Annotated in this window: 53 protein-coding genes and 6 pseudogenes (1 of these 59 running past the window's edge); 28 read left to right on the plus strand and 31 right to left on the minus strand. The window is 35.9% G+C overall.

All coding sequences use genetic code 11. From position 1 onward, the window contains the following. Nucleotides 1-217: 217 nt before the first annotated feature. Both HMPREF2904_RS01250 and HMPREF2904_RS01255 read right to left on the minus strand, forming a co-directional pair. Nucleotides 218-448 (minus strand): helix-turn-helix domain-containing protein, encoded by a 231-nt coding sequence (locus HMPREF2904_RS01250; RefSeq protein WP_000857133.1) that lies wholly within the window; start codon nucleotides 446-448, stop codon nucleotides 218-220. Then, on the minus strand, nucleotides 445-867 hold the full coding sequence (locus tag HMPREF2904_RS01255) for a sigma-70 family RNA polymerase sigma factor (RefSeq protein WP_070659530.1): 423 nt from the start codon (nucleotides 865-867) through the stop codon (nucleotides 445-447). Before HMPREF2904_RS01255 ends, HMPREF2904_RS01250 begins: the two co-directional genes overlap by 4 nt. Nucleotides 868-1371: 504 nt before the next feature. On the opposite strand from HMPREF2904_RS01255, the pseudogene HMPREF2904_RS01260 reads away from it, so the two are divergent. Next, nucleotides 1372-1593: pseudogene (locus HMPREF2904_RS01260) on the plus strand (helix-turn-helix domain-containing protein); the annotation flags it as partial. A gap of 73 nt (nucleotides 1594-1666) precedes the next feature. Here HMPREF2904_RS01260 and HMPREF2904_RS01265 read toward each other — a convergent pair. The 5 genes and pseudogenes from HMPREF2904_RS01265 to HMPREF2904_RS12075 form a co-directional block, all read right to left on the minus strand. Next, entirely contained in the window at nucleotides 1667-4585 is a 2919-nt protein-coding gene (locus HMPREF2904_RS01265) for a Tn3 family transposase (protein ID WP_001240982.1), read from the minus strand. Between the two features lie 3 nt (nucleotides 4586-4588). Continuing rightward, nucleotides 4589-5143, minus strand: coding sequence for a recombinase family protein (locus tag HMPREF2904_RS01270; protein ID WP_000576156.1), 555 nt, complete (start codon nucleotides 5141-5143; stop codon nucleotides 4589-4591). 354 nt (nucleotides 5144-5497) lie between these two features. Then, nucleotides 5498-6235: a 23S rRNA (adenine(2058)-N(6))-methyltransferase Erm(B) gene (erm(B), locus tag HMPREF2904_RS01275; RefSeq protein WP_001038790.1), complete on the minus strand. Its 738-nt coding sequence runs from the start codon at nucleotides 6233-6235 to the stop codon at nucleotides 5498-5500. Nucleotides 6236-6359: 124 nt separating this feature from the next. Further along, a complete protein-coding gene (locus HMPREF2904_RS01280) occupies nucleotides 6360-6443 on the minus strand; it encodes a 23S rRNA methyltransferase attenuation leader peptide (protein WP_001814874.1) in 84 nt (27 codons plus the stop codon). A 48-nt stretch (nucleotides 6444-6491) separates the two neighbouring features. Continuing rightward, nucleotides 6492-6575, minus strand: a pseudogene (locus tag HMPREF2904_RS12075) (MLS leader peptide); the annotation flags it as partial. A gap of 283 nt (nucleotides 6576-6858) precedes the next feature. Between HMPREF2904_RS12075 and HMPREF2904_RS01285 the strand changes: the two are divergent. Continuing rightward, nucleotides 6859-6996, plus strand: a pseudogene (locus HMPREF2904_RS01285) (XRE family transcriptional regulator); the annotation flags it as partial. A gap of 59 nt (nucleotides 6997-7055) precedes the next feature. Here HMPREF2904_RS01285 and HMPREF2904_RS10955 read toward each other — a convergent pair. The 16 genes and pseudogenes from HMPREF2904_RS10955 to HMPREF2904_RS01350 form a co-directional block, all read right to left on the minus strand. Then, on the minus strand, nucleotides 7056-7223 hold the full coding sequence (locus tag HMPREF2904_RS10955; protein WP_000336323.1) for a cysteine-rich KTR domain-containing protein: 168 nt from the start codon (nucleotides 7221-7223) through the stop codon (nucleotides 7056-7058). A gap of 118 nt (nucleotides 7224-7341) precedes the next feature. Further along, entirely contained in the window at nucleotides 7342-9261 is a 1920-nt protein-coding gene (tet(M), locus tag HMPREF2904_RS01290; protein WP_000691727.1) for a tetracycline resistance ribosomal protection protein Tet(M), read from the minus strand. Nucleotides 9262-9276: 15 nt separating this feature from the next. Continuing rightward, nucleotides 9277-9324 (minus strand): annotated as a pseudogene (locus HMPREF2904_RS12115) (hypothetical protein); the annotation flags it as partial. Nucleotides 9325-9637: 313 nt separating this feature from the next. After that, nucleotides 9638-10570: a conjugal transfer protein gene (locus HMPREF2904_RS01295; RefSeq protein WP_001224319.1), complete on the minus strand. Its 933-nt coding sequence runs from the start codon at nucleotides 10568-10570 to the stop codon at nucleotides 9638-9640. Beyond that, nucleotides 10567-11568, minus strand: coding sequence for a bifunctional lytic transglycosylase/C40 family peptidase (locus HMPREF2904_RS01300; protein WP_070659532.1), 1002 nt, complete (start codon nucleotides 11566-11568; stop codon nucleotides 10567-10569). The genes HMPREF2904_RS01295 and HMPREF2904_RS01300 overlap by 4 nt, the downstream gene beginning before the upstream one ends. After that, nucleotides 11565-13742 carry a CD3337/EF1877 family mobilome membrane protein gene (locus tag HMPREF2904_RS01305; RefSeq protein WP_000804748.1) on the minus strand — a complete coding sequence of 726 codons (2178 nt, stop codon included), beginning with the start codon at nucleotides 13740-13742 and terminating at the stop codon, nucleotides 11565-11567. The genes HMPREF2904_RS01300 and HMPREF2904_RS01305 overlap by 4 nt, the downstream gene beginning before the upstream one ends. Nucleotides 13743-13744: 2 nt before the next feature. Continuing rightward, nucleotides 13745-16192, minus strand: a complete 2448-nt coding sequence (locus HMPREF2904_RS01310; RefSeq protein ID WP_070659534.1) for a conjugal transfer ATPase TcpF — start codon at nucleotides 16190-16192, stop codon at nucleotides 13745-13747. After that, the gene (locus tag HMPREF2904_RS01315; RefSeq protein ID WP_000723888.1) at nucleotides 16176-16568 is read right to left on the minus strand and encodes a conjugal transfer protein; all 393 of its coding nucleotides are present in this window, start codon (nucleotides 16566-16568) and stop codon (nucleotides 16176-16178) included. Before HMPREF2904_RS01315 ends, HMPREF2904_RS01310 begins: the two co-directional genes overlap by 17 nt. A gap of 88 nt (nucleotides 16569-16656) precedes the next feature. Next, complete coding sequence (locus tag HMPREF2904_RS01320) at nucleotides 16657-17154, minus strand: antirestriction protein ArdA (RefSeq protein ID WP_000342539.1); 498 nt, start codon at nucleotides 17152-17154, stop codon at nucleotides 16657-16659. Between the two features lie 116 nt (nucleotides 17155-17270). Continuing rightward, entirely contained in the window at nucleotides 17271-17492 is a 222-nt protein-coding gene (locus HMPREF2904_RS01325) for a hypothetical protein (RefSeq protein WP_001009056.1), read from the minus strand. 42 nt (nucleotides 17493-17534) lie between these two features. Next, the gene (gene mobT / locus HMPREF2904_RS01330) at nucleotides 17535-18740 is read right to left on the minus strand and encodes a MobT family relaxase (RefSeq protein ID WP_000398284.1); all 1206 of its coding nucleotides are present in this window, start codon (nucleotides 18738-18740) and stop codon (nucleotides 17535-17537) included. A 22-nt stretch (nucleotides 18741-18762) separates the two neighbouring features. After that, nucleotides 18763-18915, minus strand: a complete 153-nt coding sequence (locus HMPREF2904_RS10965) for a hypothetical protein (protein WP_000879507.1) — start codon at nucleotides 18913-18915, stop codon at nucleotides 18763-18765. A gap of 2 nt (nucleotides 18916-18917) precedes the next feature. Next, a complete protein-coding gene (locus HMPREF2904_RS01335; protein WP_000813488.1) occupies nucleotides 18918-20303 on the minus strand; it encodes an FtsK/SpoIIIE domain-containing protein in 1386 nt (461 codons plus the stop codon). Between the two features lie 28 nt (nucleotides 20304-20331). After that, nucleotides 20332-20718, minus strand: a complete 387-nt coding sequence (locus HMPREF2904_RS01340; RefSeq protein ID WP_000985015.1) for a YdcP family protein — start codon at nucleotides 20716-20718, stop codon at nucleotides 20332-20334. Nucleotides 20719-20733: 15 nt separating this feature from the next. Then, entirely contained in the window at nucleotides 20734-21048 is a 315-nt protein-coding gene (locus HMPREF2904_RS01345; RefSeq protein WP_000420682.1) for a YdcP family protein, read from the minus strand. Nucleotides 21049-21439: 391 nt separating this feature from the next. Beyond that, nucleotides 21440-21766 (minus strand): helix-turn-helix domain-containing protein, encoded by a 327-nt coding sequence (locus tag HMPREF2904_RS01350; RefSeq protein WP_003013607.1) that lies wholly within the window; start codon nucleotides 21764-21766, stop codon nucleotides 21440-21442. Between the two features lie 160 nt (nucleotides 21767-21926). Between HMPREF2904_RS01350 and HMPREF2904_RS01355 the strand changes: the two genes are divergently transcribed. The 8 genes from HMPREF2904_RS01355 to HMPREF2904_RS01385 all read left to right on the plus strand — a co-directional run bounded on the left by HMPREF2904_RS01355 (nucleotide 21927) and on the right by HMPREF2904_RS01385 (nucleotide 31865). Next, on the plus strand, nucleotides 21927-25766 hold the full coding sequence (locus HMPREF2904_RS01355; RefSeq protein WP_070659536.1) for an SEC10/PgrA surface exclusion domain-containing protein: 3840 nt from the start codon (nucleotides 21927-21929) through the stop codon (nucleotides 25764-25766). A gap of 141 nt (nucleotides 25767-25907) precedes the next feature. Next, nucleotides 25908-26279 carry a hypothetical protein gene (locus tag HMPREF2904_RS01360; protein WP_003004846.1) on the plus strand — a complete coding sequence of 124 codons (372 nt, stop codon included), beginning with the start codon at nucleotides 25908-25910 and terminating at the stop codon, nucleotides 26277-26279. Between the two features lie 207 nt (nucleotides 26280-26486). After that, nucleotides 26487-27251, plus strand: coding sequence for an IS30 family transposase (locus HMPREF2904_RS01365; RefSeq protein ID WP_141751181.1), 765 nt, complete (start codon nucleotides 26487-26489; stop codon nucleotides 27249-27251). A gap of 92 nt (nucleotides 27252-27343) precedes the next feature. Beyond that, entirely contained in the window at nucleotides 27344-28216 is an 873-nt protein-coding gene (locus HMPREF2904_RS01370) for a helix-turn-helix domain-containing protein (RefSeq protein ID WP_049496925.1), read from the plus strand. Nucleotides 28217-28419: 203 nt separating this feature from the next. Further along, complete coding sequence (locus HMPREF2904_RS11690; RefSeq protein WP_155167719.1) at nucleotides 28420-28557, plus strand: hypothetical protein; 138 nt, start codon at nucleotides 28420-28422, stop codon at nucleotides 28555-28557. A 145-nt stretch (nucleotides 28558-28702) separates the two neighbouring features. Continuing rightward, on the plus strand, nucleotides 28703-28996 hold the full coding sequence (locus tag HMPREF2904_RS01375; RefSeq protein ID WP_023919386.1) for a hypothetical protein: 294 nt from the start codon (nucleotides 28703-28705) through the stop codon (nucleotides 28994-28996). A gap of 6 nt (nucleotides 28997-29002) precedes the next feature. After that, nucleotides 29003-31204 carry an ABC transporter permease gene (locus tag HMPREF2904_RS01380; protein WP_049496930.1) on the plus strand — a complete coding sequence of 734 codons (2202 nt, stop codon included), beginning with the start codon at nucleotides 29003-29005 and terminating at the stop codon, nucleotides 31202-31204. A gap of 4 nt (nucleotides 31205-31208) precedes the next feature. Further along, a complete protein-coding gene (locus HMPREF2904_RS01385) occupies nucleotides 31209-31865 on the plus strand; it encodes an ABC transporter ATP-binding protein (RefSeq protein ID WP_049492958.1) in 657 nt (218 codons plus the stop codon). A gap of 907 nt (nucleotides 31866-32772) precedes the next feature. On the opposite strand, the gene HMPREF2904_RS01390 is transcribed toward HMPREF2904_RS01385, so the two are convergent. Further along, nucleotides 32773-33672 (minus strand): tyrosine-type recombinase/integrase, encoded by a 900-nt coding sequence (locus tag HMPREF2904_RS01390; RefSeq protein WP_070505413.1) that lies wholly within the window; start codon nucleotides 33670-33672, stop codon nucleotides 32773-32775. Nucleotides 33673-33762: 90 nt separating this feature from the next. On the opposite strand from HMPREF2904_RS01390, the gene HMPREF2904_RS01395 reads away from it, so the two are divergent. Next, entirely contained in the window at nucleotides 33763-34476 is a 714-nt protein-coding gene (locus HMPREF2904_RS01395) for a toll/interleukin-1 receptor domain-containing protein (RefSeq protein ID WP_049514396.1), read from the plus strand. A gap of 68 nt (nucleotides 34477-34544) precedes the next feature. On the opposite strand, the gene HMPREF2904_RS01400 is transcribed toward HMPREF2904_RS01395, so the two are convergent. Beyond that, the gene (locus HMPREF2904_RS01400) at nucleotides 34545-36017 is read right to left on the minus strand and encodes an SIR2 family protein (protein ID WP_049514398.1); all 1473 of its coding nucleotides are present in this window, start codon (nucleotides 36015-36017) and stop codon (nucleotides 34545-34547) included. 226 nt (nucleotides 36018-36243) lie between these two features. Here HMPREF2904_RS01400 and pezA point away from each other — a divergent pair, with 226 nt between their 5' ends. The 5 genes from pezA to HMPREF2904_RS01425 are packed head-to-tail and all read left to right on the plus strand — an operon-like array spanning nucleotide 36244 to nucleotide 42109. Then, entirely contained in the window at nucleotides 36244-36720 is a 477-nt protein-coding gene (gene pezA, locus HMPREF2904_RS01405) for a type II toxin-antitoxin system antitoxin PezA (RefSeq protein ID WP_070659538.1), read from the plus strand. Continuing rightward, complete coding sequence (gene pezT, locus HMPREF2904_RS01410) at nucleotides 36720-37481, plus strand: type II toxin-antitoxin system toxin PezT (RefSeq protein ID WP_070659540.1); 762 nt, start codon at nucleotides 36720-36722, stop codon at nucleotides 37479-37481. The genes pezA and pezT overlap by 1 nt, the downstream gene beginning before the upstream one ends. 14 nt (nucleotides 37482-37495) lie before the next feature. Continuing rightward, nucleotides 37496-39568, plus strand: a complete 2073-nt coding sequence (locus HMPREF2904_RS01415; RefSeq protein WP_070659542.1) for an ATP-dependent nuclease — start codon at nucleotides 37496-37498, stop codon at nucleotides 39566-39568. Continuing rightward, nucleotides 39550-41475, plus strand: coding sequence for an ATP-dependent helicase (locus HMPREF2904_RS01420; RefSeq protein ID WP_070659582.1), 1926 nt, complete (start codon nucleotides 39550-39552; stop codon nucleotides 41473-41475). The genes HMPREF2904_RS01415 and HMPREF2904_RS01420 overlap by 19 nt, the downstream gene beginning before the upstream one ends. Nucleotides 41476-41518: 43 nt before the next feature. Continuing rightward, nucleotides 41519-42109 carry a hypothetical protein gene (locus HMPREF2904_RS01425; protein WP_070659545.1) on the plus strand — a complete coding sequence of 197 codons (591 nt, stop codon included), beginning with the start codon at nucleotides 41519-41521 and terminating at the stop codon, nucleotides 42107-42109. Nucleotides 42110-42385: 276 nt separating this feature from the next. Here HMPREF2904_RS01425 and HMPREF2904_RS01430 read toward each other — a convergent pair whose 3' ends face one another. After that, nucleotides 42386-42748, minus strand: a complete 363-nt coding sequence (locus HMPREF2904_RS01430) for a MerR family transcriptional regulator (protein ID WP_070659547.1) — start codon at nucleotides 42746-42748, stop codon at nucleotides 42386-42388. Between the two features lie 119 nt (nucleotides 42749-42867). Between HMPREF2904_RS01430 and HMPREF2904_RS01435 the strand changes: the two are divergent. Beyond that, a pseudogene (locus HMPREF2904_RS01435) lies at nucleotides 42868-43116 on the plus strand (acetyl-CoA C-acyltransferase); the annotation flags it as partial. Between the two features lie 13 nt (nucleotides 43117-43129). Continuing rightward, on the plus strand, nucleotides 43130-43885 hold the full coding sequence (locus tag HMPREF2904_RS01440; RefSeq protein WP_070659551.1) for an SDR family NAD(P)-dependent oxidoreductase: 756 nt from the start codon (nucleotides 43130-43132) through the stop codon (nucleotides 43883-43885). A 180-nt stretch (nucleotides 43886-44065) separates the two neighbouring features. Here HMPREF2904_RS01440 and HMPREF2904_RS01445 read toward each other — a convergent pair whose 3' ends face one another. Beyond that, nucleotides 44066-44677 carry a Fic/DOC family protein gene (locus HMPREF2904_RS01445; protein WP_070659553.1) on the minus strand — a complete coding sequence of 204 codons (612 nt, stop codon included), beginning with the start codon at nucleotides 44675-44677 and terminating at the stop codon, nucleotides 44066-44068. Beyond that, complete coding sequence (locus tag HMPREF2904_RS01450; protein ID WP_014713950.1) at nucleotides 44670-44858, minus strand: hypothetical protein; 189 nt, start codon at nucleotides 44856-44858, stop codon at nucleotides 44670-44672. The genes HMPREF2904_RS01445 and HMPREF2904_RS01450 overlap by 8 nt, the downstream gene beginning before the upstream one ends. A gap of 136 nt (nucleotides 44859-44994) precedes the next feature. Between HMPREF2904_RS01450 and HMPREF2904_RS01455 the strand changes: the two genes are divergently transcribed. The 5 genes from HMPREF2904_RS01455 (at nucleotide 44995) to HMPREF2904_RS01475 (ending at nucleotide 48936) form a co-directional block, all read left to right on the plus strand. Next, on the plus strand, nucleotides 44995-45495 hold the full coding sequence (locus HMPREF2904_RS01455; protein WP_070659555.1) for a hypothetical protein: 501 nt from the start codon (nucleotides 44995-44997) through the stop codon (nucleotides 45493-45495). A gap of 680 nt (nucleotides 45496-46175) precedes the next feature. Further along, nucleotides 46176-46379, plus strand: coding sequence for a hypothetical protein (locus HMPREF2904_RS01460; protein ID WP_003010127.1), 204 nt, complete (start codon nucleotides 46176-46178; stop codon nucleotides 46377-46379). Further along, entirely contained in the window at nucleotides 46372-47358 is a 987-nt protein-coding gene (locus tag HMPREF2904_RS01465) for an ABC transporter ATP-binding protein (RefSeq protein WP_070659556.1), read from the plus strand. Before HMPREF2904_RS01460 ends, HMPREF2904_RS01465 begins: the two co-directional genes overlap by 8 nt. After that, entirely contained in the window at nucleotides 47355-48149 is a 795-nt protein-coding gene (locus HMPREF2904_RS01470; protein ID WP_070659558.1) for an ABC transporter permease, read from the plus strand. The genes HMPREF2904_RS01465 and HMPREF2904_RS01470 overlap by 4 nt, the downstream gene beginning before the upstream one ends. Before the next feature lies 1 nt (nucleotide 48150). Next, nucleotides 48151-48936, plus strand: coding sequence for an ABC transporter permease (locus HMPREF2904_RS01475; protein ID WP_003013947.1), 786 nt, complete (start codon nucleotides 48151-48153; stop codon nucleotides 48934-48936). A 479-nt stretch (nucleotides 48937-49415) separates the two neighbouring features. Here the strand turns inward: HMPREF2904_RS01475 and rpmG are convergent, their stop codons facing one another. Next, entirely contained in the window at nucleotides 49416-49565 is a 150-nt protein-coding gene (gene rpmG / locus HMPREF2904_RS01480) for a 50S ribosomal protein L33 (protein WP_001265622.1), read from the minus strand. Between the two features lie 15 nt (nucleotides 49566-49580). Beyond that, a complete protein-coding gene (gene rpmF, locus HMPREF2904_RS01485; RefSeq protein WP_003009516.1) occupies nucleotides 49581-49763 on the minus strand; it encodes a 50S ribosomal protein L32 in 183 nt (60 codons plus the stop codon). A 214-nt stretch (nucleotides 49764-49977) separates the two neighbouring features. Between rpmF and ilvD the strand changes: the two genes are divergently transcribed. After that, nucleotides 49978-51681 carry a dihydroxy-acid dehydratase gene (gene ilvD, locus HMPREF2904_RS01490; RefSeq protein ID WP_070659561.1) on the plus strand — a complete coding sequence of 568 codons (1704 nt, stop codon included), beginning with the start codon at nucleotides 49978-49980 and terminating at the stop codon, nucleotides 51679-51681. Between the two features lie 587 nt (nucleotides 51682-52268). Further along, complete coding sequence (locus tag HMPREF2904_RS01495) at nucleotides 52269-53543, plus strand: uracil-xanthine permease family protein (protein ID WP_070659563.1); 1275 nt, start codon at nucleotides 52269-52271, stop codon at nucleotides 53541-53543. Nucleotides 53544-53707: 164 nt separating this feature from the next. Here HMPREF2904_RS01495 and HMPREF2904_RS01500 read toward each other — a convergent pair. Beyond that, nucleotides 53708-54048 (minus strand): annotated as a pseudogene (locus HMPREF2904_RS01500) (metal-sulfur cluster assembly factor). A gap of 170 nt (nucleotides 54049-54218) precedes the next feature. Here HMPREF2904_RS01500 and hisS point away from each other — a divergent pair. From hisS to HMPREF2904_RS01515, 3 genes are all read left to right on the plus strand, one after another. Further along, nucleotides 54219-55502: a histidine--tRNA ligase gene (hisS, locus tag HMPREF2904_RS01505; RefSeq protein WP_049517964.1), complete on the plus strand. Its 1284-nt coding sequence runs from the start codon at nucleotides 54219-54221 to the stop codon at nucleotides 55500-55502. A 180-nt stretch (nucleotides 55503-55682) separates the two neighbouring features. Continuing rightward, entirely contained in the window at nucleotides 55683-57167 is a 1485-nt protein-coding gene (gene thrC / locus HMPREF2904_RS01510) for a threonine synthase (RefSeq protein ID WP_070659565.1), read from the plus strand. Between the two features lie 50 nt (nucleotides 57168-57217). Continuing rightward, on the plus strand, nucleotides 57218-57671 hold the 5' portion of the coding sequence (locus tag HMPREF2904_RS01515) for an MATE family efflux transporter (RefSeq protein WP_013904440.1). 827 nt of this gene lie beyond the right edge of the window; the window shows 454 of its 1281 coding nt (coding positions 1-454); it begins with the start codon at nucleotides 57218-57220; its stop codon lies off the right edge, out of view.

Here is a 57671-nt window from a genome sequence, read left to right on the forward strand (position 1 = left end):
TTTTTTCTGTCTAACTTTTGGGGTGCAGTTCATTAGTTCCGTTGGCTCTTTTCTTATCGAAACGTATTCGATTACTTTTATTCAGTTTTCAAAGAACAATGGCTCGTTAGCCTATCAAAACACATTGAAAGCTCAATATGCTTTGGTGGAATAACAAACCTCCCTGTTCGGGAAGCGTGGAATGGTTTAGCACGCTTCCACGAAAGGAGAGAGGATATTACTTAATTTCAAATGACAAAATCTTTGTAATCAGTCTGGTTTCCATTCTTCCACGTAAGACTTCATCAACGACCATACTTTGATTGCCATATTCATCTTTCATAAGTCGTAGGGAACGCTTCGTTATGTACCCTCTGTAATGATGTAGAATCTGGTTAATCGCTTCGGTATCGCCATCTGTTGCCTTTACAATGAGAGGAAAGGGAATCATAGGATATTGTGTTTTCATTCTTCAAATTCCTCCATAAACTTTTTAATTAAGGCTAGTCCACTGGTTCTATGCCGATAGACAGTAGAACGGTTCAATTTCAACAGGTCTGCAATTTCTGAATCGCTCATGTCCATAAAGTAAAACAGCAGTAGAATTTCACGTTTCTTGTCTGACAACTCACGTAATGCTTCACTCAACAAATCATTTTCAACGCCTACTGATAACCCATTGAGTGTAAAAATCTGAAAGTCAGTTGAATAGTTATCTGTTGTCGCAAACTGGCTAACAAGATAATCGCCAACATCCGAAAAGGACACCTCACGCTTTGCAATCCTTGAAAGATAAAGCATATAATTCTTTCGCTCGTCTTCCATAGCACGTTTACAGATATAGTCAAACTGATTTTCTATTGTGGTCTGAAAAGAAGATGGTTTCATGTTTCTCACCCCCTTTCTGTCTAGGAAAGGAAGTGAGCCTTGCTCGTTTATCTCCTTTCACTCTTAGTCCCAATGTGAAAGGGGGATTTGTTGCATTACTGATAAATAAACTTTGTAAAAAAGTTCTGAATAGCCAAAAAAGCATATAAACAGATTTATTTCTCTGTTTACATGCTTCTGTTATTCTATCTATATGATTTATAAAACCACATTGGTGGACGTACTTATCTATTGCAGATAGACGACTTTTTTTGACAAGAACCCAATGTAAGGAAATTTATTGTATATGATGTACTTCATGGCGACGTTGACCTCCAACAAACCGCCATTTGGAAGTAATATACAATATTTTAACAGCGTAAATAGCACTACCATATAACGGTTTTTTTTATTGGCGTTTAGTAGTGCTTTTTATTAAATATAAACCTATAAACCATATAACACGTTTTTCTATACCTGTTTTTAATTCAGTAGGAACAATAAAATGTATAGAGGTGGTCTACTATGCGTAAAAAAGAAGATAAATATGATTTTAGAGCCTTTGGTTTAGCCATTAAAGAAGCTCGATTGAAACGAGGTTTAACTCGTGAACAAGTGGGAGCATTGATTGAAATTGACCCACGGTACTTAACTAATATTGAAAATAAAGGGCAACACCCCAGCATACAAGTTCTTTATGACCTTGTATCGTTACTTCATGTTTCCGTTGATGAATTTTTCTTACCTGGGGTCCCGAGCGCTTAGTGGGAATTTGTATCGATAAGGGGTACAAATTCCCACTAAACCAATGTTTCAAGGCCTATTTATTTTTTATATTCAATTCTCTTAAGTGTTTAGGAATAGATAACAAGTCAAATTTATACTCTCCAAGAAAAGTGATATGCTCCCAATTAATAGGAGATACATGCTTCATATACTTAGTTACTTCGGGATCTATTTTGACGAGATAATTATAAGCTGCTTGTAAGTAGACGGCGTTCCATATACTTATTGCATTTATTAACACATTAAGCGCACTAGCACTTTGAAGTTGTCGGCGAATATCGCGCTCCATAAATTTTCCGCGTCGCCCAAAAAATAGTTCTCTAGCTAAAGCATTAATCGCTTCTGTCTTATTTAGTCCATGAGTGATCCTTCGCCGTAGCTCACTATCTGTAATATAATCTATCATAAAAATGCTCTTTTCAATGCGACCTAGTTCTCTCAGTGCAAGAGCTACTCTATTCTTACGTGCGTATGAGCCTAGCTTTCCTAATAGTAAAGAACTAGATACTTTTCCTGTTTGAATCGAATAGGCGATTCGTTTAATTTCATCATAGTTTTCTTCAATAATTTTTACATTGATTTTTCCGCTTATATCTTCTGATAAGTTAGGGTAGTAGGAAGGTGATTTGATAGAAAATAATTGTGATTTTTTTATATTTCTGATGCGAGGTTCAAAATCAAAGCCTAGTAATGCGGTCATTCCAAACACCTGATCAGAATACCCATTTGTATCAGTAAAATGTTCCTCAATATCTAGATCTGTTTCATGATAAAGTAGGCCATCAAGGGTATGAGTAGCTTCCCTTGTATTAGTTGAAGCAACCTCGATATGATGAGTCGTATGCCTATCATTTATTGATCGAATCATTGTAGCTCCTTTTTCCATACTTTTGTAATGTGGATTAACATCGGATTTTAGAGCTGAGACGCCCACTGGGACGCGCATTCCGTCTGAAGCAGTGGTTTTTCCTTCACCCCAAAAGTCTGCAACAGGAAGCTTTAACTGATAATTAACCAAAACAGATTGAGCACGAGTCAGAGCTTCTTTATAAAAGCGCCATTGTTTGGCATTGGCTAACTGAGAATAAGAAATTCCAGGAGTTGATTGGGCCATTTTTTCAAGACCAATATTCATCCCTAAACCCAGCAAAGCAGCAAAAATAATTTTTCTTTCTTGTTCACTCGGCGGTTTCCCTGTAGAATCATGACTAAATTCTTGTGAAAAGTTGGTCCAACTGTCCACCTCAATTAAAAGATCACTAAGCCTTATCTTAGGAATTATTGAATAAAGTTTTTTTCTATATATTTCTGCTTCGCTAGGTGTAACTTTTTCCAACTTTTTAAGGTTTGCTCTTGAAATTCTCTTATCAACTGTCGAATAAAATTGAAGCTGTAAATCTAAAATTATTTCCCGATCCTTTAAATAGTCCTCAAACGTGTCTGGAATAGTTTCTGAATCAATACAAGCAGATAAATCAACTAAGTAATCATCAATATTTCGATGGATCATACTTCCTTCAACTGAAATATCTCCTGATCGAATATTGTTCTTTAGCTCGGTGAAAGCTACTAACTCATAGTAAGACCGATCTATTTTCCCCTCTTCTGGCCGAACAAGGCTTTTCCATTTTTTACTCACAAAATCAGTAGAAGTATCTGCCGGTATTTTTCTTTTACCACTATTGTGTAAATCAGTTAGTTGAGTTAGGGCCATGAGGACTGGATTTGCTGCCGGAGTTGCTTTGAACGAAAGGGTCCTCAATAACATTGGCGTGTATCTTCGGAGGTAATTAGCTTTATTTCGAACCATTTCTAAATAGCCATGATTTTTATTACCTGTAATTTTTTTAGCTTCTTCTCCATCTTGTACTAAATCTTCCCAAGGCATGATTCGTTCAATTTCGTCAAAAGGATTACTATCATTATCTTTTGCAAAGTGAAGAGCATCAATTAAAGAAGCATAATGTTCCAATTTTTTAGTAGCCAATTTTCCTTTTTCTTTTAACTGTTCTTGTGAATCACGTGTCCCTTTGCGTTTAATACTTGCTAAAATGCGGTCATTAATCTCAATCAGTTGATCGATCAGATATTGATGATGATTGACTAAAAAAGCAATAAGTAAAGAGTATCTTTTTTCAAGCTCAAAACGGGAGAAGTCATATGCATCATAATTTTCCCCTAGTCTAGCTAGCTGAAGAAACCTGTTCCGATTAATATGGGAGACATTAATTGTCCCGAGTCCCATGGAAGCAATCACTTCCACTTTTTTACAAATACTCATAAAGCTTTCTGGATTTGCCTTACCTGGAATGTCTTTTAGCCAAGCGAGTTTAGTTATTTTCGTCTCTTCATAAATTTGAAACAAACTCTCTAGTTTTTCAATTTGTATATCTGTTAATGAACAGAGTAATATTGAAAATAAGTTGTTTTCTGCTTTATCTCGACAGCGGCTTATAATGTCTTCAAGTGTAGCTATAGATGGAAAAATAATTCTTTTTCGAGTTAAGAAATCAATTGTTTTTTTCATTAGATAGATAGAGTCATCATTTTCTAAAGCTAGTTCAATTAAATATTCTATTAACTGTTTTTGTGTATTAGCACTACCGAATCGATGATAGTTGAATACTTCTAAGATCTCGTTGAAGTGATTTGCACGTGTATTTCTATGATCATATGAATTTAAATCAATTGCATCAAGATGGAGCTGTCGACTCACATAAGAAGTTAGTCTGGTTGATTTAATCGGCCAATTACTTAAAGAACACCCAGGATACCGGGCCAAACAAAGTTGTATCGCAAATCCTAGTTTATTGACCTTTCCACGGTGTTGATTAATAACCTCCAGATCATAATCAGAAAAACTAAAATACGCTTTAAAATCCTCTTCTGATAAGTGGTCTACAGAAAGAAGTTGTTCACGCTGTGAAGTAGTTAAAATTCTTTTCATAGCCATATCTTAAGCATTCCTTTTATTGAGGTAACGGTAAAAGGTTGTTTTGCTTAATTTAGAGGCATCAAGAATTTGACGAATAGAATACTCTTTGCTGTCATACATTTTTAAAGCTAAATCAATTGATAGCTTACCTTTACTTGGACGGCCCCCTTTTTTTCCTCGGACTCTGGCTGCCTTAAGACCAGAGTTAGTTCGTTCAATAATAATATCCCGTTCCAGTTCTGCTAAACTAGCCATAACTCGGAAAAAGAATCTTCCCATAGACGTTGAAGTATCTACGTTATCTTGAATAGATATAAAATTGACACTAAGTTCTTCAAATAATTCAGAAAGTTCAATCAAATGTTTAGTTGATCGTGAAATTCGATCTAACTTGTAAATGACAACAGAATCTCCTTCACGTAGTAGGTTGATCATTTCTTCTAATTGCGGTCGGTCTTTTTTCGCACCAGTTACTTTTTCTTGAAATAATTTATCAATTCCATAATGAGTAAGTGCATCAATTTGTAAACTAAGATTTTGATCATCCGTACTCACTCGAGCATAGCCAAAAATCATAAAAAAACCTCCTTAATTTTATAATTTAAATGTACCATAACTCATTAAGTATAACTATATAGGAACTATGAAAAAGGAACGGATTTTGGTACTTGATTTACTTAAAAAACATTTAGAAAAAGCAGGAAAATGAAAAGGTACCATAAACGGTCGTTTATGGTACCATTCAAATTTATCCTTATTGTACAAAATAACAGCGAAATTTTTAAATCTATTCCTTATCGATACAAATTCCCCGTAGGCGCTAGGGACCTCTTTAGCTCCTTGGAAGCTGTCAGTAGTATACCTAATAATTTATCTACATTCCCTTTAGTAACGTGTAACTTTCCAAATTTACAAAAGCGACTCATAGAATTATTTCCTCCCGTTAAATAATAGATAACTATTAAAAATAGACAATACTTGCTCATAAGTAACGGTACTTAAATTGTTTACTTTGGCGTGTTTCATTGCTTGATGAAACTGATTTTTAGTAAACAGTTGACGATATTCTCGATTGACCCATTTTGAAACAAAGTACGTATATAGCTTCCAATATTTATCTGGAACATCTGTGGTATGGCGGGTAAGTTTTATTAAGACACTGTTTACTTTTGGTTTAGGATGAAAGCATTCCGCTGGCAGCTTAAGCAATTGCTGAATCGAGACTTGAGTGTGCAAGAGCAACCCTAGTGTTCGGTGAATATCCAAGGTACGCTTGTAGAATCCTTCTTCAACAATCAGATAGATGTCAGACGCATGGCTTTCAAAAACCACTTTTTTAATAATTTGTGTGCTTAAATGGTAAGGAATATTCCCAACAATTTTATACCTCTGTTTGTTAGGGAATTGAAACTGTAGAATATCTTGGTGAATTAAAGTGACACGAATGTTCAGTTTTAATTTTTCTGACGATAAGTTGAATAGATGACTGTCTAATTCAATAGACGTTACCTGTTTACTTATTTTAGCCAGTTTCGTCGTTAAATGCCCTTTACCTGTTCCAATTTCGTAAACGGTATCGGTTTCTTTTAAATTCAATTGTTTTATTATTTGGTTGAGTACTTTTTCACTCGTTAAAAAGTTTTGAGAATATTTTATATTTTTGTTCATGTAATCACTCCTGAAGTGATTACATCTATAAATAAATACAGAAGTTAAACGATTTGTTTGTAATTTTAGTTATCTGTTTAAAAAGTCATAAGATTAGTCACTGGTAGGAATTAATCTAACGTATTTATTTATCTGCGTAATCACTGTTTTTAGTCTGTTTCAAAACAGTAGATGTTTTATCTACATTACGCATTTGGAATACCAACATGACGAATCCCTCCTTCTTAATTACAAATTTTTAGCATCTAATTTAACTTCAATTCCTATTATACAAAATTTTAAGATAATGCACAATCAACACACTCTTAAGTTTGCTTCTAAGTCTTATTTCCATAACTTTAGGGTTAACCATACGCAAGACCAATCACTCTCGGACAATACTCATGATTTTAATGATAAAATCCATGTTAAACCCATAGATAAGAAATACACCTGCAATAACCGTTACCTGTTTGTGCCAATTTAAAAATGCACCACTTTTTTATAATTAAAACGGTTGAAAACTGTACCACTAATAACTCACAATAGAGAGATGTCACCGTCAAGTTAAATGTACAAAATAACAGCGAAATTTTTAAATCTATTTCTTATCGATACAAATTCCTCGTAGGCGCTCGGGACCCCTACCTGCTAATAACTTGGTAAAAAGCACCCGACGATTACAGATAGAGAAATACATGGATAGCTTTACAGACAAAGAACTATCCTTAATGGAATCTTTAGCCAGCGGTATCAACGAAGCAAGAAACATCGAAGACTAATTAAAAGAATCCATACATAACGGAAAGAGCCGATAAAATGAGATTGTATTAATCTCATTTTATCGGCTCTGCGTCTTTGCGTCTGGCTCTGTAATCACAGTTACTTTGAACTGCTTTATTTCAATTAAATTTTCTTGTCTGCATTTCGGACAATAGAGGGGGAATTTTTTTAATTCAGTATCTTCCCTTATCTTTAATCGTGTTTTATTTCCACATACAGGACACAATATCCACTTGTAGTTTATAATAACTATCTCCTCCTTTACACTTTAATTCAAATCTTTATTAAAAAATATTTCATCTTATTTAACAAGAAACCATATTTATATAACAACATAAAATACACTAAGTTATTTTATTGAACATATATCGTACTTTATCTATCCGACTATTTGGACGACGGGGCTGGCAAACAGGTTCACCGGTAGTAACATGGTACCCTTTTAACTCTGTTAAACAAACACTACGTCCATTTGTAAAGAAAGTTAAATCACTACGATATTCTTGAATACACCGAGCAGGGATTTCTCCACTAAGAATGACCTCATTATTTTTCAATTGAGTGTCTACGATGTTCGCACAATATTTAGGAGCATCGTTGTATGCTCGTGAAAGATATTCCTGTGGCGCATAAATTTTAAAACTAAGATATGGCTCTAACAATTCTGTTCCAGCTTTTTTTAAGACTTGTTCCAATACAATAGGAGCAAGCATCCGAAAATCTGCTGGGGTACTAACAGGGCTATAGTATAAGCCATACTTAAAACAGATTTTACAATCCGTCACATTCCAACCATATAATCCTTGTTCGCAACCATAGCGTATCCCTTCCATAACTGCATTTTGAAATGATTGATTTAAGTATCCAAGAGAAACCGAGCTCTCATACTGCATTCCACTTCCCAACGGAAGCGGTGATACAGATAAACCAATGGAAGCCCAGAAAGGATTTGGCGGCACTTCGATGTGAATGGTATATTCTGCATTTTTTAACGGTCTCTCCATATAAATGACTGTAGGCTCTTTTAGTTCTATCTCCACATGATACTTTTCTTGCAACAGTGCACTAATCACTTCCATTTGTACTTTCCCTAAGAAAGAAAGTATAATTTCATGTGTCGTAGAATCCACGTAATATCGTAGAAGCGGATCACTATCTGAGATTTCCAAAAGGGCATCAAGCAACATTTCTCTCTGTTCAGGTTTACTCGGTTCAACAGTTGTTTGTAGTAGAGGGTGCGGATTTTCAATCTTTTTTCTCTGTGGCAATAGTTTTGTATCTCCAAGAACACTATTTAACTTCAAAAACTCATTTTGCAAAATAACAATTTCTCCAGAATAAGCTCTATCAATCTTACATAATTCACCATTTATTGAAGTATACATTTCTGTAACTTTTATTTTTTCTTTTTCTGATACTCTAACCGAATCTCGTAAATGTAGTACTCCACTATAAAGGCGTATATATGCAAGACGTTGTCTTTTTTTTGTATATTCAATTTTGAAAACATTTCCGCAAAGTTCAGACGGACCTCGATGTGTTGATGAATAAAATTTATTCGTAATCACTTCTATAAGGTTATCAATCCCTATATTGTTTTTTGCACTTCCGTGATAAACAGGGAACAGGGAACAATTATGAAATCTTATGCTTTCCTCTTGTTCGAGTTCCAATGCTTCTAATGATTTACCGGACATATATTTCTCTAAAAGGTCATCGTTTCCCTCTATTACCGTATCCCATTGTTCAGATTCGGTAAAGTTCGTCACACACATATTAGGATACAGTTCTACCTTCTGTTTGATTACAATTTCGGCAGAAAGTTTCTCTTTAATATCCTGATAAACCGTTGATAAATCAATTCCATTTTGGTCAATCTTATTGATAAAAAAGATTGTGGGAATCCCCATTTTCCTAAGTGCATGAAATAATATACGAGTTTGTGCTTGTACGCCATCTTTTGCAGAAATCAGTAGAATTGCCCCATCTAAAACTGATAATGAACGATATACTTCTGCTAAGAAATCCATATGTCCTGGCGTGTCTATGATGTTCACCTTCGTATTTTCCCACTGAAAAGAGGTTATTCCTGTCTGAATTGTAATTCCTCTCTGACGTTCTAAAAGCGTATTATCCGTCCTCGTTGTACCTTTGTCCACGCTTCCTAATTCTGTAATCGCTCCACTGTTATATAATAAGCTTTCTGTTAAGGTAGTTTTTCCTGCATCAACATGAGCTAAAACTCCAATATTAATAATTTTCATGTGATTTTCCTCCATTCAAAAACCCAAAAGGGCATAAAAATCCCAGTGATAAATACTTTTATCACTGGGATTTTTATGCATAACCATAGGTATACAAAGCATACAGATATTCTCTGGATACTTTAGAATCACATGATAAAGGTATTCTTAAACTGGGTACAAAAAACTAAGCCCTCCTAAAAAAGGACATCTAATTATTTGTTCCCGCTATCAAATTGACAGTTTATTTAAGAATACCTTGCCGCATATTTATTAACTCCTTTTAAATAGTCACTTAAATAATAGCACGTAAGAGCATATTTGTAAAGGAATCTCCAATTTTTTATCAAAAAGAGTACATGATTACAAAGTATCTGTAATCATGTACCAATATTTGTTATTTTACAATCTTCCAATTACTCCCGTTCTTTTCAAGTACCAAATCAAATTGAGATACCTGCGTTGCTTTGGTCTGCTGGTCGATATACTCCACTGTCAGCGATACCGTGACTTGATTATCCTTACGATTGTGAATAGGATTTACCAGTTCTTGAAAGATGTACTCTTTTCCGATTGGTTTTAATATCCCGTCATTCACATAGTAGGAAAGTTCACTGGCTGTCGCTGTAGGATAGAGCTTGAAGAACGTCGTTAAAAACTCATTGATTTCATTGGTTGTAATGGAATCAACCGTCCCCTCACTTTCAATGGCTTTTGGTTTATAACTTGATTTCTTAGGTATGTTGGTAATGGTCGGATTCTTAACCAGTACCATATTTCCAGAACCATCTACATAGACACTCACTATATAAGCAGAGTGGACGGTCTTTGTATTTTCTCCCTCTGTAATGAGCTGGTCTACACTGTAGGTTACATTAAACTCATTGTCGCCAGTTGGCTCTACCGTCCATATCTGAAATCCTCTTACAGAAGACGATACAGGAATATCTTTGCGTACTGTATCAACATTGAGAGCTTGAAGTTCATCTGTCAGATAGCCTTTTAGACTTTCCATTCGATTATCAATGGACTTATCGGATTGCTCCCATGAATAGTAGACTTTCGCAAAGTTCTCTACAAAATTTTCTACATGATGAGTATCAACGTATTCCTTTTCTATGATAGTTGTTTCGTGAATAGTATGAGTATCTATAGCTGTAAAGTGCTTGAATATCGCAAAGCTGAAACTAAGCCCTAAAAGTACCCACAAGGCAATCACAACCTTTTTATGAGGATTGACCTTATAGACACGAGGTTTCTTTTCCTTTGGTATCTGTTTTTCTTTATTCTGATTTTTTCTAAATTTCATCATTAAATCTTCCTTTCTCATTGTTTGATTCGTCCTGCTTCCACTAAATGCTGTTGCCAGTAGGGGCTTGTTAAGTCGGCATAACCGATTGGGTCGCCTGCATGAAACATACGGTTATTGCCAAGGTATATCCCAACATGAGTAATATAAGAGCCAGCGTTATAGGTAGAATGAAAGAAAACCAAATCGCCAGCTTGTGCTTCCGATAGTGGGATATGCTGGGTCACATCATATTGCTGTTGTGCGGTTCGTGGTAAGTTAATTCCAGCTTTTCCATACGTCCATTGTGTCAGTCCGCTACAATCAAAAGAAGTAGTCGGGGAAGCTCCACCGTAAACGTATCGCCAGCCCTCATATTTCAGTGCTTCGTCCATGATGGCTTGTACCGTATCATCATCAAACTCTGTTGTGACAAGATACTGCGTTACCAGTTGCACATAAAACATATTGCCATAGTTGTATCGCCAGCCCCCATTGATAGGTATGGCTATGGGATTGGGGTAAGACACTTTTTCGCCACCTGAATACTCTTTTGAGAAACTTTGAGCCAGTTCAAAGGTATATTTATTTCCACGATTAGCCACATACCCTAAGAAACCACCACCATAATTGTAGGACTGGATAACCGATTCTAAATCTACACTGAGCCTTTCGCTACTGGCTAATAATTCACTGAAATACTTCACACCTTGCTTAATGGATTCTTCTGTACTCAATGAATTAGGTGGAAGACCGAGGGATTCCGAGGACTGCATAACATCTTCCGCAGTACCGCCCGATTCCACCTGTATAATCGCAAGAAGTATGTTGACATATTCTTCAACGCCATATTCTTTGGCATATTTTTCTACCATAGGCTTATGAGCCAGCACTTCTGCGGAAACATTCACACCTCCATAATGAATATTGGAAATTCCGCTGTCCTGTTCATCTGAAAATAAAATGGCAACAAACAGAAGCAGTGAGAAGACCATCAAGAATAATCCAGAACCACCAATCACTAAAGTTTTCAACTTCATGGTTTCTTACCGACTTTCTTAATGGTGGCGGTTTTGATTGGTGGTCTACTTCTTGTATTTTGTAGTGGTACTCTTTGAACAGTAGACGGACGTTCTTTTGTGATTGGACGTTGTGAAGTTCTATCTGCTGTAGTGGTTGAAGTTGCTGGCTTTTGAACGGTTTTTTCTTGAACGGTATTGCCTTGGCGTTCCACTTTTGGACTTGAAAAATCGGACTTAACTGCTGGACGCTCTTGTTTGGCTTGTTGAGATTCCTTATATGAAGTCTGAATATTAGACTGTTTTGAGGTCTGTTCATCATGATATTGTTCTTGTCTTGTAGTCGGTCTTTCATGAACAGAAGAAGCAGGCTGTTTTTTCTGTTTGACCTGTTCCATTTCAGAGCGACGCTTCGCAATGGTTTTTCGCCTTTGTTCCTGCTGTTCCTTGCGTCCACTGGCTCTGTCCGCTTTGGTTTGAGAAATACTACTGGTTAAATCACGGACATTCTCTTTTACTTTGGATTTTCCTTGATATACTGCATATCTTGCATTGGTCGGCAAATCTTTAACCTGTTCTTTCAAACCACTAGCAGTGTCTACCATTCTGTCTTTGGTATCAGCTACTGTACCGATGGTTTGACCGATACGTTTTCCAAGTGTTGATTTTTCCTTTCCGTCTGGTCGGGAGTGATCTGCTTGTGTCCTTGCAGAACTCCCCGAACCCGACTGTCCTTTTTTACCTGTAACAATGGCAGACCCAGCCCCTAGAGTAGTCATGGAACGTCCAAGTTTCCGCTGTAGACGGTGCATGTGAGCGTGCATAAGCATACGAGGTTTTCTCATCACACGACTTCCCACACTTTGAGAATCGTTACTCTGTAGAGAAAACATACTCATTAAATCGCCCAGCTTGAAGTAGATTCCTGCAAAGGTCACAATCTGTAGAAAAGCAATCAAAAAGAACGGATAACCAGCCGATAAGGTATAGAGCATGGTTGAAATACTAAATGCTGTCGTAATAATCAATGTGATTCCAGCTCGTGTCAAAATGGTATTAAAGAGCTTTGTTATGGCTCGTTTTGACATACCATCAAATGATGGAATCATGCTTAAAATAAAGCTCACAGGCAGAAACATAGCATAGATGATAAAAAGTACCTGCGAGAAAATCATGATTCCTGTTAATAGGAATACAAATATGGAAATCCCAATATTGAAGACAAATAGGAAGAAGACTGTACCTAAACGGTTAATGGTCTTTGTAATGGTTAGATTGGTATTGCTTCTGTCTTCAATTTCTTCCGCAACAATTTTTTCTCTGTCTTCGCCATTGTTGGAATCTGGGCTGGTGGAGAGCAGGCTTTCCACACGGTCAATACCGATACTTTCAATGTCTGAACTGTTGTATTGAAGCAGTAGCCACGGTTGCTGAACCTGTATGGAAAACAGGCTATCTCTGATTAAGTCCACGCTGTCCTTGCCTTGACTATCGGAATGGGGCATGACAATCTTCGTGCCAAGTGATAAACTGGCATTACTGATGTCTGATGAAAAGTCATTGATTTTTTTAATGTAGTCGGGAGCGTAGGCAATAAAGGAAGCCGATAGGATAAACACCAGCACAAAATTCATAATGGCATGAATTGCCTTTGTGGTTTCTCTCTTTATCAGTCCCGTATAGGCAACATAAACCCCAAGAACCAAAATCAAGAGTAAGAGGAATCCAACATAGAAACCCTCTGTTGAAAATCCGTTTGCACTCACACCAGCTAAGGTCTGCATATTCTTACCAATGGAATCTGCTGTAGCGGAAATGAAGTCTAAGGAATAGGCTTCCTGTACTAAGTAACCTGTCGCATTGGAAACATACAAACTGATTGTCCAAATAAAATTGGTAATGGCATATAGTCCATACATGACCTGTTTTCCAATCCCGTCCGACCAGTTCCACGGAAGCCAGCCCCAGCTATTATCCACATAAAAATCCAGTTGATAGTTTTCAAGTGGGTATCGGCTGTATTCATTTGCCACATTGACCGTATCATCTACCAAGCCCGCAGCTTGAACCACCGTTCCCAGCATGGCTAAAAGAAAAATGGCAATCACAAGTGTGAAAGCCACTGTCATTGCCACTTTACCTAGACGTTTCAGCGTCCAGTTTGATTTTATTCTGTTTACTATTGATGGTTTCACATTTACACCTCTTTTCGCACAGGTGGTCTGGTATCAAAGGCATGGAGCAGTTCTTCAAATACAGGGTGGAACTGTATCACACCGACACGACCATATAAATCACTGATAAGGCATTGCCCGTTTTCCAAATCACGCAATCGCTTCTGATTGTTTTCGTCCTCTGGGTCTACACCAAAAAAGGCTAAGGTCTTTTTAATCTCGTTAAGGTCAGTGGAACGAAATGCAAATTTTAAGCCGAGGTTATTTTTCAGTTTTTCATCTAAGAGGTCGTCTGTATTTTGGGTCACGAAATATACCCCAGCGTTCATAGCACGACCAGCCCGAACCAGCTTCATAGATAGTGTTTTTCCTTGTGCTACCTGTAAAAAGCTCCATGCTTCGTCTAAATCTACAATCTTGAAAATGCTTCGGTCTGTATGGATAAAGTCTAAAGCAAAGGTACTAATGACAATCAGCATAGCAACGGATAAAAGCTCCATAGTGGTATATTCCTCAAAGGAAGTTTCCTTGTCGGGAAGTACCAAGTCCGCAACCTGTATAATGTTCAGTTGTTTTTCTAAGCTGATAGACTGCTCCACATAACCATTACTGAATAATAAATGTGCAAAGTCATAGTCTGTAAAACTTTCGATATGGTCGGCTATACTGGTACTTAGTGGCGTATTCTCAACCCGTAATTCCTCAATCACTTTCATCAACCCTCGTACTTCACTATTGGTTACTGCACGAATGGCTTTTCTAAGGATTGGGAAGCGTTCCCCATCACGAGAGGAAATCCCCGTAAGGAATGTCAGAATATCAATAGCCAGTGATTCAGAATCTTTGGGATTTTTCATAATCACATAAGGGTCAAGTAAGCCTTTGTTTTTCTCATCAGAAGTCAGAGTGACGATATTGATTTCATGGGAAATCTCTGGCAAGGTTTCTTTCCATCTGCCACGTACTGCTTTTGGGTCTACAATCACTGCTTGTGCCCCATAAAGCACCGCATAATAGACGATAAGGTTATTCGCAAAGGATTTACCACCACCCAGCGAACCAACAAAAGCCGACGCTAACGCATTGGTTACTGAACCCTTAACCCCTTGACTGGCAAGAGCAGGTTTCAGATAGACATTGCGTCCAGTATCTAAGCTGTAGCCAACATAAATCCCCTCATTTTCCCCCAGCATTTGAGTAGCACCAAAACCTAAACCAGCGAGGAAATCAGAGGTCACGTATTGAATATAATCATTCATATAACGCTTGCTGGCAGGTAAAAATTCTTCATGTAAGCCGAGCATATCCCCAAATGGTCGTACCAGTTTTACGCTTAAATCGTCATAAAAATCTTTCACTTCATTACAACGACGTTTGAGTTCGTCAAGATCATTTGCTGATACCCTTACCACATAAGACAGCTTGTACATAGATTCCTTGCTTTGGTCTAAATTGGTTTCCAGCTCATTCACACTTTCCAGAGCTTCCGCCACATTGGAGCTGGTTTCATTATCACTTTGCCAAGCGTGGTTATCCAAGTCTTTCAGTTCTTTCTTTTTATTGCGGACAGTAGATAGGGCTTTACGATTCGCTACAATTTCCACATTCATTGACGTATCAATCGGGAATGTAAATTGCTGTTGCTGGTAGTAGAAGATTTCAGAGGACGGGAAGTCCAGTTCTCCGACAATGCTGTTAATGGTAAAGTAAGCTACATAGACGGTTTCATCTTCCTGCTGGATTTTCAAATATCGCTGTTTTTCTTCCACCAAACAGCGAGTAGGCTTAATCAAGTCATAGTATTTAATCAGCGTTTCATTATCCAGCTTTTTCTTTGATAGATGGTACTCATACTCTTCATAGGCAGTGCCTGTCTGTCCGTAAAGGTGTTCAATCAGATAGCCGAAGTCGTCCTTATCTAACCTGCGGATTTTGAAACGACGAGAGATTTTATTTTCTAAGAGCTTTTCCATCTTCTGAAAACGCAGGATTTCATCATTACTCATACTAACAAAATCGCCCATCAGCTTATGGTTCACATCATAGACAAAATCAGACAAAGCATTTTTTGCTTCAACGGTAAGACTTTTCATAGAAAACTCCTGATCGTTGAGAAGCAACTTAAAGCCGATAAAGAAACGGTAGTTCACTTGATTTTCGCCAATCATGGATATTAAAGCGTCTGTCTGTTGGTCGATTTTGTCATAGGCAACCGCTTTGAGCTTGCCAGTGACTTCATTTTTGGAACGCTCTTGTGCAGAACGTATGCTGGATTCTGTACTGATTTGTAAAGCATGAATTTTGCCATCACGATTTTGTGCGATAAGCTGTCTGAAAGAATCATGCACTTGTATTTTCTGTTCTGGACTTAGAAATGAGTAATTGTAAGGAACAAGCTCATAGTAAGCATAACATTCCCCGTCTTTATTCCAGACGAGATTGTTTTCAATGTATTTAATTGGATATGCCATAAAATTCACTCCTAACTGCTGTAATGGCTTCTTGTGGCTGGTTTCTGCCAAGCGTTACTTTTTTTCCTGCATAGGTCAGCTTTGGTCGCAGTGCATAAGCAATGACAGACTTCAAAAATCCATAAGGCTTTTTACCATCAAAAGTTTTTGTAGACATAAACCATGTGAAAGCCACAGGAATCCCAAAGTATTTGAGAAATGCTCCCTCTATCATGGAAAGAGGGGGCAAGTTGCCAAGTATCATCACTGCAAAGAGTGACACGACAAACCATGTCATTTGCGTAAAGGTTATGGGAAACGGAAGTCTAAAATCATTGATAGAATACAGTACCTTTTCCACAGACCAGATACTGGTATAGCTTCGTATTTTCTTCATGTAATCAATCCTTTCATAAAAAATAGGGGTAGCTGATTGAGCCACCCCGTAAAATAGAAAATCTGCCAGTAGTAATGTACCGACAGATTTAATAGACGATTTCAAAAATCCCATGATTGGTTGAGATAAACGTTCCTGAAAGGTCTAAATCCCGACCATAGGCTTGATAATCAATATAGTTTTGAAGACTAGCTGGTACTTCGCCTAAAGCACCCGTTTCTTCAATGTAGTAGCGTGCCACGTCATACATATCATCACAATCGGAATGAATGATAATATCCTCTTGATGTTCGCTTAGTTCTTCAATGCTTGAAAAATGAGTGAGCAGAGCAGATAGCTCCGATTGTAATTCTTCGGGTAATTCCGATACCATTTCCCATAGTCGATTGAGTTCGCCAATGGAAGTGTATTCGTCAACCGTAAAGGGTAACTCGTAGTCATGAATGGCGTATTCCTCATATTCATCATTCAAGCCGATTTTCTCTTTGACTTCCTCAAAGTCAATGGGAAAGGTAAACCACGCACCGACCAATTCGCCCTCATTGTATTTGCCTAAATTCGCAATATAGACTTGCATATCGTCCATATATTCACGTCCTTTCTTTGTAGAGATTCAAAAATCCCTACCGCACTTCGTTTGGTGTACCATTCCTTTGCGGAACATAAGAAAACCACTTATATTCCACAAAAGAACGGTTTTATTTAAGCACCAATAATGCGATTGAATAGCTCTAGTAAAATGTCTTTTACTCCAGCAGCGTTGAAGACTAAGCCAACCGCAATAATCGCAATAATTAAAAAGCCAATCAGTTTGCTAAACTCACGCTTGAAGCCAAGATACAAGCCAATCACAACGATTGCTAAAAGCACCAGTGATTGAGCGTTTGATAGAAACCAGTTATAAAGGTTTTGTCCAAAATTCATAAAAATGTTCTCCTCTCTATATTCAATGAATTTGTATTTGAGTTATTTTTTTGTTGTTATCACGTCCTGTTCTTTTACTGACTGTTGCTTCAAAATCTGCTTGTGTCGGTCTGTCAGTTTCGCATGGTCGAGAATGTCTTTTACAACCTGCGTCTGGTTGATTTCATCAAGTTTAATCGCAACCTTTAAGGTCGGGGCAACTTGATGAGATAGCCAGTTCAGCGTCCTTTGGAAGGAGTAAGGCTCTGGTTTTGTGGTTAGTTTTAATCGTTCACGATTGTTCCCAATAAACCAAGCCCATTCTTCATTCAGTTTCCAATCAGAACGAGGTTTGGAATCGTCTTTATCTACAAAACGGATATACCGATTGATAATTTTAAAGGCGGTATGCTCTGGATTGTCATAGACGAGTAAATCACGGACTGCATAATAGGCACGCTCATTTTTCAATCGAATCTCAAAACGGTTTTTTACTTCTGCGTCTTCAATGGGAATATCATTTTTCTTGTACTGCTCGTAGTCCTTTTCATAGATACAGAAATAAACTTCACTTTGTAATGAACCGATATAGAGGGTGTTTCCCATACATTCCTTTTCCTCTTTGCGTACCAGTTCGCCACTGCGATAGCTTTTAAAACTGCGGAAGACGGAGATACATTCTTCCTGTTGGCACTTTTCAGTGAGTACAGGGATATTTAAAATCCCTGTCTTATCGTTAATGGCAAGGTCAAGGCGTTTCATCACACCGCCAGCCACCAAAACGTCCATAAAGAACTCATACCAGCTTCTTTGTTGTGCCAGAAGATAGCTTTCAAATTGTCTGCACCCACGACCTTTCAATTCCACCAGAACTCCTTTGTCCAGTTCATGGGAGCAAAGGACGAATATGTCGCCTAAAGCATAATGCTCTGAATAAGAATAGAAACCATAGTCCTCATGAAGAAAATAGGACAGTTTCAGTTGTAAGATGTTTTCGACCACCTGCTGTACGTCTGTTGTCGGAAAGCGAATCCTTACATAATCAAACAGCATTTCAAGGGGAGCGTCGGGATTGAAGCGTTCCAGAGCTTCCCAAAGGGACTGCTGTAAATCCTCTGATGGCTTGACTTTTCCTGTTTCAATATCGCTTAGATACTGCCTTGTAATACCAGTCGCAACAGCTAAACGGTTTTGAGATAGTCCATAAGCCAAGCGTTTTTCTTTTAAATGCTGTAACCAAGTTTGTTCATTCAGTAAAAATCCCTCCAATCAAAAAGGCGTATGTCAACTTTTAAAGCCCATTTGACATACGCTGAAATTTTGTAAATCCCTTGTAACCAAAGGATTTTCTAATGTTTTTTTGACTGTTTCCTGTCGATTTGTACCCCCCTGTTAGATACGGGGGGTTAAGTGCTGGCGTGGCTATTGCCACACCAGCCAGCAAGATCAGTCCACACCTGCGACTTCCGCTTCGCACGTCGCCTGCGTGGACTGTCTGCTGTTGGATAACTTTTTAATTTCCTCCAAGAAATCATATCCTTTTGGTACAAGGGGAGTATAAAACTCTGATATGACACTTGTTCCTACATCAACATAGCCACGACCTTTGATTCGCTTTAAGAAGAAATCCTTTTGTACGTCACTGCCAAACATCATGCCATAGCCCATTTCAGACATACGACCTAAAGCCACTCTGAAATTAAACTGATCACGGATTCCGTCGCCTAAATATTTTGCGTCTGGACGTTGACAAGCCAGTATTAGAAAGAAGCCAGCTTGACGACCTAACATGACAATCTGTTTCAGCTTATTCATAACTGCGGTGTTTTCTTTTGTTCCCAGCATTTCCATGAAAGCGACGTATTCATCAAAGATTAAGAAGTGTGCCGGGAGACCTAAGTAAGCATAATTTTTGCCAGTCTTATAGTTCTTCATCTGCTTCATTTCCTCACTACGTTTCATCATTTCTTCATAGAATGTTTCAATGCAAGAAAGCAAGTCTTCTTTTCTATAGTAGACATTTGCCATCACAGAACCTAAGTCCGCAAGGTCAGCATTTTTCGGGTCAAGAATATACAGTTTTGAATCTGTATGAAGCAAGGCTTCAATCAGTGTCAGTATAAAGTAAGTTTTACCGCCACCTGTACCACCAGCAATCAACATATGAGGGAGCTTATCATATTCCCACCATACGTTTTTCATTAAGCGAAGTTTACCATCTTTAGCTTCTACTTCATCAATAGAAATACGACTGGCTATGGTGTCATAGAGCAAAGTATATTCCACATAGGAATCCTTTAACTCTTTATCCGTCAGCTCACAGTACAAGCCACTCTCTAATTTCTTTTCCAAGTGTAAGAGTTGGTCTTGATATTTTCCCAGCGTGATTTCCACCCGTATCTGTATCAAGCCATTTTTAAGTCGATAATACATTTTAGGGAAGTAGGTTATCTTTTCCTTTGTACGACCAGCACTATCTTTAAAGAAACCCTCTGTTTTGACCTGTTCAGATTCATACCACTTGTTTTCAAGTATCATCTTTGCCAGTTTTTGACGGTGGTAAAGTTGTTTAACCGTATCATAGCGAACCCGTTTGAATACAAACGCTACCAGCAAGCAGATAAGAATTGCGACACTGAAACTGATAATTAAATAGGGAATGTCAATCTTATCTGCTTGTGATAGGTTAAAATCCTGCCAGTTGATCTGCTGGATTGTCTTCACATGAAACAGTCCGACAACCAGCAGGAAAACAGGCAGGAGTGACGCTATCGTAAAATGAAAGACTAAATCTTTACCAGATGGGCGAATCCTTTTACCACGCTGTTTCATGCGAAAAAGTCTCCTTTCTACCTAGCGACTATTTGTCTTGTGTCGGTTCTTTCTTTGCTTGTGGTTGAGCTTTGAATGAACTAGAATCCTTTGTCAGCACAATATCGTCTGCCTTGATATACCAGTCAACATCTGCTCCTTGATAGGTGGCAGTAGCAACGGTGTCCGCAATGGGATTGATAAGTTCCACCCGTGCGTTATAATCAAACTCTTTCAAAGGCACGCTGGCAGGAATACTTACTTGAATCATGCGTCCTTGTCCTTTGGATTTTAAGTCATAGGTACGTTCCTTGATTTCATCTGAAACCGACCCGTCTTCATTTTGGATTCTCACTTCACGACGTAGAGCAGAGAATTTCAATTCTCCAAAAGTCGTGTCTTTATCTAATACAATGCCATTTGCTAATCTCATCATTTTTCCTCTCTTTCTTTATTCTTTTATCATGTCGTCAGCATGTAAAAGGTAATTTGTAAAACCACGAGTGCCGATTTTGTAGCCCTCTGCGGTAATACGTGGATTGACTAACTTCACACGTTCCTCAAAGCCGAAATGTTTTTCGCCAGCTTCAGCAGGAAGCACCACCACAATATCATCTGCTCTTTGAACATCAGAATAGAGATTATAGCTTCTTGATAAGACAGTTAGCCGTCCGTTGATTCTTCGCTGAACGACTTTATCCTCGCCAGCAAATTCTAAATTGCCGAATGTTTTTTCCATGTTGGGAATCACAAATTTAAGTTCCATATTTTTACCTATCCTTTCTTTTTTATTGGCTGAATGAATGTTTGATGGTCTTAAAGAGTGGGGAACGACCTTTTGATTCTTGATTTTTTGTTTTCATAAGTTCACTTCCTTTCAAAATCGGGTAAAAAAATAGACACCTCATTTTTTGAAGTGTCTACCTATTAAATATTCAAATTTTATTGGAAGTATCTTTATATCTTCACTTTTCAAGGATAAATCGTCGTATCAAAGCTCATTCATAAGTAGTAAATTAGTAGTAAATTGAGTGGTTTTGACCTTGATAAAGTGTGATAAGTCCAGTTTTTATGCGGATAACTAGATTTTTATGCTATTTTTAGGCATAAAAAAAGTGGGAAAGAAAAAGTTTTTATACTTATCCTTTTCCACTTTTTTATTTTGTCTCGTTTATAATTGTGTTAATAGCTGAAATGACTTTATTTTGTTTGTATTCTGGTAAAGATTTGATAGTGTCGATAAGCTGTGCTAAGTCAGTGCTTTCTTCTTTAAGTGTTAAATCAAAAAAAGTTTGTAGATCAACATTTAACGCTTCTATAATTTTCTCAAGCGTACTAATTTTTATATTGGGTTCTAAATTTTCCAGCTTATAGGCATAATTGGTACCAAGATCTGCTTTTTCTTCTAGTTGTTCCTGTGTCATTCCTGACTGAATCCGCAAAATCCGTATTCTTTTGCTTATATACTTTTGTAATTCTGACATTGCTCACCTCGTAAGACTATTCTACAGTCTTAGAAGGTTAGATTCTAGTTCTTAAAAGGTTGGATACAACTTTACAAAGTTGCCAAAATATAGTATAATTCGGGTGTTTATAATTATATAGTGATAATTTGCTCAATACTCTATCATAAAGGTGGGAATTATGAAAAAGAAAACGATCAAAGCAACTGTATCTGCTGTATCAATAGCTACAGCTTTTGCGGGAATTTCTGTTGTACAAGCGGATGAAGTAACTGCAACTCAACCTAATGAGTCAACTTTAAGTGTTGAATCGGCGTCTCCTTCGTCTACAAATATAAAACAAGTAGACGGGGTATTTGTCCATAATGGAGTTGCAACCGTAACGAAAACGCCAACTTCTGAAGTTGTAGAAGAAGCTAGAACGATCAAGAAAGAAACGGATCAATCGGTTTCAAATCAAGAAAGTGCTTTAGAAAACGCTAAGACTTCGGAAACAGTTGCTGCATCAAAAGTTTCCGATGCAAATATTGAATTAAAGAATGCTGAGGCGAATAAAGAATTAGCTACGCCTGAAAAAATTGAAAAAACGAAGAATGAAATATCAGAAGTAAAAGCTAATATTGAGAAAAAGGAAACATCACTAAAAGATGCATCTGATAAAGTTCTAGAAGCTGAGAAAGAACGTAATCAGCAATCAGAGGTTATTAAAAAAGATCAAGAAAAAATTTCAGAGCAAGAAAAGAAAGTTTCGACAGCTGAGGAAGCAGTAGCAACTGCACAAAAAAATCTTGATGGTACTGGAGCATCGGAAATCATTGCTGAAAGAGACAAAGCAAAAAGTGATGTAGCGGAAAAAGAATCAGCAGAAGAAGCAGCGAAAAAGGCTTTGGAAACTGCCATTAACGAAGACAAAAATAAAGCTGAAGAACTCCGTAAAGCTTCTGCTGATGAAAAAATGCAACATAGTGCTAGTCAAGTATCTGCTAAACAACTAGCAGATGCGAAAAAGGTTGCAGAAGAAGCAGCAAATGCATTAGTGAAGGCACAAAAAGAGAAAGAAACTGCCCAGAAGGTTCTAGACGGTACTGGTGTTGAAGAAATTGTAGCAGAACGTGATGCTGCTAAGGAGAATTTAGATGCTAAAACAGCAACTGAAAATACAGCTAAACAAGAACTCGATCGTGCCAAAGAAGCGGATGATAAAAAAGCTACTGCATTAAAAAATGCAAAATCAGTTGAAGCAGATCAAATAAAGAAAAGCCAAGAAACGGCAGCAAATTTGTCATCTGCTGAGGAAAAACAAAAACAAGCACAAGAGAATCTAAAGAAAGCTAAAGAAAATAAGGTTTCAGCGCAAAGTAATCTTGATGCTTCTGAATCACAACTTGCCCAAACAATCGCAAATCGTGATAGCAAAGCAAATGATTTAGCAAATAAACAAAATAGTAAGATTAGTGCAGAAGAAGAGCTAAAAACAGCTAAAGAAAATGATGCTAAAAAAGCTTCGGAAATTTCTGCTTTAACTACCAAGAAAAACCAAGAAGAGGCAAAAGTAAATGAAACTTCAAATGAGCTAGCGAGTGCTACATCAGCAGCTCAGGAAGCAAAAGAGAATAAAGAGAAAGCTGATCAAGCAGTTGAAATGCTGAATAAACAAATTGCAGCAATTAAAAATCTCACTATTCCTCAATTGCCTCAAGATGTCATTGATGCTTACAAGACTTATCTTGCCGATAACTCTGATGCAAATAAAAATGCATTAAACGATGTTATTCAAAAATGGTTCACAGGTAGTAAGTATGATTTTGGTACTCCAGAGACGGAATATTCTCCTGAACACCAAAATATTGTTATCAAAGGTTGGCCAAATAAGGATATTGTTTTGCCTATCGATGACTCTGAAGTCGATTTGGATAATCTTACAGATAAACAGATTGAAGCTTTGAGTCAATATTATGTGCTTCTCGCAAACAATCTGCAAGACCAAGTCTGGGGAAGCCATGATTTTATAGTTACTAAAGAATCTGTTCAAGGTGTTAAAAATATCGCAAAAGCCTATGCTGAAGAAAATAAACCATTTGGTACAAGTCATAGTGTGACAGCTCTTGCAAAAGATGGATTGGATTCAATCGCTTGGGCTGGCGAAAATATGAGCTTCAATAATACATTACTAGGTTTTAGTGCTTATTATTCAGAAGCAAAAGAAACACGAAAAGCTACAATGTCCCAATTGTATCGCGAGGTATATGATGCTGTAATTAGCTTTATGGCAAATGATGTACATGCATATTTTGGACATATGAGATTAATGATAGGAGAAAAAGCTCCTTCAAATATACAAGCAGTAGGGGTAGCAAATAGTCTAACACCTAGTGGTGTTGGTCGAATGCATTTTATTAAATTCAAAGGTCAATCTAGCCATTTCGATTACATTAAAGATGAACAAACAGGTGAGTATCACTCTAAGTTCATCGACGATTATTATGATAAAGGGATTGCCAAACCTCTAGCTACTCCATTTGATACTTCAAAAATGGAAGATGAGTTATCAGTTGCAAAAGCTAAACAGACTGCAGCAAATACGGCAAATGATTCTGCACAGAATCGTTTGGAAAAAGCTAAATCAGAAAATGATTCAAGTACAAAAGCTCTCAAAGAAACGACAGCAAAATTAGATGCTTTGAAAGCTACTCCTGACCAAACACCTGCAGCTACTACTAAATTTGAAATCGCTACACAAAATTATAATGAAGCACAAATCCAATTTAATAAAGCTCAAGATGCACTCGATCAATTAAATGCTGATATTCAAAGCAAGCGTCAAGCTTTAGCAAATGCAAAAGACAATTTAGACCAGGCTACAACAGCAGAAGTAAAAGCTAAATCTGATCTTGAAAAAGCAAAACTAGAAAATCAAAATGCGAATCAAAATCTGAAACAAACTCAAAAACTTGTAGCAGAATTAATGTCAGTTCCTGATCAAACTCCAAGTGCACAAAAGAAATACGACAATGCGAAACAACTAAAAGAAGAAGCTGAAACAAGATATATCAAAGCTCAAACAGCTCTGGATAACTTAAATGCAGACCTTCAAGTTAAGCAAAAAGCATTAGAAACTGCAAAAGAGCAGCTTGAAAAAGCAAAAGCAACAGATAAGACTGCAAGAAACAATTTAGATGAAGCAACAAAAATTCATGAAAAACATTTGGCAGCCTTAAATGCTACACGTCAAACGATTGCAAGATTAAACTCAATCTCAGATAAGACACCTCTTGCACAAAAGAATCTAGATGAAGCTTCTCAACAATTGATTGCTGCCAAAACTCGTTATACAAAAGCACAATCAGCAGTTGAAAATCTAAATGCAGATATTCAAACAAAACAAAAAGTTTTAGCAGAGGCGCGTGCAGAATTGGATAAAGAACTTAAAGTTCTTTCAGAACTTAAAGCTGAAAAAGCTAAGGACGAAGCAGAACTCAGAAACCGTCAGAATAAAGTTGAAGAGTTAAAAGCTAAAGAAAGTCAAATTAAGGATGCAATGTCTAAATTAAAGACTAACTTAGTTGCTTTAGAAACACTTTTGGATCATTTTGAAAATGCTGATGCATATTTGAAGAAAGCAAAAGATGCATATGACAATGCAGTTGAAGAGCATCGTTTAGCACTTGAGAATGTAGTAAGAGAGGAAGCTAAACTTAAAACACTTTTACAAGATCAATTGGATGCAACTGCACAATATGAAGCAGTTAGGGAAGCCTATTTAAATACTCGTACAAGACAAAGCGAAGTCTTTAACGATAAAGTAGATCACAAGATGATTTCTCTGAATCCTACGTTAGAAAAGAGTATACCAGAAAATACTTTTAACGAACGAGTATATAGCTATGCTGGAAATCAAGCTAAATATGCTGCAAATAGAGCCTTGCCTAATACAAGTTCAATTGAGAATTGGTTAGTATTTGCAATGGGAATTGTTCTTTGTAGTTTTGGTATTTCAGTATCACGGAAACATCGTAATTAATAAAGGTAGTTAAGTATTTCTTATTGTAGTAGTGAATAAAAGTTTATCATTCAAAATTTGATTTTTTACTAATGATTTTAGTGAAACTAGGTATATGAAAAAAATAATAAATATCTTTAGATATTTATAGGAGGAAAAATAATGAAAAAAATTATTGCTTTAGTTGTTTTAGTACTTGCGGTTGCCGGTGGGGTATTCTTTTTCTTGAATCAAAATTCAGGACCAGAGAAGCAAATTATTGGTACTTGGTATGATAGTAAACACGATTCAACTATCGTTTTCAATAGCGATAAAACACTAGAAGTAACAAATAATAAAGACGAATCTAGAGATGGTACTTGGAAAATTGCTGGGAAATACGTCAAATTAAAGGTTTCTAGTGCAGCGAGTGCTAAAGCTGAATTACCTGGAAAAGATGAAAAAGAAGTAAAATATTTAAAGATTCAATTTAATTCAATTGAAACTGTTAACAGTGATTTTCGAGTGGCAGACGGAACTTTTGAAAAACAGTAATATAATTTAAGTATCTATCTTAAATATAGTTAGAAGATAAATAATAAAAGGATTTGGAATTAATGTTATTGTTAACATGATTCTAAGTCTTTTTTATTGAGATTTTATCAAATGATAAATTGTAAAATATAGTGCAACAAAAAAACTCATAGCGTTTCATTGGTGTAAACTGTAAGTAACCGCACAAACAGAACCCGAGGAAAAACTATGAGCTACTCCCATCTTACCATAACCGACCGAATAAAGATAGAAACTTACTTGGATTTAGGTTTAAAATCTTGCCAAATTGCAAGTAAACTTGACTTTCATAAGTCTACCATTTCAAGAGAGTTAAGACGATGCCAAAATGGTTACTACGCCGTCTTAGCACAGGAACAGTACGACCACAGGGCTAAGCAAAAGGGTCGGAAGTCTTGTTTGACACCAAAGTTGAAAAAGGAAATTGAGAAGGGGTTAAAAGCCTCTTGGTCACCTGAACAGATTTGTGGTCGCTATCAGCTTGAACAAAAGCCAATGGTAGCTTTTAAAACCATCTATAACTGGCTCTATGCTGGTTTGATTGATCTGGATTTAAGCGTCCTGCGCCGAAAGGGAAAAAGTCGACAGCCCAAAGAAACACGTGGGACATTTAGGATTGGCACGTCGATTGCCAAACGTCCTAAAGAGGTCAGGAATCGTGAGACTTTTGGCCACTGGGAGCTCGATACTGTGGTGTCTTCCAGAGGTAAAAGCAAGGACTGTTTAGCGACCTTTCTAGAGAGAAAAACGCGCTTTTACTTAGCTTTCATTCCACTTTATACTCCTGAGATGAATCCGATTGAGCAAGTCTGGGCGGAGATTCGGAAGCGTGGGTTCGAGAAAAAGATGTTTAAAACTCTCAATGAAGTAATTGATAAGTTGCAAGAAGTGATTAGGAGCTTGCATTGGACAGTACTAAAATCTATTGTTCATAGAAGTTGGATTAGTTTTTGATTTTAGGTGAGTATGAATAATTGAAAAATAAAAGTCATAATGTTATAATTTGTGATATAAAGATAAATATTACATAGAATAGAGGTGGCCATATGGGGAAACTATTGGCGAGCCGAATGCGTAGTCGGAGAAAAGAACTGAATTTGTCTCAGGTTGAATTGGCTGCTGGTATCTGTGAACAGGCCCAAATCAGTAAAATTGAGCGAGATGCAGACTATAGTCCTGGCTCAGACTTAATATATGCCCTTGCAAAAAAGCTAAATGTATCAATGGACTACTTTTTTGACGAGGATATCCATGTCGAATCGGAGTTTTTGACTCAATTTCGTGCTGTATCTAAGAAATTCTTAGACTTACGAGATTATGATTCACTAAAATATATCTATGAGTTAGAAGCTGCGAAGACAGTAAAACTCCCTCTCTCCGATCAGTTATACCTTCAGTGGATAGAGGCTATTGTGTTGTTTAACCATGACCTTAAACAGAATGAAGCGATCAAAAAATTAGAAGCTATTTTGTCAAAATATAGCGAATATGATTGGGAATATTTGAATATCTCAAATAGTTTATTACACTTTTACTTTCAGACGGATGAACTCTCAAAATTTGAAGAAGTCTATAATCGCATGACCAATCTTTTTAAGAGTGTTAAGGTTCGGACAATTGATGAACTTGAAATTCTGATTAAATGTCGGTATAACTTTTGTCGGTATCTATGGTTAAACCAGCAAACAGAGAGAGCGATAAGTGAGACTTTTGAAACGATTGGTATTTGTCTCAAAAATAATAGTTTCTACTGTTTAGCTAATCTTTACTGTTTACTTGGGAATGTTAGTGAAGGTTTTGCCCATAAAGATGCCGTTAAACAGTACTTTGTAACAGCGCAGCATGCATACCTGCTAGAGGGAAATGATAAGATGGCTTTAGACCTTGAGCGTTTTATCAATGAAACATTCCCAGCATAATTGTTATAGACAACTCAGTCTTTACTGTGTTGTTTTTTATATGCATTTATTATAACATCTCTCATGAAACGAGTTATTTCTACGGTTAAAATAAACTTATTCATAATAAAAAAATAAAATAAAAAAATCTTTATAAATATAATTGACAAATAATTTTCTGCGTGATAGAATACAATCAAGGAATATGAAAGGGGTTGCAAGATATGAAGAAAGCAACTAAAAAGTTTGTTGTCGCAGTTTTATTAGCGGGTTTATTAGTTATTGTTGGTAAACCATCGATAAATCCCGCTCCCGCCCCTTTAGGCTTTGATCCTGGAGAATTATATTCTGTAAAATTTTAAAATATGAATTGTACAATTTTATGAATAAGCTGGTAGTATTACCAGTTCAAAGAAAGGATAGTTGCCAATGTACTAAGTTGTCATAAGTTACTAAAAAAGAGTTGTAATTGTTAGTTTTAGTCAAAAATGAAATGGAGACTATGTTATGAAGAAAAGAATTAAGAAGATTATTTCAACATCGTTACTTGCTCTTACCCTAGCTGGTGCAGGTGGTTCAATCGCTTCTGCCGCAACAGTTTATTATAAAGGTTCTGCCGTTTATTGGAACTATGGTCGTACAGTAGGACTTTGGAGTTACTCACACGTTCAATCTGGTGTGTATGAACACGCAGCAAGTGCTAACGGAGGTTTCTCAGGTTGGAAACGGCCAGGAATTGAAGCACGTGCATCTAGATATATTGGAAGTGGTACAGCACAATGTTACTGGAATTGTAGGTAAGCGCCTATGACATACAAAAACATGTTATTAGGTAAAATGAAGTACTTAATCCTGTTTTTGATTGCCATTCAGAGCGTACTACTTGCTCTGATGGCAATTTTTTTTACAGGTGTTCAGTATGAGGAGGCATGGCAAAGTTATAACCGTAATTCTAGGACAGTTACAGTTTATCTTCAAAGATTATCTGAAGAACAGGCGCAAAGTGTATACCAATACTTTTTGGAACAAAGTGACTTGTCTATTTGGACGAAACGTACTACAAATAGTAGTAGGGATGGTTCAATAAATAGAATATATTTAGATGTTCTTGGCAATCCTGAAGGTTTTTCAGATTTTACAAACGGTGGTAAAATAATTTTATCACGCCAACAAATTTCAGATTTATTATCCCATAGTGACAATAACTTGACTATTGGACTTGATAAGGGAACTGATAATATGCTCTATGAATTACCGAGCTTGTTATTTACAACCCCTGTTGTTATTAATCGGTTAGACCATATTTTTCAAGAAACAAATACAATAAACGGGATATATCATATCAATGGTCTTCAGGACGACCTCTCAAGAGAAACGTTTTTATCAAATCTCTCATCTATTACTGGGATTTCTGTTGAAGACTTGACTAGAGAGAGTTTTGGCAGTAATACTGTTGAGGGAATTGTGCCAATCGTTTTAGCTGCTAGTATTGCAGTAAATGCTATGGTTCTTCTTGTTCTTTTCCTAATATGTGTTTTACAATCCTTTAAACATTTTGGGACATTGATACTACTTGGATGGGATAGGAAGGAGTTGTGGTCTGCCCTCTTTAAGGATTCTCTTCTGTTTTCTATTTATATTGCACCTGTTTCCGCACTAGCAACTTGGTTTTTGTCAGGTTGGGCTAGTTTTGGATTATCATCATTTGTGTTAGTCTTTGCGGGTACAAGTCTTTCAATCTTGTTACTATTGCTAACATTAATTATTCCAAGTATTGTTGTTTATTGGGTTTCTCCATTAGCTGCAATTCATAAACGGTTACCAATGAAACCATTAATGGCAACCAGTTTGTTATTCTATACTTTAGTAGCTGGTTTATTAATAGCAGTTAGTCATTCCTTAGATGCGCCAATGAATCAGTTCATTGATAATGTCAAAGTAGCTAGGGAGTGGAAAAGTGTCGAAAATATGTATGTTATTTCGGATTTTGTAGAAGGGGATGATATAGGAACCTACTCTGGTAATACAAATTCATTAGAAAGCAGCATGTATCACTTTTACCAACGAATTTCAGAGATTCCAGGTGTTTATATTGCTCAGGGAGAATATCTCGGGCAAGAATACCTTGATACAATCTATGGTACGTATCAAAATGTTCCTAAAAAACCATTTTGGTATTTAACCTATTCTTATAATTACTTATCTGAACTAGGAGTTGAGTTAAGTAATGAAGAATTATCCGAAATACGTAATGGTGCCAGATTGTACCTTATTCCTGATACTCTAGGTTCAGCGGATGTTGAAACCATGAAGGCTTACTTACAAGAAGTTGTTCGAGTAAAACCAGGGGATATAGGGACTAAGTTTACAGAAAATCCAAGATTTTTATTTAGAACCTATCAGCCATCTAAGTCCATTTTTACTTGGTCAAGATCAATCGATCGAGGTGTAACTAGTGAAGAACCTGTTATTTTTGTAGCAGCTCCTGAAAACTTGTACTTCATGGAATCAGCAAACCTATCTGTGAGTGGATATGACGGAATTTTGAAAGTTCGTGATAAGGAAACAACGAATCAGGTAAAATCAATTTTAGAAAATGAGTTCCCTGATTTATCAGACAATGCACTGAAATTTACAACGGTTAAGAATTATATCAATGGACTTCAGAAAGATCTCGGCTATACTTTCTACCTATTTGGAAGTATCATTGCTATTATTGTCTTTACTATGATGGCTATCTTTTGGAGTTTTGTCTTGATTTATCGCTTGCTTTTCGAAGAAAAACTGTATGTACAATACTTCATGGGCTTTTCTCCTTGGAAGAGGTATAGCGGTGTTCTTTCTCTTGTCGTTGGTGTTTCTGCGATAGAACTACTAGTTTCTATCTTACTAGGCTCTAAGTTGGGAATAGTTTTAGCACTAGTTACATTTGCTTTCCAATTATTACTTCTTTACTTCAATCTATTCCGTAAAGAAGTAGAAAGTCTCATACAATCGTTTAAGGGGTGATTTAATGTCTATGATTTCCGTACAAAATGTGTCAAAAAAATTTGGGTCACGTGAGATTTTAAAAGACTTAAGTTTTGATGTTGAGGAAAATGAATTTGTAGCTTTAGTAGGGCCATCTGGTTCTGGAAAATCTACGTTACTTAATATGATTGGCCTTTTGGATAATATTGATAGTGGTAAGATTTTAATCAACGGGAAGATCTTACCAAAAGTGAATTCGCGTTCTGCGGTTAACTATCGAAAGAATGTTATCAACTATCTATTTCAATCAAATGCACTCATCTCTACATCCAGTGTAAAAGATAATCTCATGCTTGCTATGAACTTTACTAATTTCTCTAAAGAAGAGAAGGAGAAAAAGATTAAAGAAACCTTGCGGTTTGTTGGTTTGGAAAATAGACTAGATAGCAAGGTCAATGAATTATCTGGAGGTGAGCAGCAGAGAATCGCCATCGTGAGAGCTATTCTAAAACCAGGTGATATCATCTTGGCAGATGAACCAACAGGTTCATTGGATCCTGATATGGCTCAAAAATCATTTGACTTAATTCGGTCATTGAGAGATCAGTTTGGAAAAACAATTCTAATCGTCACACATAATTTAGACCATGCGAAACAATGTGATCGAATTGTCTCGTTGAAATCAGCTTTTGTAAATTAGTCTACTCACTCGCAACTGAGACAATCATTTTAGTCTATAGAACAACGAAGAAAGTGGAAGTTTAAGGATGAAAATTTTGAATACTATATGACACAACAGCCAAATTTGTACAATCATCTAGAGTTATAAACTTATCTAGTGGTTGAAAATCATATTGATGACATCCTTTGTCTGCATATAATTTTCAACAATAAATTAGTAGATATGGTTGTTTTACATTCATTTCAAAAGAAAACTGTCCCTATCCCACATTGTTTTAAAGGCGAGACTGTGACAGTCTTAGATGACGATGAGGTGACGTGGCATTTGTTAGAATTTCAGGATTTTAGAACTTGTTTGACTTCAGTGATTCAGCATGGAGTTCACTAAAATATAAGAAAAAGAATTTTATCAGGAGAAGTATACTACTATATATAGCGGAAAATCGTAAAAAAGCAAAGACGAAGTAATTACCTCGTCTTTGCTTTTTTAGTATAATGAACACCTTCATGTCAATGAAGTCAATATCGGATGGTAGCCCTTTTGAGTAATCAAAAATGCCCAAATTAATTAAAACTTGCGCATCTTATTAATTTTACAAATTGGGTATTACTACTTTATGCCACCCTTTTTCAAATATATTATACAAAAAAATGAAAAGGTTTACAAGGAATTGACGGTTATAGGAACTATAATTCTCATCACTTTGAACATTAAAAAGGAGAGAACCAATTTAGTCCTCTCCAGATTGTAACTTTATATCAACCCACTACAGTTGACAATGAGCCAAGGATCAGTCGCTATCATCTCTATGGGGCAATCAAGACAAGCACAGACACAACAGATCAGTCATTTGCCTATAACTTCGAAGTTCGTGACGATACTGGACTTGACTATTCAGGATAGGGTTACCTCTATGAAGGTAGCCCTATTTTTTTGACTGTGAATGAATCGAAGCGATGGGATTACACAGAGTTAGAATTTCTTTTTGCTTTGACTGAGATACATGAGTATAGATTTGTGTGACTGAGATAGAACTATGTCCAAGAATTTGTTGAATGTATCGAATATCTACATCACTATCTAGAAGCATTGTTGCGAAACTATGTCTAAACATATGGGGGGTAATAGGTGTAGTTAAGTTATGTTGTTTAACAAGGGTATTTAGAATTAAACGTACACTTTGCTCTGACAATGGGTTGAAAGAATATTTTCCAGAGAATAGGTAGTCACTGGGTTGAAAGCAGTAGTTATTTATATATGTTTCTAGTAAGCTAAATGTTATTTGATCTCCTAAAAATAGGATACGTTCTTTCTTGCCTTTTCCCATAATATGGAGAGTCCTATTTGAAAGATTAATGTTTTTAAGATGAATATGACAAAGTTCGGAAATCCTAATTCCAGTTGAAAGCAATAGGGAAATGATTAGCAAATTTCTTTCAGCTTTTTGTTTTTGATATTTAGTTTTTGAATAGGTAACTTTCTGTTCTAGATGTGAAAAAATACTTTTCAAAATATCATAAGGAATCGTTTTAGGTAATATTTTTTCCGTTCTAAATTGATAACGTAATTGATTAAAAGGATTCTCATCAACTAAATTATGATATTTTAAGTAGCTGTAAAACACCTTCAAACTAGCAATTTTGCGACGTAATGTATTAGATTTAATATTGGATTTCGTCAAATGTTCAACATAGGTTTCCACACTGCTGTAATTTGAATTGTAAAATTGCAAAAGATCATTTTTGTAAGCTCGAATCGTATGTGAACTCAAGCGTTTATGGGTTTTGCAGTAGTCTAAGAAAGTAGAAATATGTTTATAATCCATGAATAACTCCTTTATCAATAATCATGCTATTATATACTTATTTGAATGCTTTGTATAGTGATAATAAATAGTTATCGGTAGGAGAGAAATGTGAGAGAATTTCAATATTTCATAAGTTATTCAAGAGATATTTACTACGAATTTGTAAATCATCTGAATAATATGTTAAACGAAATAGGATTAAAAACCTGGATTGACAAATTTGAAATTAACATTGGAGATGAAATAATTGATAATCTATATACTGTACTCGATAAAAGTGCTGATTATTATGGAATTATTTTTATATTCGATGAAACATTCTTTAACAAAGCATGGTGTATAAAAGAGCTAGATTATGCGATGAAGAAAAGGATTCCTTTTTTTCCAGTATTGTATAAAATAAAAAAAGAAGATATTCCTAGTGAGTATACCTTCTTAAAAAATTATAATTTATTAACGGTATCATCGTTAAAAGAGATAGATTATATCGTAGATCGCTTTATATTACTGCATTTGAACAATATTGTTTGTAGAGATATTCCTAAGTTTTCAATCAGCAGTTATGTCGGTAACTTTTTATTAGAACAGATTCGGTGTTGTACTGTAAACAATATTGACGCTATTTTTATCATAGATAACTTCTCTCAATATTTGAGAAAGCAGAAAAAGTCAGGAGATTTTAAACTAACTCACGAAATATTATTTTGTACTGAAATAACTCAATTATTAAAAGAACGCTTATTTAGGAAAGACTTTCAGGGAGAATATCATTTTAAAATACTGGAAATTATCCAAGAAATATACACAAACATATATATGTGATTGAAATTTAGAGAATATCAAACAAAAATAGAGATCCATCGAAGTGAAGTCAATCGTTGAGTCTCTATTTATATTACGGGAGCATTCTTTATATACTTGCTATCCATGATGTAAGACTCTCTGATATATTTAATGCAGTCAATAATAGTTTGAGATAGAATTTCAGGATCCTTCTCCGTTAGTAACTTATCTAGAAAAGGAGTGAGATAGGAATATTTATCAATTTCAGATAAAAGTGTTTGATATACTTCTAAAGAGCTCCAACCAGTTGAACCTACAGGAATAATAAATCTATTTTGCTTCATTGCCCTATCAAAATCTTCCAGTACTCCCCTAGAATTAGATAAAGTCCCATCATAATATTGGTTTCCGAATACAAATATAACTATTCCTGCTTCTGATATCATATTATCTTGAAATCTTTGTTTTGCAGATCTATCAATATGTTTATCGCTCCCCTTAATTAATGGGAGAGTTTTAATTTTTAAATACTTCGAAATATCAAGATTTTTATCATTAATCGCTGTCATCACACCATTAATCACCTGTGGTCCTACACCTTCTATATTCCCATTTCCAACAATAATTCCATTATCAATTAACTTATATCCTAAAAGATATAAAAACTCAGTAGCACTAGTCTCATCCCATTCTCCATAATTTCTGCAACTTCCAGCAATAAAGACACTGTTGGTTAAATATAACTGATAGCACTGATTAAAGATTTCATCAATCTCATTATAATTATCAATCAAAATAGTATGAATGCCATATCTTTTTAAATCATTTATTTCGAGCTCTTGTTTTATCTTGCCATATTCTAATTCGTTTTCAGGGGCGTTGGAATTTTTAAACATATCAATAGATAAATTTTTCCGAAAGCAATAATGCATTCTAATATTTTCCCCGATTAATAATCTAATTTTACTTAGAATTTGCTGAATATCTGGATCATTTAAACTATATCCTACAAATACAAATGTTTTACTAATCAGATCTCCTCGAAGTGTTTGGATAAAAAGTTTGTGACTCTCATCAAAACTCTCATAATCATCCCGAGTCAACACTGCCTCATAGGGTCTAGAAATATCTCCATGAAATTTATATACAGTAGTATCAATATTTGGGGGTGTAATTGATAAATCGTTATTATCAATCTTGACATCTACGCGTCTTCCAGATTTCTTCAAGTTGTCTTCAATTAAGTGATCATAATTAGTTGTCCAAAAAGTCCCGATGGGCATACTTGTTAGAAGTGTCAGCAAATTATTATCTTTAGAGTCTTTAGTAAATTCTTGTATTAGTTTTTGTGTAATCTGATTTTTTGAATGTGCAGAATTTTTATAGTACTGTGCAACTGAAATTAAGTCGTGTTCTTTATCAATATCTAGTCCAATCGAATCAGAAAATTGCCGTAATAGTTCTTTCCAGTTTACATACCCTGAGGGAACTGAGAGTCCTGCGCCAGCAAAAACAGCTACATTATTTTCTAACATTGCTGCACTAAAATCAGAAATAAATTGTTGTTTTAGTTTTTTCATCCTTCTCCTACCGATAACTATTTATTATCACTAGTATACCATAAATTCCTACCTCCAATATGTTTTCGATTGTAGTTTTCATTCTCAAAGACTTTTTGAACAGCCTCATAATACTCTTTCTTCAATAACTGAATATGTGGCATTCTATCTATCGGCATCAACGCACCAAAAATGGTGCGTTTCTCTATTTTGTGCTATAATAGAAATAAATAAAAGGAGGAGTTACATGATTGGAGAAAATATAAAAACGTTACGTAAAACACATAAATTAACGCAGCCTGAATTTGCAAAGATTGTTGGTATCTCTAGAAATACTCTGAGTCGTTATGAAAATGGGACAAGTCGAGTTTCGACAGAATTAATAGATCGTATCTGTAAGAAATTTAATGTTTCTTATATCGATATCGTAGGAGAGGAAAAAATGCTCACACCAGTAGAAGATTATCAGTTAACTCTGAAAATTGAAGTGATTAAAGAACGAGGGGCGAATATCTTAGCGCAACTTTATCGTTTACAAGATGAACTAGAAATTGCATTTGATGATGCTAATAATCCTTGGCTTCTAATAAGCGATGATCTTTCTGATTTGATTAACACGAAGATTTATCTTGTTGCAACTTTTGAGGATGTGGAGCGATATAATGGCTATTTGGATGGAATTGAACGTATGCTAGAACAAGCTACTCATCTGGTGGTGGCTTAATGAAACTAGAAGAATTTAGTCAAGATGATTTTGAACGAGCATCCAAACGACTCGTTCGTTCTTTAACTCGTGGGAAAACAACCTCATCTCAGCCTAAAGCTATTTTGCTCGGTGGACAGAGTGGTGCTGGTAAGACAACGATTCATCGTGTGAAACAAAGGGAATTTCAAGGCAATATCATTATCATTGATGGAGATAGTTATCGCTCTTTTCATCCGAACTACCTTGACCTACAGGAGAAGTATGGCAAAGATAGTGTGGATTATACTAAAGTATTTGCGGGTCGAATGGTTGAATATCTCGTAGATGAATTGAGTAAACTAGGCTATCATTTGTTAATCGAGGGCACATTGAGAACGACAGAAGTTCCTCGAAAAACGGCCCAATTATTGGCAACTAGAGGTTACCAAGTCTCACTTGCACTGATTGCTACTAAGCCAGAATTGTCCTATCTCAGCACCTTGATACGCTATGAAGAGCTCCATGCTATAGACCCTATTCAAGCTAGAGCGACTCCCAAAGAGCACCATGATGGAATTGTAGAACATTTAGTTGATAACTTACGAGAGTTGGAAAATGATAAGATTTTTAATCAAATTCAAATTTATCAAAGAGATCAATCGTGTGTTTATGATTCGCAAGTAGACGAAACCTCAGCGATAGAAGTTTTACAAGAATGCCTCTTCGGAAAATGGAGTAAAGTGGAGGAAGAGATGTTGAAGTTGGGACAGGAACGGTTGAGGAAGTTGAGTGATAAATAATAGAGGAAGAAAATATGAAAATTATAAAAATTAATGTTCAAAATTATCGTCTATTGAAAGATTTTTCTTTAGAATTAAAAAATGATTTATCACTAATTGTTGGTAAAAATAATTGTGGTAAGACTTCGGTTTTATCTGTGTTAGAAAAGATATTCAATAAGAGTTCTAGTAACACCTTGACATGGGAAGATATTAGCTTAAATCATAGAAGAGAAATTTATGAAAAAGTAAAGTTAGTTTCTAATATTTCCGAGAAAGATTGGGAACCTATTTTAGGTATTAATCTTCAAATTTGGATTCAATATTCGGAAATGGATTCGTATCAAAATATCCAAACATTAATGATGGATTTAAATCCCGATAACAACTTTATTATTCTTGAATTTACATATATAATTCCTATTCAAAAACTTAGTGACCTAAATTTTCAAGTTAGTGAATTTATAGATGATTTTGCAAAATTTGAGTCGTTTATGAAGAAAAATATGAGTAAATTTTTCGAAATTCGGATTTACTCATTGGGATACGATCCTGTGACTCAAAAATTAACAGAAGAAAAGTCTGATTTACTTGAAATGAAAGATATTCATAAAGTTATTAAAGTCAGAGGGATTAGTGCAAGTCGAGAAGTATCAAATAAGGAAAATAACCATTCACTATCTAAGACATCAAATAGATATTATAAATTAAATAATGGTGATAATATTGATAACGCAGCAAATAATTTACTTCAATCTGCGATTATTGAGGCGGATGAAACTTTAACTAAGGCATATAGTGGTGATGGTGAAGACAGAGGGATTTTTACCTCAATCTTTGAAAGAATAAAAGGATTTGGTGGAAATGACAGTGAGGTAGAATTGGCCATCCATTCATCCCTGTCTGAGAGAGATATTTTAAGCAATAATACGACACTGTATTATAGACATGATGATAGTTTATTGCCGGAAACATATAATGGCTTGGGGTATTTAAACCTATACGGAATGATTTTTGGGATTGAGACTTTAATGGCAGATATAAAAAATGAACCTGCTGATATTAATCTAGTTTATATTGAGGAACCCGAGTCGCATACACATCCACAGTTACAGTATATTTTCATCAAGAATATCAAAGGTTTGCTGAAGGAACATGATGATTCCTTAAAAACAGATGAGAATACTAGTGGTATTCAAACTTTAATCACAACTCACTCATCTCACATAGTATCTGATTGCAACTTTGATGATTTAATTTATTTTAAGCGTGATAATGGTGAGGTTATATCAAAAGCGTTTAATTCATTGAAAGAAGAATATGGAGATGATAAACTCGGGTACAAATTTGTTAAGCAGTACTTGACACTTAATAGTAGTGAATTATTTTTTGCTGATAAAGTCATTTGTATTGAGGGTGACACTGAAAGAATTTTACTACCAACGATGATGCAAAAAGTGGATGTGGCTAATCCGATAAATCAAGATTCGATTACTATGCCTTTGCTCTCTCAAAATATTTCAATTATTGAAACGGGTGCCTATTCACATGTGTTTAGGAAATTATTTGAATTTTTAGGAATTAAAGTACTAATTATAACGGATATTGACAGTACGAAGGAAGAAGAAATAACTGATAAAAACGGAGGAGTGCGTACTGTTAATAAATCTTGTGCTCCTAAAGAAGGTACTCATATTAGTAATAACTCTATTCTGGATTTTTTTGGTAAAGATAGTTTGAAGTCTGATACCAAAACTCAATTTGAATTAGTGACTGAAAAACAAAAATACGAAAAATATATTGGGAATTTTCGTATTGCATATCAAATTCCCGAAGATGGAAAAGATTATCAACCTGCTAGTTTTGAAGATGCCTTTATCAGTTTAAATAAACAATTCATTATTGACCAAAAAGCTGGTCTTATTGAATATAAAGCCTTAAAAAACTTTGATGATAGGGAAATAGAAGATTTCTATAAATTTGCTAGGGATAAAGTGAATAAAAAATCTGCATTTGCATCAAGTTTATTATACTTTGAAGATGAAGAAAATACTTGGAAAGTACCAAACTATATTTCGGAGGGATTATTATGGTTGAGAGAACAATAGAACCAGAGGTAGAAAAAGTATTTGAATTAATAAAACAAGGTCAAAATTTCATTCTTGAAGGTGGTGCTGGAAGTGGGAAAACTTATTCGCTAATTTCAATTATTGAAAAAATATCTATGGAAGAACCCAAGAAATCAATTGTATGTATTACCTATACTAACAACGCTGTTGCGGAGGTTAAATCACGAATCATTAATGATAATTTATGTGTTTCAACAATTCACGAGTTTATTTGGCATGTCATTGGAAATTTCCAAAAAGAGATTAAAGAATGTCTTGTTGAGTTAATAAATGATGATGCACAAAAATTATTCATTGCTCCAAAGGAAGTATTAGGTGAGGAACTTATTTCGCTTGATTACTTTGATGGTGTTCGTGTTGAATATACTGAATGGTATTCTATGAGCATAACTGAGCAAAATAAAGTTCAAATAAGTCATGACCATATTCTTATAGTTGCTGAAAAAATGTTTTCCAAATATAAGAAGTTATGTGATATTTTAGCAGATACTGCAAACTATATTTTTGTTGACGAGTATCAAGATACGAGCCCCTTAGTTGTAAAAATTTTATTAGAGCATCTAGAAAAGAGTACTAGAAATAATATTGTAGGTTTTTTTGGAGATTCAATGCAGGCTATCTATGATTCAGGAGTGGGAAACATAGATTCCTACGGTCTTGAAAAAATACAAAAAAATCAAAATAGACGTAATCCACAAAAAGTTATTAATTTAGCGAATAAATTTAGAAGTGATGGATTAGTTCAGGTTCCTTCAAGTGATGTAGCTGCTCCGAACATGAATAATGGTAATGTAATTCAAGGATCGGTGAAATTCATCTATGGCGATGGAATTAATCATCTTGAAGATCTTAGAAATAGCAAACTATTTAAGGACTTAGAGTTTGATATACCACAGAAAACAAAGGAGTTGCGATTAACACACAAACTTAATGCGGAAATGGCAGGATTTTCTAGACTATTTGAATTATATAATTCTGATTTGCTTGTGAAATTAATTACAGATATGAAGAAAAAAATTAATGCAAGTGAGATAGTTGATAAAGGAGAATCTTTTGAAGAATTAGTAGAAGAAGCTCAAATAGTTGTTAGAAGGGGTGGTCCATTAATAATTGATGTTGTCAAATCTACCCCAGACCTTTTAGCTATTTACGATGAAATTAAGACGTTTTCGTTTGAAGAAGTGATTAGTAAGAGTAAAGTTAATAAAGATTCCTTATTGGCTTATAAATTTAATGGTTTAAGTAGTAGGTATGAGGCAGGTACAGATAGAGATAGGATTCTTAAAAGATTAGATTTAATCTATGAACTATTAGAACTATATAAAATAGGTAAGCATAATGAATTTTTACGTATTACGAAATTTAAAGTAACTTCGACAAAAGATAAAATTAGTCTATCTAAAGTTATGACAGAAATCTCAGATGATGATATAACAGTTGGAAAAATTATAGAGCTTGCAGAGGAAAATGAATTAATTTCAAAGGATGACCTATTTACTAATTTTATTGAAAATAGGGGATATTATTTATGGTCACGACTTAAGATATTACCATTTCAAGAATATGTAAATAGTATCGCTTATCTTAGAGAATATGTATCTGTTATAACTCAGCATAAGGTTAAAGGCAGTGAATATGAGAATGTCTTAGTTTTGTTAGATAATGGAAGATGGAGTCAATATAATTTTAATTCTCTATTTGGCAAAGGTTCAGCTAATGAGAATGTTCAAAACAGAACTAAGAAACTATTTTATGTTACAATCACTAGAGCAATGAAAAATTTAATTGTTTATATGCCAAGTAATGATCAACAGATTGTTGAAAAAGCTAAAGATTATTTTGAACAGAGTGATATTGTTAATGTTCTGTCATTAGTTGATGAGTAAATAAACTTTAACAATTGTTGAACTTAATGTTGAAGGAGCAATTATGATTACATTGGAAAATGATTTACTTGAATTTGATATTACAGGAATTTTAGGCTATGAAATCAATCAACATATTGATTTTTATAATACTGGAGTCGAAGAAGCTTATGCGGCAATAAAAAATAAAGATGACAGAACAGCACTGTCCATTTTAAGAATATTAAAATCACAACTAGACATAGAGTATAAGTATTTTGATTCTAAAAGGTTTTGGGATTTTGGTGCATTAAACGATGCTTATAGTTATGTTGATGGTATAAAAAGAGCTAGTCGAGCATTGGTGGGAGCACCCAATTATCGAAATATGAAATCCATGCTTTATGACATTCAAGATTATATGACTAGAACAAGGTTTGACGATGATAGGTATTACGGGAACATATTCGCTTTAGCTGTTGACAGATATTTAGATGAGATGATGCCTTCGGAACGTCATTCGCGTTTAGGAATATTCCTTCAAGGGATTAGAACATTTTACCATCGACCAGGAAAAGGTACAGCAAAACAATGTCATGCTCTATCTAAAGGTCTCCGTTCCAAGGATATAGAACCTTTTGTCTTCATAGAGTATATTGAGAAATATTTGCGATAATTTATAATGCACTCCGTATATCAAATGTACAAAACAATAACAATTCAAAAGGTGTGAACTTTTTGGTAAAATATAGCTCAATTTGTGTATTTTTAGGGTAAAATTCACACCATTCAATTGAAAGTTATTCAAATTAGATGAAATATTTCTTTCTTAAAACGTGGGGAAACATTGATATTAAGCATATATTGAAATTCATTCAAATACGAGATGTTCAAAAAGGGATTGAAATTTTATTGTCAATCCCTTTTTTAGATAAAGAAAATAATAATGGTGCTAATTAGGATTAATACCTAAATAAGTTTTAATTTTCTTTTCAAGAAAATCAATATGTTGGTTAATTTCAGTTTGTTGCTTATGAAGTTCATCAAGTTGAAAAAATAGTAGTCTAAGTCGTTGAGGAATTGTGGAGTCTCCTTTATATCTTAGGTCAGCGTATTCTTGCATATTTTTAATAGACATTCCCGTCTTTTTTAATCTAATAATGAATTGAGTCCACGCTATATCAGAGTCATCATAGTATCTACGATTATTTTCTTCTCTGTGTGAGTAAATCAATTTTTCTTGCTCATAGTATCGAAGTGTGGGAATAGGAAGTCCAGTTTTTTTAGCAAATTCTCCAATAGAATAGTGAGCCATAATATTCCCCCCTTTATTTTTTATTATTTTAGCATAATTTTTAAAAAAATCAAAAAAATTTCAGTTTTCTCTTGACATAAAGTGCACTTTACTATGTAAAATACATAGTATCAAAGGAAAATGAAGCATTTGCTGCACAATCAATAGCTTGCATAAGACAATTGGGAATCAATGATATGGATAAGGTTAATCCTAAGAGTGGTGCCATTGCTTTAGGGCATCCAGTTGGAGCTTCAGGAAGCAGAATACTGGCTACTCTAATTTATGAGTTGATTGAAAATAAAGGAAATTATGGAATCGCTTCTTTGTGTATCGGTGGCGGAATGGGAGCAGCGACTCTTATAAAAAATGCAAATAGCAATCTGTAAAGGAGAAAATAGTATGGAACAAACGAAGAATTATACTTGTATTACTGGAGCCAGTGCTGGTATAGGAGCGGAGACAGCAAGACAATTTGCAAAATTAGGAACGAATCTTATTTTAATTGCTCGGCGTCAAGAACGACTAGAAGAATTGAAGCAAGAGATTTTGAACCATTATCCGGATTTAGATGTTGTTATTAAAGTTGTTGATTTATCGAAGTCCAGTAATGTTTTTGCTCTTTATGAAAGCTTGAAAAAATATCACATTACTACTCTAATAAATAATGCTGGTTTTGGAAATTATGATAAGGTTGAATCTCAAGATTTAGAAAAGATAATAACATTAATCCATCTAAACATTGAAGCTTTAACAATTCTATCAACTCTATATGTGAGAGATTATAAAGATTGTAAAGGCGCTCAATTGATTAACTTATCATCTAGAGGCGGATACATGATGGTTCCAAATGCAGTTACATACTGTGCAAGTAAATTTTATGTCAGTGCTTTTACAGAAGGCTTGGCATTGGAACTAGAGGCAAATCAACATCAATTAAAAGCTAAGGTTTTAGCTCCAGCTGCCACAAAAACGGAATTCGGTCAAGTTGCTACAGATTCTAAAGAATATGATTATGATGAGCATTTTGCTAAATATCACACAAGTGAAGAGATGGCACAATTTTTGATGGAATTATATCAAAGTGACAAAGTTGTTGGTTTAGTTGATGTTACAAATTTTGAATTTCATCTTAGCGGACCACTACTTAAACATTAATTATTTTAATAAATATAGATAATGTGGTATCGATTAATAGTTGCAGTCGTTTTATGATAAGAAGAAAGCTTCTGAAACGTTAGATTTCAGAAGCTTTTTGTCTTTAAGTTTTGAGTAAGTTATAATTTTCTGTGATATTTAGGATATTTAAAAAATATACAAGTGTTTTTGTAGATTAATTTACAATTTTTCCAGTATTTTACCAAGTAGTTCTTCTAACTTTCCTAAGTCCCCATAGACTGTCCCATCCATATAAAGATTGTAAACTTCATCATCTTGTTCCACGCGTATTTGTGCAGAGTATCCTTTTGATAATGCTAAGGAACGAATGACTTCTCGTTGAGTTCGTCCATTCCCTTCTCGAAAGGGATGGAAATAATTAAGATTATCAAGAATTTTTGCTAATTGTTTAATAATCTCATCTTTTGAATTAGCAGTTTGATAATAGGTATGAATAAGGCGGTTTATATATGCTTGGGCAGTACTGAAAGATTGTATTGACATAAAAGAATTCCCATTTTTTGAGATATTCACCTTGCGAAATTGTCCCGCCCAAGCATAGACATCTTGAAATAAATATTTATGAATGGCTAAAATATCACTAATGGAGTAGACTTCTATGGTTTTCAAGCGCAAGTCTGCAAGCCTTTTAGTAACGAATAAATGCTCATTCCGGTAGGCTTCTTCAATATTTGTAATATTTTGTTTGTTGATTAAGACTGTAGAATTTGGATAGGTATATTGGTGATTGGGGTCAATGTACTCATAGCCTTCGTATTGATTTTTAACCAATATTCAATTCCTTTCGTCTGTTGATAACATAAGTTTTTAAGTCAATCACATCTTGAACAGTAGGTTCATAATTTTCAATCATTGATGACCCAATAGCATACCAGACAGTATCAAAATCTGAAAAGTTATCAAAGGGAATCCCTAAAATTGTTAATTCTTCTTTATTTACATCAAGAGTCATGGCACACCTCCTTGTATAGAGTTATCCTTATTATACCATAAAATCGGTATTTTCACCTAAAGGATAGAGACTGTTATTAAAGTATGAATTTATGATAAAATAATTTTATTATAAAAAGAAATAACAGAGGTATAGCATGGAGCCATATATTACAGAAGCTTTAGTAAAAGCAGGGATTGAGTTGGGAACTCTAACATTTAAGGGAACAACAACACTAGTGAATAGTAAAATTCAATCATTAAAGGAAGAACGTAACGCCGATAAATTACGAAATACTTATGATGAAATTGTAAATGAGTTACTTTCGGAACGAGAACAGGCAATTAGAATTGCTCAGGCATATAAAGAAGAATATGAAAAAGTACATATTGATGATAAAGATATCGAGTATTTGCACAACACTTTAGAACGGGTTATTTCTCTTCTATCTTCATTTACCAATGTTGAAGATGGGAAAGAAGATTCAATGAAACAATTGGTTGCTTTACTTAATAAGGATACTTTAAAGACTATGCAATTATTAGGATTTAATTACAAGGAGGCGATAGGAGAACCTTTAACGGAGGTTTGCTCAAATGCTATAAGAAATAAATTAGGAAGTCTATCATCTAAGAAAAATGTACGTAACAAAAAATAATTGAACCAATGGTGTGAACTTTTTGGTAAAATCTAGCTCAATTCATGTATTTTTAGTGTAAAATTCACACCATTCAAATGAAAGTTATTCAAATTAGATGAAATTGTTCTTTCTGAAAACGTGAGAAAACATTGATTTTAAGCGCATTTTGCAACGTATTCAAATAGAAGTGTTTCCAACCAGGTCTTAAGAAAGCTCGTAAAGCATCACAATTATCAAAACGTTAATCAACACGCTTATATCAACGTTTACAGACATTTAAGAAATTTCTCTTGGATGTCTTTTTTTGTCTAGCTAAATTTTACAAATTGGGCAATTTAGGTTACTCAATAATATAAAAAAGATAAAAATTTAAAGTTCGAATTTTAATTTTAAAAAAAGTAATTATTATTGAATATCTGTTCAAACATTTTTTCTTTTCTAAGGTTAATATAAGTATATATACTTTAAAAAAGGAAGTCAAACATCTTGCTCATAGATTTTTGCATTTTTAAAAAAAACATTTTGCATATAATAATGTGGAAAATTGACGGATTCCTTAAATAATCATATAATATGAATATGTAAACCCTTACATACTATTCTACTTATACTTGATAAAATGCAAGTTCTTGAGGATCTATAAATATATAGACACTCTTCTATTTATAAAGTGAAATAAAGAATCACGGAGAAAGTTTATGGATATTAAAGAGACATTCAACCAGCTAGACAATACAAAATTTAATGATTTCAATAATCGCCTTGAAGGTTTTGAGAAACTTTTTAAAGACAAATATTATTTTACCCATCCCGAAGATTTTAGCTCAATCTTTAGCATTTTGGTAAAGTATGGAAAAAGTACAAGTAAATATATTTTATCGAAAGGAGAGATATATGAGTGAAATAGTTATTAATGCTCAGAATTTATCTAAAAATTTTTATAATTTTGATTCAAGACTCCCATTTATCAAGAGATTTTTGAAACGTAATCAAATAACGATTCGAGCTGTTCAAGATATTAGTTTTACGATTAAGAGAGGGAGTATAGTTGGCTTTATTGGGAGTAATGGAGCTGGTAAATCCACAACGATTAAAATGTTGACTGGGACTCTTTATCCTAGTTCCGGAAAATTAGAAGTGAATGGAGAAATTCCATTTAAAAGAAGTATAAATTTTAGAAAAAAAATTTCAATAGTAGTAGGAAATAAATTACAGTTATTTCAAGATGTTTCGGCTATGGATTATTTTCAATTGATTGGTACTTTATATGAGGTAGAACCGGCGATTTTACAAGAACGAATTCAGGAATTAAGCAATTTGTTGAATGTAAAAGATCAGCTTTACCAGCAGGTCCGGACCCTCTCTCTTGGACAAAAAATGAAAATGGAGTTTATCGCGGCATCTTTAACAAGTCCGGAAATATTATTTTTAGACGAGCCTACTATAGGGTTAGATATACAGTCTAAAAAAGATATCAGAATATTTTTAAAGAAAATGAATGAAGAATGTCATACTACTATTATTTTAACGAGTCATGATATGGATGATATTTCGTCTGTTTGTGACGAATTAATCGTCATTGACAAAGGAAAAATTATTTTGCAGGAGTCAATGGATGTTATTTTATCTAAATTTTCTGATTTTAAATATTTAAAGATAAAAATGACATTAGATTTGGTACCAGAGTTATGCTCTGTTAAAGGAGTAGTAGTCATTTCTCAAACAAAATCGGAATGTATACTAAAAATACCTAGAGATTTTGTCTTTGAGACATTAGAATCAATCAATAAGCTTGTAGATATAGAAGATTTTGAAATATTAAATCTTTCTTTAGAAGAAATTATTTTACAAAACTATTTTACAAAAAAGGAGCACAATTGAAAAAAGAAATGTCTATTATTCTGATATCATTTCGATCTATTTTGAACTATAAATCAAGTGTACTATTGTTAATGTTACAGGCAAGTATACAAATTATGATATCAGTATTTTTATGGACGTATATATATAAGAGTAACCAGATAAATATAGCAGGATATGATTTTACCTCAATGGTTCAATACTATTTGGGGACTATAATTTTTTCATATTTTGTTTTTTATCCAGTTGATTGGGAAATCAATGACGATGTTCATTCAGGAAATTTTTTTAGCATATTAATAAAACCTGTTACTTTTTATAAGTATTATTTTTGTAAAATGCTTGGAGATAGGCTTGCTCATTTATTATTCATCATCATTCCTGTCATTTTATTCTCCAGTGTTTATTACAAGAATGAGTTATTAACCATTGAAATTCTTATTTTAGGAAGTATTGCAATTATTCTATCTATGGTTCTATGGTTTTTAATATCATGTTGTGTAGGTATGCTTTCTTTTTGGTTAGAAAATATATTTTTTGTCCTTACTGTTAAAGAAATAGTAATTCAGTTTTTATCAGGAATATTATTGCCTTTAAGTTTTTTTTCAAATAATTTTCGTCTGTTTTTAGATGTATTACCTTTTAAATACTTAGTATATGAACCGCTTCAGATGTTTAGTAATGATACATATAAATTAATAGACTATTTGAGAATTATTTGTATTCAATTGATTTGGTGCATCATTTTTTATATTATATCAAGATTCATATTGAGAAAAGGAGTGGAGCACTTCTCAAATGTGGGAGGATAAAATGTTTAGAATAAAAGTAATTTTTAGGCTACTTCATTTTGGTTTTAAATCTGATATGAATTTTCATTTTGACTTCTTTTGTGGTCTATTTTCGTCGATACTGTGGATTGGTTTACCTATTGTATTTTTTAGATTGATTTTCTTAAACATAGACTCTTTTAATGGTTGGGACTATTATCAAATTTTATTTTTGGTAGGTTCCTACACTATTGTAGATGGAGTTATGATGGGATTGTTAATTAGAAGTATGGGAATTTTAGAATCAGATATTTTGAGTGGTAACTTGGATCAAATTTTATTGAGGCCGTTTGATACACAGTTGTTCTATATTTTTAGATCATTTAATTTAGTTCAATTCGTGAATACTTTTTTTGGTCTTGCGATCATTTTTATAAGTTATGGAAATTTAAATGTACATTTAAATTCATTAAAAATATTATTTTATATCCTTTCTTTAATGTGTGGTTGTATTATATATTATTCAATTTGGTTTCTAATAACGATTAGTTCATTTTGGTTCCCAACTAAATTTTCAAAAGTAGATGTATTTTTGAATTATATTGGAATTTCTAAGTATCCATATAATATTTTTACAGGTATTAACAGATTGATCACTATGTTATTTGTTCCCAATTTATTAATTGCCAATCCTGCAGTATTAATATTTTTAGGGAAAGATACATTGAACCTATTTTTCTATCAAATAGTTTTTACAGTTTTTTTGATTATTATCAGTCGTACAATTTTTAGAAAAGGATTGAAAAAATATGAAAGTGCAGGAAGATAAACAATGTTGTTCAGTTATATGTTTGACTAAAGGAAGTGATTCGCTGTACTTTGTTTTGTGGTCATTGAAACATCAGATAATTATAAACTATAATTTAAAGAATAGTATTATTAACTTATAGGTGCTAAGAAAAAATTTAAAGAAATTCCCTCATTCAATCAAACTTATTCATATTTTTTAAAATAAGAAAATAGTTGGATTTTGATGATGGTTGATATAAAGCTAAACTGAAAGTACCTGAAATCCAACTGTGTCAAACCAGGTCATACGATCTGTGAGAAAAAGAACACATAACAAAAAGAGGAGCTTCACAATAAAGTTCCTCTTCTTTTATATATCCGAATCATTATTCTTATTTCAAAAAAGGTAGTGAAAAAGGTAGTGATTCGGTTGATTTATATTGCAATGTAGTGAAATTTAGAATTTCAAGAATCGCTTAAAATCAAGGTTTCTAACATCTATTGACGTGTAGTGAACCCCTATTTCACCTCAGTAAACACAACGTGTTTGCGAAGTTTTGGTGAGTATTTCTTCAATTGAAGACGGTCTGGAGTGTTACGTTTGTTTTTAGAAGTAAGGTACAAGCGTTCACCAGATTCTTTGTGTTCAAGTGTAATATTTACGCGCATGGTATCTCCCTTCTATTATTCAGCTGATGCAGCTTTAGCGATCTTACGTCCTTTGTAGTATCCTTTAAGTGATACACGGTGTGAACGTGAGTAATCTCCAGTTGCTTCGTCAAAGTTTACAGATGGAGCTGTTACTTTGTAGTGCGTACGACGTTTGTTTTTCTTCGCTTTTGATGTGCGACGTGCAGGTACTGCCATTTCGTTTTTCTCCTTTTAAGATATAAATTCAATTAGGTTTGATTTTCATCAACTGTAACAGTATAACAAAACTTTTTTGTAAAGTAAAGTTACTTGACAAAAAAATTGAAATTTTTGGGAAAAGTTTCTTCTCCCTAGTTGATCTCAAAGTTTGGATCTGTCTTTGGGCCTTCTTTTATGCTATAATGGTAAAAAATGGAACGAGAGGAATGACATGACAGAATTAGACAAACGCCATCGTAGTAGTGTCTACGATAGCATGGTAAAATCTCCCAACCGTGCCATGCTTCGCGCGACGGGAATGACCGATGAAAGCTTTGAGAAACCGATTGTCGGAGTGATTTCGACATGGGCGGAAAATACCCCTTGTAACATCCACCTCCACGATTTTGGAAAATTGGCCAAAGAAGGTGTGAAAGATGCAGGTGCTTGGCCGGTCCAATTTGGCACCATTACGGTTGCGGACGGGATCGCTATGGGGACGCCTGGGATGCGCTTCTCCCTGACGTCACGTGATATCATTGCGGATTCTATCGAAGCGGCTATGGGCGGTCACAACGTGGATGCCTTTGTGGCCATCGGGGGCTGTGATAAGAACATGCCTGGTTCGATGATTGCCATTGCCAATATGGATATCCCAGCGATCTTTGCTTATGGTGGGACCATTGCTCCAGGGAATCTCGATGGAAAAGATATCGACTTGGTTTCTGTTTTCGAAGGAATCGGGAAATGGAACCACGGTGATATGACCGCTGAAGAAGTGAAGCAACTAGAATGTAACGCCTGCCCTGGCCCTGGTGGCTGTGGTGGGATGTATACGGCCAACACCATGGCGACAGCGATTGAGGTCCTTGGGATGAGTCTTCCTGGTTCCTCTTCTCACCCTGCTGAATCGGCTGATAAAAAAGCCGATATCGAAGAAGCAGGTCGTGCTGTTGTCAAGATGTTGGAAATGGGACTCAAACCATCGGATATCTTGACCCGTGAAGCCTTTGAAGATGCCATTACTGTCACCATGGCGCTGGGTGGTTCTACCAATGCGACCCTTCACTTGCTTGCGATCGCTCACGCGGCTAACGTGGACTTGACCCTTGAAGACTTCAACGATTTCCAAGAGCGTGTGCCTCACTTGGCGGACTTGAAACCTTCAGGGAAATATGTCTTCCAAGACCTTTATAATGTTGGTGGTGTGCCAGCCGTCATGAAATACCTTCTTAAGAATGGTTTCCTTCATGGGGATCGTATCACTTGTACTGGTAAAACTGTTGCTGAGAACTTGGAAGCCTTCGCTGATTTGACACCGGGTCAAAAAGTCATCATGCCACTTGCAAATCCGAAACGTGCCGATGGTCCATTGATCATCTTGAAAGGGAACTTGGCTCCAGAAGGGGCGGTTGCCAAAGTATCAGGTGTGAAAGTTCGTAACATCACGGGCCCTGCTAAGGTCTTTGACTCAGAAGAAGCTGCCATTGAAGCCGTTCTTTCGGACGAAATCGTGGATGGCGACGTTGTCGTTGTTCGTTTCGTAGGTCCTAAAGGTGGTCCTGGTATGCCGGAAATGCTGTCCTTGTCATCTATGATCGTTGGGAAAGGCCAAGGAGACAAGGTGGCCCTCTTGACAGACGGACGCTTCTCAGGTGGGACTTACGGTCTCGTTGTCGGTCACATTGCGCCTGAAGCTCAGGTTGGTGGCCCAATCGCCTACCTCCACACAGGGGATCTGGTGACCGTTGACCAAGATACCAAAGAAATTACCATGCATGTCTCAGACGAAGAGTTAGCAAAACGCAAGGCAGAAACAACCTTGCCACCACTGTATAGTCGTGGGGTTTTGGGTAAATACGCCCACATCGTTTCTTCAGCATCTCGTGGTGCCGTGACCGACTTCTGGAATATGGAACAGTCTGGTAAACAATAATTGCAAGGACGACTTTGTCCAAAGAGAGAGTGGGACAGAAATCGGTAATTCGTTAGAATTCGATTTCGTCGTCCCACCTCCGCACAGTTGAGTAGGGCTGTAAAAACTGATGAAATCAGCGTAGTAGAGCCCACTCAACCACTGCGTCTTGCTCGACAATCCAAAAATAATTGAGAGGCTAGGACTTTTGTCCCAGCCTCTTTTTTTTGTCTCAGAGTGGCTATTTTCAACCCTGTCGCTGAAGCGTATGAATATTACTTTTTGGGAGATTTGAGTGTATCATCTGCCATTTTTCTTGTAAATTCGTCTATAATCTGCTATAATTGTGACTAATCGAATCAATCCTTTAATACTGTCCAGAGAGGCAGGCAAGGAGCTATGGAAATGAAAGGCCTGGGAAGACCAGCCTATATTTTGTGTATCTCCTTGTTGTGGGGGATTTTTTTGTATATTGAAAAGTGGTTTGATAAAAAAGAAATCGTCGATGATGGAGCATGAAGCACTCCCTTACGATTTGGTCATCGAAGGTAGACGTTTTTGTTCAGCCATAGCTTGTCGCATCTTAATTTTAGGAGGTTTTTACGATCGTGAATGACGTTAAATATGATGTGAATGATATGCCAAAACCTGGTTTATTGCTTGGTTTATCTTTCCAGCATTTGTTTGCCATGTTTGGGGCTACAGTGCTGGTGCCGATTTTGGTTGGGATTGATCCTGCCATTGCTTTGTTCTCATCTGGTTTGGGGACCTTGGCTCACTTGACAGTGACCAAGTATAAGATTCCTGCTTATATGGGGTCTAGTTTTGCTTATATTGCAGCGATGCAAATGCTGATGAAGTCAGATGGGATCGCGGCAGTTGCCCAGGGTGCTATGGCGGGTGGTTTGGTCTACTTGTTTGTAGCTCTGATTGTTAAGCATGCGGGTAAAGATTGGATTAATAAGGTCCTTCCACCAATCGTGGTTGGTCCCATTATCATGGTAATTGGTTTGAGTCTTGCGGCAAATGCAGTCACTGATGCGACAACCTTAAATAAAAGCTATAGTGGTTATGCTCTATTGATTTCGATGGTGACCCTCTTTGCGGTTATCCTCTTTAACATGTATGGCAAGAAGATTGTCGGTGTCGTCCCAATTTTACTTGGATTAATTGTGGGCTATATTTTCTCATTGGCTCTTGGTTTGCTGACAGGACATAGTTTTGTCAATTTCTCAGAGGTAAGTGCGGCGCATTGGATTCAAGTTCCAAACTTTGACATTCCATTTGTGGATTATAGCTTTAAGCTCTATCCAAGTGCGATTTTGACCATGGCTCCGATTGCCTTTGTGACCATGACGGAACATTTTGGCCACCTCATGGTTTTAAATAGTTTGACTGAGCGTGATTACTTCAAGGATCCAGGGCTTGACCATACGCTTACTGGTGATGGCTTGGCACAGATTATTGCTGGATTCTTTGGAGCTCCTCCAGTAACTTCTTATGGGGAAAACATTGGGGTGATGGCCCTTAGTAAGGTCTACTCAGTTTACGTTATTTCAGGTGCAGCAGTGATTGCGGTTGTCATGAGCTTTATTGGGAAGCTATCAGCACTCTTGCACTCTATTCCAACTCCTGTATTGGGAGGTTTGTCTATTGCCCTCTTTGGGGTTATCGCTGCTAGCGGTTTGAAAATTTTAGTTGAACATAAGATTGATTTTGATAATAAAAAGAATCTCTTGATTGCAAGTGTGATCTTGGTATCAGGGATCGGTGGTTTGATGATTGACCTCGGTGGTCTTCAAATCACTGGTGTCGCAACGTCAACCATTCTTGGAATTGTGTTGTATCAAATCCTTCCAGAACCAAAAGCTGACCAGGCTTAGTTTGTTCTGGTAGTGAAAAAGTTTGAATGGATTCAAACATTATAAAAACGAGGAACAAACTCTGATGGCAGAGTTGGTGTTCCTCGTTTTTTTTATTATGGATTGGATTTCCAAAGAGGCTTTCCTTCATTAAGTTGACTGCGTTTCTTAAATGGTAATGATTGTTATCGTGGTGGAAGACCAAGGGCGATGCGGCCATATCGGCTGATTCGTGTAATTTTCCAAGCGGGTGACCAAGTTACTTCAACCTTGACATCTTCGATCCCCTCGATCTCTTTTAGGCGAGCGACGATTTCGATCGGAAGACTCTCAGCGCAGCTACAAGCCGTACGGTAAAGGTCATAACCACCTTGCAAGTACCGGCTTCATCTAGATGGATCTCGTAGATCAGTCCAAGATTATAAACATCTAACTCAACATCGGTATCAAATACAAGCTCCAATTTTTCGATTAACGGCTTCTCTAGTGTCAGGGCGCGGTCATTGATTTTGATATCCTCTCTCATCGCAAGATCCTTTCAGTGTAGTATGGCTTCCATTTTCTCATAATTCGGCTGATAAGGCAAGAAGAGAAAGAGGTTTTGAACGTGTCGAACGAAGGAAATTCGGTCCAGCCTCCATTTCTCTTCGAATTTGTGGTAAAATAGAGGCAAAAGTAAGACAAAGGATGAAGGCTATGAAATTACAAAAACCAAAAGGGACCCAGGATATCCTTCCTGGCGATTCAGCGAAATGGCAATATGTAGAAGGCTTTGCACGCAAGGTCTTTGCGCGATACCATTATGATGAAATCCGCACACCGATCTTCGAACATTATGAAGTCATCAGCCGTTCAGTAGGGGATACAACGGATATCGTTACCAAAGAAATGTATGACTTCTATGACAAGGGAGACCGTCATATCACGCTTCGTCCAGAAGGGACAGCTCCTGTTGTCCGCTCGTATGTAGAAAACAAACTCTTTGCGCCTGAGGTACAAAAACCAAGTAAGTTCTATTACATAGGCCCAATGTTCCGCTATGAACGTCCTCAAGCAGGTCGTTTGCGTCAATTCCACCAAATTGGGGTAGAATGCTTTGGATCGAGCAATCCTGCAACGGATGTCGAAACCATTGCCATGGCAGCGCAATTCCTGAAAGAACTAGGAATTGACAATGTGACCTTGCACTTGAACACCTTGGGAAGCCCTGCTAGTCGTCAGGCTTATCGTCAAGCCTTGATTGATTACCTCTTGCCAATGAAGGATCAATTGTCTAAGGACAGCCAACGTCGCTTAGAAGAAAATCCGCTTCGTGTCTTGGATTCAAAAGAAAAAGAAGACAAGGCCGCGGTTGAACAGGCTCCTTCCATCCTAGACTATCTAGATGAAGAAAGCCAAGCGCATTTTGATGCGGTTCGTCGGATGTTAGAAGATTTAGGTGTAGCCTATGTCATCGATACCAATATGGTGCGTGGCTTGGATTACTACAACCACACGATTTTTGAGTTCATTACAGAAATTGAAGGCAATGAATTGACAGTCTGTGCGGGTGGTCGCTATGATGGTTTGGTTGAATACTTCGGTGGCCCTGCGACAGCTGGTTTTGGATTTGGTATCGGTGTGGAACGGATCCTTCTCGTTCTTGAAAAGAAAGGCATTGAATTACCGATCGAAACAGGCCTAGATGCCTATATCGCTGTCCTAGGAGATGAGGTCAATGAAGCAGCGCTTAGCTTGGTTCAAGCCCTTCGAATCCAAGGTTTCAAGGCAGAACGTGATTACCTTGGACGCAAGCTCAAGGCACAATTTAAGTCAGCAGATGTCTTTGCGGCCAAAGCCTTAATTACCTTAGGAAGTAGTGAAGTTGAGAGTGGTCAAGTTACTGTGAAAAATAACCAAACTCGTCAAGAAGTAACGGTAGCTCTTGAAAGCTTGAAGAAAGACTTTCCATCTGTTTTAGCAGAGTTGGGATTGGCTTGATCAAATCTTTCAGACACCTGTAAAACAGATTCGCATGGGAGTAGGAGCAAAATCGTTGCACCTGCTCTCTTTTATCTAGCTTCTGTTTGCCGACCTTTGCCAAGATTTGGCGAAAAGCCGTTAAATTTTCTGACATTTATGATATAATGAGAAGACTACTAGTAAAGGAATGAATCAGTCATGACATTAGTTTACCAATCAACACGAGATGAAAAAAATACTGTAACAGCTAGTCAAGCCATCCTTCAAGGATTGGCGACAGATGGCGGTTTGTTTACCCCAGTCTCTTATTCTCAAGTAGAGCTGGATTTTGATACCCTCAAAGACGCTTCTTACCAAGAAGTGGCCAAGCTTGTTTTGTCAGCCTTTTTGGACGACTTTACAGCAGAAGAGTTGGACTACTGTATTTCTCATGCTTATGACAGCAAGTTTGATACTCCAGCTATTGCTCCTCTTGTCAAACTCGATGGGCAGTACAACTTGGAACTCTTCCATGGTTCCACCATTGCCTTTAAAGATATGGCTTTGTCGATCTTGCCTTACTTTATGACAACAGCAGCTAAAAAGCACGGTTTGGAAAATAAAATTGTCATCTTGACGGCGACTTCTGGAGATACAGGAAAAGCTGCTATGGCAGGTTTTGCCGATGTTCCAGGGACAGAGATCATTGTCTTTTATCCAAAAGATGGTGTCAGCAAGGTGCAAGAATTGCAAATGACGACTCAAACGGGGGACAATACCCATGTCATCGCGATCGATGGAAACTTTGACGATGCCCAAACCAATGTCAAACACATGTTCAATGATGTGGCGCTTCGTGAAAAATTAGCAACCAACAAGATGCAATTCTCATCAGCCAACTCTATGAACATTGGTCGTTTGGTGCCTCAGGTTGTCTATTACGTATACGCCTATGCGCAATTGGTGAAGACAGGCCAAATCACAGCGGGAGAAAAAGTCAACTTTACCGTCCCAACAGGAAACTTTGGAAATATCTTAGCAGCTTTCTATGCCAAACAAATCGGTCTTCCAGTTGGAAAATTGATCTGTGCGTCAAATGAAAACAATGTCTTGACAGACTTCTTCAAAACACATGTCTATGATAAGAAACGTGAGTTCAAGGTGACCACTAGCCCATCAATGGATATTTTAGTCTCTTCAAACTTGGAACGCTTGATTTTCCACTTGGTAGGCAATGATGCCACAAAGACCAAAGAATTGATGGAAAGCCTCGTTGCAACAGGTCAGTACCAATTGTCCAACTTTGACGCAGACATCTTAGATTTGTTTGCGGCTGCATACGCAGATGAAGCAGAAACTGCTGCAGAGATCAAGCGGGTTTATGAAGCGTCTGATTACATCGAAGACCCTCATACAGCCGTAGCATCAGCCGTTTATCAAAAATACCGGACCCAAACAGGGGATACTGCTAAAACAGTTATTGCCTCTACAGCAAGTCCTTACAAATTCCCAGTTGTAGCAGTAGAAGCGGTGACAGGCGAGACAGGTCTAGGCGATTTCGAAGCCTTGGCTAAATTACACACACTCTCAGGTGTTCCTGTGCCACCGGCTGTAGACGGCCTTGAAACTGCACCGGTTCGCCATCGTACAAGCGTGGCAGCCAAAGACATGCAAGCAGCCGTAGAAGACTACTTGGGACTTTAATTCTCTGTATTAGAAAGATCAAAAGAGCCGTTTGGCTCTTTTATATACTCATGAATTCGTACAAAAAAATCTTAAACATCGCCCTTCCTGCCATGGGTGAAAATTTCTTACAAATGCTGATGGGCATGGTGGATTCTTATTTAGTGGCTCACCTGGGCTTGATTGCCATTTCAGGTGTTTCCGTCGCAGGGAATATCATCACGATCTATCAAGCCATCTTTTTGGCACTGGGTGCGGCAGTTGCCAGTGTCATGTCCAAAAGCTTGGGCGAAAAAAATCAAGAAACCATTGCCTACCATGCGACAGAGTCACTGAAGGTGACCTTATTGTTGAGTGCTCTCTTAGGAGGGGCTTCGCTGTTATTTGGACGCCAGATGATTTCGCTGTTGGGGACTGAAGCTGCAGTAGCCGAAAGCGGGGGGATTTACCTTTCCTTGGTCGGCGGGACCATTGTTCTCTTAGGATTGATGATGACCTTGGGCTCCTTGGTTCGGGTGGCCAACA

Source organism: Streptococcus sp. HMSC072G04 (genome assembly GCF_001813295.1).
Classification (GTDB): domain Bacteria; phylum Bacillota; class Bacilli; order Lactobacillales; family Streptococcaceae; genus Streptococcus.

Excerpts from the sequence above, each read along its gene's own strand:
- HMPREF2904_RS01450 (WP_014713950.1), bottom strand. The coding sequence starts at position 44,858 with ATGACTCTTGATGTAAATAAAGAAGAATTAACAATTTTAGGGATTCCC.
- hisS (WP_049517964.1), top strand. The coding sequence starts at position 54,219 with ATGAAATTACAAAAACCAAAAGGGACCCAGGATATCCTTCCTGGCGAT.
- HMPREF2904_RS01335 (WP_000813488.1), bottom strand. The coding sequence starts at position 20,303 with ATGAAACAGCGTGGTAAAAGGATTCGCCCATCTGGTAAAGATTTAGTC.
- ilvD (WP_070659561.1), top strand. The coding sequence starts at position 49,978 with ATGACAGAATTAGACAAACGCCATCGTAGTAGTGTCTACGATAGCATG.
- HMPREF2904_RS01350 (WP_003013607.1), bottom strand. The coding sequence starts at position 21,766 with ATGTCAGAATTACAAAAGTATATAAGCAAAAGAATACGGATTTTGCGG.
- HMPREF2904_RS01310 (WP_070659534.1), bottom strand. The coding sequence starts at position 16,192 with ATGGCATATCCAATTAAATACATTGAAAACAATCTCGTCTGGAATAAA.
- HMPREF2904_RS01255 (WP_070659530.1), bottom strand. The coding sequence starts at position 867 with ATGAAACCATCTTCTTTTCAGACCACAATAGAAAATCAGTTTGACTAT.
- HMPREF2904_RS01355 (WP_070659536.1), top strand. The coding sequence starts at position 21,927 with ATGAAAAAGAAAACGATCAAAGCAACTGTATCTGCTGTATCAATAGCT.
- rpmF (WP_003009516.1), bottom strand. The coding sequence starts at position 49,763 with ATGGCAGTACCTGCACGTCGCACATCAAAAGCGAAGAAAAACAAACGT.
- HMPREF2904_RS01385 (WP_049492958.1), top strand. The coding sequence starts at position 31,209 with ATGTCTATGATTTCCGTACAAAATGTGTCAAAAAAATTTGGGTCACGT.
- HMPREF2904_RS01340 (WP_000985015.1), bottom strand. The coding sequence starts at position 20,718 with ATGATGAGATTAGCAAATGGCATTGTATTAGATAAAGACACGACTTTT.
- HMPREF2904_RS01300 (WP_070659532.1), bottom strand. The coding sequence starts at position 11,568 with ATGAAGTTGAAAACTTTAGTGATTGGTGGTTCTGGATTATTCTTGATG.
- HMPREF2904_RS01345 (WP_000420682.1), bottom strand. The coding sequence starts at position 21,048 with ATGGAACTTAAATTTGTGATTCCCAACATGGAAAAAACATTCGGCAAT.
- HMPREF2904_RS01400 (WP_049514398.1), bottom strand. The coding sequence starts at position 36,017 with ATGAAAAAACTAAAACAACAATTTATTTCTGATTTTAGTGCAGCAATG.
- HMPREF2904_RS01360 (WP_003004846.1), top strand. The coding sequence starts at position 25,908 with ATGAAAAAAATTATTGCTTTAGTTGTTTTAGTACTTGCGGTTGCCGGT.
- HMPREF2904_RS01250 (WP_000857133.1), bottom strand. The coding sequence starts at position 448 with ATGAAAACACAATATCCTATGATTCCCTTTCCTCTCATTGTAAAGGCA.
- rpmG (WP_001265622.1), bottom strand. The coding sequence starts at position 49,565 with ATGCGCGTAAATATTACACTTGAACACAAAGAATCTGGTGAACGCTTG.
- thrC (WP_070659565.1), top strand. The coding sequence starts at position 55,683 with ATGACATTAGTTTACCAATCAACACGAGATGAAAAAAATACTGTAACA.
- HMPREF2904_RS01315 (WP_000723888.1), bottom strand. The coding sequence starts at position 16,568 with ATGAAGAAAATACGAAGCTATACCAGTATCTGGTCTGTGGAAAAGGTA.
- pezT (WP_070659540.1), top strand. The coding sequence starts at position 36,720 with ATGAAACTAGAAGAATTTAGTCAAGATGATTTTGAACGAGCATCCAAA.
- HMPREF2904_RS01475 (WP_003013947.1), top strand. The coding sequence starts at position 48,151 with ATGTTTAGAATAAAAGTAATTTTTAGGCTACTTCATTTTGGTTTTAAA.
- HMPREF2904_RS01415 (WP_070659542.1), top strand. The coding sequence starts at position 37,496 with ATGAAAATTATAAAAATTAATGTTCAAAATTATCGTCTATTGAAAGAT.
- HMPREF2904_RS01460 (WP_003010127.1), top strand. The coding sequence starts at position 46,176 with ATGGATATTAAAGAGACATTCAACCAGCTAGACAATACAAAATTTAAT.
- HMPREF2904_RS01390 (WP_070505413.1), bottom strand. The coding sequence starts at position 33,672 with ATGGATTATAAACATATTTCTACTTTCTTAGACTACTGCAAAACCCAT.
- HMPREF2904_RS01320 (WP_000342539.1), bottom strand. The coding sequence starts at position 17,154 with ATGGACGATATGCAAGTCTATATTGCGAATTTAGGCAAATACAATGAG.
- HMPREF2904_RS01420 (WP_070659582.1), top strand. The coding sequence starts at position 39,550 with ATGGTTGAGAGAACAATAGAACCAGAGGTAGAAAAAGTATTTGAATTA.
- HMPREF2904_RS01440 (WP_070659551.1), top strand. The coding sequence starts at position 43,130 with ATGGAACAAACGAAGAATTATACTTGTATTACTGGAGCCAGTGCTGGT.
- HMPREF2904_RS01295 (WP_001224319.1), bottom strand. The coding sequence starts at position 10,570 with ATGAGAAAGGAAGATTTAATGATGAAATTTAGAAAAAATCAGAATAAA.
- HMPREF2904_RS01465 (WP_070659556.1), top strand. The coding sequence starts at position 46,372 with ATGAGTGAAATAGTTATTAATGCTCAGAATTTATCTAAAAATTTTTAT.
- HMPREF2904_RS01270 (WP_000576156.1), bottom strand. The coding sequence starts at position 5,143 with ATGATTTTTGGCTATGCTCGAGTGAGTACGGATGATCAAAATCTTAGT.
- HMPREF2904_RS01455 (WP_070659555.1), top strand. The coding sequence starts at position 44,995 with ATGGAGCCATATATTACAGAAGCTTTAGTAAAAGCAGGGATTGAGTTG.
- HMPREF2904_RS01430 (WP_070659547.1), bottom strand. The coding sequence starts at position 42,748 with ATGGCTCACTATTCTATTGGAGAATTTGCTAAAAAAACTGGACTTCCT.
- HMPREF2904_RS01380 (WP_049496930.1), top strand. The coding sequence starts at position 29,003 with ATGACATACAAAAACATGTTATTAGGTAAAATGAAGTACTTAATCCTG.
- HMPREF2904_RS11690 (WP_155167719.1), top strand. The coding sequence starts at position 28,420 with ATGAAGAAAGCAACTAAAAAGTTTGTTGTCGCAGTTTTATTAGCGGGT.
- HMPREF2904_RS01325 (WP_001009056.1), bottom strand. The coding sequence starts at position 17,492 with ATGAATTTTGGACAAAACCTTTATAACTGGTTTCTATCAAACGCTCAA.
- HMPREF2904_RS01370 (WP_049496925.1), top strand. The coding sequence starts at position 27,344 with ATGGGGAAACTATTGGCGAGCCGAATGCGTAGTCGGAGAAAAGAACTG.
- pezA (WP_070659538.1), top strand. The coding sequence starts at position 36,244 with ATGATTGGAGAAAATATAAAAACGTTACGTAAAACACATAAATTAACG.
- HMPREF2904_RS01375 (WP_023919386.1), top strand. The coding sequence starts at position 28,703 with ATGAAGAAAAGAATTAAGAAGATTATTTCAACATCGTTACTTGCTCTT.
- HMPREF2904_RS01265 (WP_001240982.1), bottom strand. The coding sequence starts at position 4,585 with ATGGCTATGAAAAGAATTTTAACTACTTCACAGCGTGAACAACTTCTT.
- HMPREF2904_RS01365 (WP_141751181.1), top strand. The coding sequence starts at position 26,487 with ATGAGCTACTCCCATCTTACCATAACCGACCGAATAAAGATAGAAACT.
- HMPREF2904_RS01280 (WP_001814874.1), bottom strand. The coding sequence starts at position 6,443 with ATGTTGGTATTCCAAATGCGTAATGTAGATAAAACATCTACTGTTTTG.
- HMPREF2904_RS01425 (WP_070659545.1), top strand. The coding sequence starts at position 41,519 with ATGATTACATTGGAAAATGATTTACTTGAATTTGATATTACAGGAATT.